General features: G+C 37.4%; 55 protein-coding genes, 1 pseudogene, 1 riboswitch and 1 other annotated feature (2 of these 58 running past the window's edge). Of the genes and pseudogenes, 44 read left to right on the plus strand and 12 right to left on the minus strand.

Annotation, left to right across the window (positions count from 1 at the left end; all coding sequences use genetic code 11):
• The 13 genes from AC4PHI_RS02650 to AC4PHI_RS02710 form a co-directional block, all read left to right on the plus strand.
• On the plus strand, positions 1-298 hold the 3' portion of the coding sequence (locus AC4PHI_RS02650; RefSeq protein WP_492200779.1) for a hypothetical protein. It extends 731 nt beyond the left edge of the window; 298 of the gene's 1029 nt are visible here — the last part of the coding sequence; its start codon lies beyond the left edge, outside the window; its stop codon occupies positions 296-298.
• Positions 299-401: 103 nt separating this feature from the next.
• Entirely contained in the window at positions 402-1181 is a 780-nt protein-coding gene (locus tag AC4PHI_RS02655) for a glycosyltransferase family 2 protein (RefSeq protein ID WP_492201521.1), read from the plus strand.
• A 27-nt stretch (positions 1182-1208) separates the two neighbouring features.
• The gene (locus AC4PHI_RS02660) at positions 1209-1919 is read left to right on the plus strand and encodes a glycosyltransferase (RefSeq protein WP_492200780.1); all 711 of its coding nucleotides are present in this window, start codon (positions 1209-1211) and stop codon (positions 1917-1919) included.
• Between the two features lie 1755 nt (positions 1920-3674).
• Complete coding sequence (locus AC4PHI_RS02665; RefSeq protein ID WP_492200781.1) at positions 3675-5489, plus strand: LTA synthase family protein; 1815 nt, start codon at positions 3675-3677, stop codon at positions 5487-5489.
• A 70-nt stretch (positions 5490-5559) separates the two neighbouring features.
• The gene (gene rfbA / locus AC4PHI_RS02670) at positions 5560-6429 is read left to right on the plus strand and encodes a glucose-1-phosphate thymidylyltransferase RfbA (RefSeq protein ID WP_492200782.1); all 870 of its coding nucleotides are present in this window, start codon (positions 5560-5562) and stop codon (positions 6427-6429) included.
• 2 nt (positions 6430-6431) lie between these two features.
• Positions 6432-7013: a dTDP-4-dehydrorhamnose 3,5-epimerase gene (gene rfbC, locus AC4PHI_RS02675; protein WP_492200783.1), complete on the plus strand. Its 582-nt coding sequence runs from the start codon at positions 6432-6434 to the stop codon at positions 7011-7013.
• Between the two features lie 16 nt (positions 7014-7029).
• Positions 7030-8058: a dTDP-glucose 4,6-dehydratase gene (gene rfbB / locus AC4PHI_RS02680; RefSeq protein ID WP_492200784.1), complete on the plus strand. Its 1029-nt coding sequence runs from the start codon at positions 7030-7032 to the stop codon at positions 8056-8058.
• Between the two features lie 42 nt (positions 8059-8100).
• Complete coding sequence (rfbD, locus tag AC4PHI_RS02685; protein WP_492200785.1) at positions 8101-8940, plus strand: dTDP-4-dehydrorhamnose reductase; 840 nt, start codon at positions 8101-8103, stop codon at positions 8938-8940.
• Positions 8941-9117: 177 nt separating this feature from the next.
• Entirely contained in the window at positions 9118-10041 is a 924-nt protein-coding gene (locus AC4PHI_RS02690) for an LCP family glycopolymer transferase (RefSeq protein WP_492201522.1), read from the plus strand.
• 925 nt (positions 10042-10966) lie between these two features.
• Entirely contained in the window at positions 10967-11995 is a 1029-nt protein-coding gene (locus tag AC4PHI_RS02695) for an O-antigen ligase family protein (RefSeq protein WP_492200786.1), read from the plus strand.
• Positions 11996-11997: 2 nt separating this feature from the next.
• Positions 11998-12924, plus strand: a complete 927-nt coding sequence (locus AC4PHI_RS02700; RefSeq protein ID WP_492200787.1) for a glycosyltransferase — start codon at positions 11998-12000, stop codon at positions 12922-12924.
• 356 nt (positions 12925-13280) lie between these two features.
• Positions 13281-14693, plus strand: a complete 1413-nt coding sequence (locus AC4PHI_RS02705; protein ID WP_492200788.1) for an oligosaccharide flippase family protein — start codon at positions 13281-13283, stop codon at positions 14691-14693.
• 135 nt (positions 14694-14828) lie between these two features.
• On the plus strand, positions 14829-15437 hold the full coding sequence (locus AC4PHI_RS02710; RefSeq protein ID WP_492200789.1) for a sugar transferase: 609 nt from the start codon (positions 14829-14831) through the stop codon (positions 15435-15437).
• A 233-nt stretch (positions 15438-15670) separates the two neighbouring features.
• On the opposite strand, the gene AC4PHI_RS02715 is transcribed toward AC4PHI_RS02710, so the two are convergent.
• The 3 genes and pseudogenes from AC4PHI_RS02715 to AC4PHI_RS02725 form a co-directional block, all read right to left on the minus strand.
• Complete coding sequence (locus AC4PHI_RS02715) at positions 15671-16051, minus strand: DDE-type integrase/transposase/recombinase (RefSeq protein WP_492200790.1); 381 nt, start codon at positions 16049-16051, stop codon at positions 15671-15673.
• A 234-nt stretch (positions 16052-16285) separates the two neighbouring features.
• Positions 16286-16492: a transposase gene (locus AC4PHI_RS02720; RefSeq protein WP_492200791.1), complete on the minus strand. Its 207-nt coding sequence runs from the start codon at positions 16490-16492 to the stop codon at positions 16286-16288.
• A gap of 19 nt (positions 16493-16511) precedes the next feature.
• Positions 16512-17466: pseudogene (locus tag AC4PHI_RS02725) on the minus strand (IS30 family transposase).
• A 466-nt stretch (positions 17467-17932) separates the two neighbouring features.
• Here AC4PHI_RS02725 and AC4PHI_RS02730 point away from each other — a divergent pair.
• From AC4PHI_RS02730 to AC4PHI_RS02745, 4 genes are all read left to right on the plus strand, one after another.
• Positions 17933-18760 (plus strand): YveK family protein, encoded by an 828-nt coding sequence (locus tag AC4PHI_RS02730; protein ID WP_492200792.1) that lies wholly within the window; start codon positions 17933-17935, stop codon positions 18758-18760.
• A 15-nt stretch (positions 18761-18775) separates the two neighbouring features.
• Complete coding sequence (locus AC4PHI_RS02735) at positions 18776-19474, plus strand: CpsD/CapB family tyrosine-protein kinase (protein ID WP_492200793.1); 699 nt, start codon at positions 18776-18778, stop codon at positions 19472-19474.
• Between the two features lie 9 nt (positions 19475-19483).
• A complete protein-coding gene (locus AC4PHI_RS02740) occupies positions 19484-19792 on the plus strand; it encodes a CpsB/CapC family capsule biosynthesis tyrosine phosphatase (RefSeq protein WP_492200794.1) in 309 nt (102 codons plus the stop codon).
• 122 nt (positions 19793-19914) lie between these two features.
• Entirely contained in the window at positions 19915-22029 is a 2115-nt protein-coding gene (locus AC4PHI_RS02745) for an IS1182 family transposase (protein WP_492200795.1), read from the plus strand.
• A gap of 112 nt (positions 22030-22141) precedes the next feature.
• Here AC4PHI_RS02745 and AC4PHI_RS02750 read toward each other — a convergent pair whose 3' ends face one another.
• The 3 genes from AC4PHI_RS02750 to AC4PHI_RS02760 form a co-directional block, all read right to left on the minus strand.
• Entirely contained in the window at positions 22142-22357 is a 216-nt protein-coding gene (locus tag AC4PHI_RS02750) for a DUF2922 domain-containing protein (RefSeq protein ID WP_492200796.1), read from the minus strand.
• Between the two features lie 26 nt (positions 22358-22383).
• Positions 22384-22590: a DUF1659 domain-containing protein gene (locus AC4PHI_RS02755; protein WP_492200797.1), complete on the minus strand. Its 207-nt coding sequence runs from the start codon at positions 22588-22590 to the stop codon at positions 22384-22386.
• Positions 22591-22705: 115 nt separating this feature from the next.
• Positions 22706-23224 carry a sigma-70 family RNA polymerase sigma factor gene (locus AC4PHI_RS02760; RefSeq protein WP_492200798.1) on the minus strand — a complete coding sequence of 173 codons (519 nt, stop codon included), beginning with the start codon at positions 23222-23224 and terminating at the stop codon, positions 22706-22708.
• A 271-nt stretch (positions 23225-23495) separates the two neighbouring features.
• On the opposite strand from AC4PHI_RS02760, the gene AC4PHI_RS02765 reads away from it, so the two are divergent.
• The 5 genes from AC4PHI_RS02765 (at position 23496) to AC4PHI_RS02785 (ending at position 27920) form a co-directional block, all read left to right on the plus strand.
• Complete coding sequence (locus tag AC4PHI_RS02765; RefSeq protein WP_492200799.1) at positions 23496-24278, plus strand: hypothetical protein; 783 nt, start codon at positions 23496-23498, stop codon at positions 24276-24278.
• Positions 24279-24529: 251 nt separating this feature from the next.
• Positions 24530-25327: a recombination regulator RecX gene (recX, locus tag AC4PHI_RS02770; protein WP_492200800.1), complete on the plus strand. Its 798-nt coding sequence runs from the start codon at positions 24530-24532 to the stop codon at positions 25325-25327.
• Between the two features lie 25 nt (positions 25328-25352).
• Positions 25353-26570 carry an A/G-specific adenine glycosylase gene (mutY, locus tag AC4PHI_RS02775; RefSeq protein ID WP_492201523.1) on the plus strand — a complete coding sequence of 406 codons (1218 nt, stop codon included), beginning with the start codon at positions 25353-25355 and terminating at the stop codon, positions 26568-26570.
• Positions 26571-26669: 99 nt separating this feature from the next.
• Positions 26670-27203, plus strand: coding sequence for a nucleoside tri-diphosphate phosphatase (gene ntdP, locus AC4PHI_RS02780; RefSeq protein ID WP_492200801.1), 534 nt, complete (start codon positions 26670-26672; stop codon positions 27201-27203).
• Between the two features lie 522 nt (positions 27204-27725).
• Positions 27726-27920, plus strand: coding sequence for a hypothetical protein (locus AC4PHI_RS02785; protein WP_492200802.1), 195 nt, complete (start codon positions 27726-27728; stop codon positions 27918-27920).
• Positions 27921-27945: 25 nt separating this feature from the next.
• Here the strand turns inward: AC4PHI_RS02785 and AC4PHI_RS02790 are convergent, their stop codons facing one another.
• Together AC4PHI_RS02790 and AC4PHI_RS02795 are read right to left on the minus strand one after the other, a co-directional pair.
• Positions 27946-28845: an Rgg family transcriptional regulator gene (locus AC4PHI_RS02790; RefSeq protein WP_492200803.1), complete on the minus strand. Its 900-nt coding sequence runs from the start codon at positions 28843-28845 to the stop codon at positions 27946-27948.
• Positions 28846-29052: 207 nt separating this feature from the next.
• Entirely contained in the window at positions 29053-29487 is a 435-nt protein-coding gene (locus tag AC4PHI_RS02795) for a GNAT family N-acetyltransferase (RefSeq protein WP_492200804.1), read from the minus strand.
• 179 nt (positions 29488-29666) lie between these two features.
• On the opposite strand from AC4PHI_RS02795, the gene AC4PHI_RS02800 reads away from it, so the two are divergent.
• The 7 genes from AC4PHI_RS02800 (at position 29667) to AC4PHI_RS02830 (ending at position 38502) form a co-directional block, all read left to right on the plus strand.
• The gene (locus AC4PHI_RS02800; RefSeq protein WP_492200805.1) at positions 29667-30830 is read left to right on the plus strand and encodes an AI-2E family transporter; all 1164 of its coding nucleotides are present in this window, start codon (positions 29667-29669) and stop codon (positions 30828-30830) included.
• A 195-nt stretch (positions 30831-31025) separates the two neighbouring features.
• Complete coding sequence (locus tag AC4PHI_RS02805; RefSeq protein WP_492200806.1) at positions 31026-32378, plus strand: hemolysin family protein; 1353 nt, start codon at positions 31026-31028, stop codon at positions 32376-32378.
• A gap of 294 nt (positions 32379-32672) precedes the next feature.
• The gene (locus tag AC4PHI_RS02810) at positions 32673-34385 is read left to right on the plus strand and encodes a phospho-sugar mutase (RefSeq protein ID WP_492201524.1); all 1713 of its coding nucleotides are present in this window, start codon (positions 32673-32675) and stop codon (positions 34383-34385) included.
• A gap of 68 nt (positions 34386-34453) precedes the next feature.
• Entirely contained in the window at positions 34454-34780 is a 327-nt protein-coding gene (locus tag AC4PHI_RS02815; RefSeq protein WP_492200807.1) for an ArsR/SmtB family transcription factor, read from the plus strand.
• Between the two features lie 305 nt (positions 34781-35085).
• On the plus strand, positions 35086-36663 hold the full coding sequence (locus AC4PHI_RS02820; RefSeq protein WP_492200808.1) for a peptide chain release factor 3: 1578 nt from the start codon (positions 35086-35088) through the stop codon (positions 36661-36663).
• Between the two features lie 226 nt (positions 36664-36889).
• Positions 36890-37093, plus strand: coding sequence for a hypothetical protein (locus tag AC4PHI_RS02825; RefSeq protein WP_492201525.1), 204 nt, complete (start codon positions 36890-36892; stop codon positions 37091-37093).
• A gap of 419 nt (positions 37094-37512) precedes the next feature.
• Positions 37513-38502, plus strand: coding sequence for a hypothetical protein (locus AC4PHI_RS02830; protein ID WP_492200809.1), 990 nt, complete (start codon positions 37513-37515; stop codon positions 38500-38502).
• A gap of 338 nt (positions 38503-38840) precedes the next feature.
• Here AC4PHI_RS02830 and AC4PHI_RS02835 read toward each other — a convergent pair whose 3' ends face one another.
• Positions 38841-39356 carry a DUF6933 domain-containing protein gene (locus tag AC4PHI_RS02835; RefSeq protein ID WP_492200810.1) on the minus strand — a complete coding sequence of 172 codons (516 nt, stop codon included), beginning with the start codon at positions 39354-39356 and terminating at the stop codon, positions 38841-38843.
• Positions 39357-39653: 297 nt separating this feature from the next.
• Between AC4PHI_RS02835 and AC4PHI_RS02840 the strand changes: the two genes are divergently transcribed.
• The 5 genes from AC4PHI_RS02840 to AC4PHI_RS02860 all read left to right on the plus strand — a co-directional run bounded on the left by AC4PHI_RS02840 (position 39654) and on the right by AC4PHI_RS02860 (position 43531).
• Complete coding sequence (locus tag AC4PHI_RS02840; protein ID WP_492200811.1) at positions 39654-40796, plus strand: recombinase family protein; 1143 nt, start codon at positions 39654-39656, stop codon at positions 40794-40796.
• The gene (locus AC4PHI_RS02845) at positions 40797-41222 is read left to right on the plus strand and encodes a hypothetical protein (protein ID WP_492200812.1); all 426 of its coding nucleotides are present in this window, start codon (positions 40797-40799) and stop codon (positions 41220-41222) included.
• A gap of 147 nt (positions 41223-41369) precedes the next feature.
• Positions 41370-41516, plus strand: coding sequence for a hypothetical protein (locus tag AC4PHI_RS02850; RefSeq protein ID WP_492200813.1), 147 nt, complete (start codon positions 41370-41372; stop codon positions 41514-41516).
• Positions 41517-41529: 13 nt separating this feature from the next.
• Positions 41530-42648, plus strand: coding sequence for a hypothetical protein (locus AC4PHI_RS02855; RefSeq protein ID WP_492200814.1), 1119 nt, complete (start codon positions 41530-41532; stop codon positions 42646-42648).
• Between the two features lie 16 nt (positions 42649-42664).
• Positions 42665-43531 (plus strand): GIY-YIG nuclease family protein, encoded by an 867-nt coding sequence (locus AC4PHI_RS02860; protein ID WP_492200815.1) that lies wholly within the window; start codon positions 42665-42667, stop codon positions 43529-43531.
• A gap of 432 nt (positions 43532-43963) precedes the next feature.
• Here AC4PHI_RS02860 and AC4PHI_RS02865 read toward each other — a convergent pair whose 3' ends face one another.
• Positions 43964-44437 carry a helix-turn-helix domain-containing protein gene (locus tag AC4PHI_RS02865; RefSeq protein ID WP_492200816.1) on the minus strand — a complete coding sequence of 158 codons (474 nt, stop codon included), beginning with the start codon at positions 44435-44437 and terminating at the stop codon, positions 43964-43966.
• 422 nt (positions 44438-44859) lie between these two features.
• Entirely contained in the window at positions 44860-45378 is a 519-nt protein-coding gene (locus tag AC4PHI_RS02870; RefSeq protein WP_492200817.1) for a hypothetical protein, read from the minus strand.
• Positions 45379-45839: 461 nt separating this feature from the next.
• On the opposite strand from AC4PHI_RS02870, the gene proS reads away from it, so the two are divergent.
• Complete coding sequence (proS, locus tag AC4PHI_RS02875) at positions 45840-47282, plus strand: proline--tRNA ligase (protein WP_492200818.1); 1443 nt, start codon at positions 45840-45842, stop codon at positions 47280-47282.
• A gap of 255 nt (positions 47283-47537) precedes the next feature.
• Positions 47538-48053, plus strand: a complete 516-nt coding sequence (locus AC4PHI_RS02880; RefSeq protein WP_492200819.1) for a DUF308 domain-containing protein — start codon at positions 47538-47540, stop codon at positions 48051-48053.
• A 173-nt stretch (positions 48054-48226) separates the two neighbouring features.
• On the opposite strand, the gene rlmD is transcribed toward AC4PHI_RS02880, so the two are convergent.
• On the minus strand, positions 48227-49603 hold the full coding sequence (rlmD, locus tag AC4PHI_RS02885; RefSeq protein ID WP_492200820.1) for a 23S rRNA (uracil(1939)-C(5))-methyltransferase RlmD: 1377 nt from the start codon (positions 49601-49603) through the stop codon (positions 48227-48229).
• A gap of 211 nt (positions 49604-49814) precedes the next feature.
• Positions 49815-50071, plus strand: a binding site (T-box leader).
• Between the two features lie 51 nt (positions 50072-50122).
• On the opposite strand from rlmD, the gene AC4PHI_RS02890 reads away from it, so the two are divergent.
• From AC4PHI_RS02890 to AC4PHI_RS02925, 8 genes are all read left to right on the plus strand, one after another.
• On the plus strand, positions 50123-51790 hold the full coding sequence (locus AC4PHI_RS02890) for a peptide ABC transporter substrate-binding protein (RefSeq protein ID WP_492200821.1): 1668 nt from the start codon (positions 50123-50125) through the stop codon (positions 51788-51790).
• Between the two features lie 378 nt (positions 51791-52168).
• Positions 52169-52266: riboswitch (purine riboswitch) on the plus strand.
• An 89-nt stretch (positions 52267-52355) separates the two neighbouring features.
• Positions 52356-52937 (plus strand): xanthine phosphoribosyltransferase, encoded by a 582-nt coding sequence (locus AC4PHI_RS02895; protein ID WP_492200822.1) that lies wholly within the window; start codon positions 52356-52358, stop codon positions 52935-52937.
• Positions 52938-52939: 2 nt separating this feature from the next.
• Positions 52940-54271, plus strand: coding sequence for a nucleobase:cation symporter-2 family protein (locus AC4PHI_RS02900; protein ID WP_492200823.1), 1332 nt, complete (start codon positions 52940-52942; stop codon positions 54269-54271).
• 168 nt (positions 54272-54439) lie between these two features.
• On the plus strand, positions 54440-54913 hold the full coding sequence (locus AC4PHI_RS02905; protein WP_492200824.1) for a nucleotidyltransferase family protein: 474 nt from the start codon (positions 54440-54442) through the stop codon (positions 54911-54913).
• A gap of 154 nt (positions 54914-55067) precedes the next feature.
• A complete protein-coding gene (locus tag AC4PHI_RS02910; RefSeq protein ID WP_492200825.1) occupies positions 55068-56126 on the plus strand; it encodes a bifunctional transcriptional activator/DNA repair enzyme AdaA in 1059 nt (352 codons plus the stop codon).
• Entirely contained in the window at positions 56113-56673 is a 561-nt protein-coding gene (locus AC4PHI_RS02915) for a DNA-3-methyladenine glycosylase I (protein ID WP_492200826.1), read from the plus strand. The genes AC4PHI_RS02910 and AC4PHI_RS02915 overlap by 14 nt, the downstream gene beginning before the upstream one ends.
• 27 nt (positions 56674-56700) lie before the next feature.
• The gene (locus tag AC4PHI_RS02920; RefSeq protein WP_492200827.1) at positions 56701-57315 is read left to right on the plus strand and encodes a cyclase family protein; all 615 of its coding nucleotides are present in this window, start codon (positions 56701-56703) and stop codon (positions 57313-57315) included.
• A 136-nt stretch (positions 57316-57451) separates the two neighbouring features.
• Positions 57452-57671, plus strand: partial view of an HAD-IC family P-type ATPase gene (locus tag AC4PHI_RS02925; RefSeq protein WP_492200828.1) — the beginning only. 2360 nt of this gene lie beyond the right edge of the window; 220 of the gene's 2580 nt are visible here — the first part of the coding sequence; it begins with the start codon at positions 57452-57454; its stop codon lies beyond the right edge, outside the window.

The raw sequence follows: 57671 nt of genomic DNA on the forward strand, positions 1-57671 counted from the left end.
TGACAGCCCTTCGACAATTTTGAATAAAATAAATATTATTAGTATGATTGATGAACGAAATAAATTTTTGGCACTACTGCAGGAAGGATCCAATTCAAAACTGTTTGAAGATTTGCAAGGTAGCGAAGGGATTGTTGTTTCTACAAAAATGACCGTGAAAGATTTAAAAGAATCAAAAAAAATATTGTTGTTTGTAGAGAAATCCTATACAACTATTCAGTGGTTGACTGCCCAGGTCTCTTTATTGGAGGAAATCGATAAAAAAATTATCGTATTTTTCTTTGATGCTTACCATTAGGATCACGTATTGGAAGTTTAAAGAGTTTCAAGGGTTCTCTGCCTATGTTATACTGGTGGAAAACTAAAAGTATTGATAAATGAGGAAAGTGGTACAGTTGAAGATGCAAAAAGTTGTCATTAGTATTGTAACGTATAATAGTCAGTATATTTTTGAGGTTTTGGACAATTTAATAAAACATTTTGCAGATGCTTCAAATGTTAGGATAAAGGTTTTCGATAATAATTCCTCAGCTGACTATAAAAAACAATTAAATGAATATTCGAGGGATGTCGAGATTGTTTTTCACGATGAAAATTTGGGCTTTGGCAGTGCCCATAACTTAAATCTTAAAGATCTTGATGAACCATTGTTTCTGATCTTAAATCCAGATGCTATTATTGATAAAGAGGGCTTAGATGAATTAATCGAGACAATTTTTTTAGAGGAGGATACGGGGTTAGTTGTGCCCAAAATTTTAAATCCAGATGGGACTACTCAATATTTGATCAGAGAAAATGTGTCAGTATTTGATTATGTTCTGAGATATCTTCGTTCGGGGATCATCAAAAAATTGTTTGATAAAAGACTGGCGAAATATGAATGTCGAGATTTATCTGATAATGAAATTGCGCCTGTCAGAATTGGTTCGGGCTGTTGCATGCTGTTAAAGAAAGATGTTTTTAACGCCATAAACGGATTTGATGAACGGTATTTTATGTACTTTGAAGATTATGACCTGTGTTTAAAGCTTGAAAAAACAGGGTATAAAATTTTGTATAATCCTTTTGTAAAGTTTGTGCACTATTATGGGAAAGAGGCTCATAAGAATCAAAAACTCTTTAAAATCTTTATTATTTCAATGATAAGATTTTTCAATAAGTGGGGATGGAAAATATTCTAAGCATGATGATAAAAGAGGGGGGAGAATATGCTTTCGATTTGCATGGCTACGTATAACGGATCAGCTTTCGTTCTTCGCCAACTGGAATCAATTCTTCGTCAACTAAGTGCTAATGATGAAATAATAATAGTCGATGATTGTTCGACTGATCAGACGGGAGTCCTTATTAAAGGCTTGCATGATAATAGAATTCGTTTTTATGTGAATGAAAAAAATATTGGTCCGATAAAAAGCTTTGAGCGAGCGCTATCTTTAGCAAATGGAGAGATTATTTTTTTATCAGATCAGGATGATATTTGGTTGGACAATAAAGTTGACACTGTGTTGAGGAAAATGCAATCAACTGTTAGTGATGTGATTGTTCACGATTCGAAAGTTGTCGATGGAGATTTAAAAAAAATCACTGATTCTTGGAATCAGCTCAACACTAATAATTTGCAACCAACAATCATAAATACAATTATTAAAAATGGTTTTTCTGGATGTATGATGGCTTTTACTTCTGAGGTTGCACAAGAGTCCCTTCCTTTTCCGAAGACAATTGAAATGCATGACCAGTGGCTCGCCTTGAGTGCCTTAATGAATAAAAAAAAGGTAACGATGATTGATGATGTGCTCATGTTATTCATTCGCCATGGCGGAAATGTGACATCCATCCGAAAGAGAAGTTTTTTTGAACGTTTAAAAGGCAGAGTGGGAACTTTAAATGCGGTCATAAAGTATAAGTTAGGTGTTTAAAAAAATCGTAAAAAAATTAGATTATGACTGTTATTATATCTATCTTAAATGGGATGCATTTTTTAAAGTAGCTGAATTTTTGACTAGATTACTCGATGATGGAGTGGAGCACGTATATTGAAATATCAACATTCGATCGATAGTATTCAATATGCTATCGTTTTTTTGTTCTTAGTCAAATGATGTGAACGAGCAGAATCAAGTCCAATGAAGTTATGAAGGCGGCCCATGATCACGTCACAAATATAAGCGGTATCAAGTCTATAACAATTTTTACCTTAAATGCAGTCTTGAAGAGAATAATGAAAAAAATAGCGGCATAAAATCTGCTCTCGTCTTTTGGACAAGGGTTATGTTCTAGTTTGTAGAAGCATCTCAAAAAAATAAAGCTTATTTTTTCGTTACATGATTGATTCCTTAAACTAACCAAAACAAAGAATTTCAGGTGAAACATAGGCAACCTTCTTTCTGAAGGGAAAGCAGCGATAGTCACTCTAATCTGAGAGTTTATATGTTTTTATTTATATAACAAGGTTGGGGGAATGAATAGCTTCATTCCCATGAGAAATTATGATAAGCTATATAGAATAAAGTTGGAAATCATGCTAAAATCATCAAGGGTAATCGCTATGTGCTGAGTAATTACTCTCGTAAATAATATAATAATTATTTAATCTGGCTACTATAAAATTATAATATTAGAATCTTCAAAATTATTTTTTGAGTTGAAAAGTTTGTTAAGAATTGATAAAAATAGATAGTAAGCCTAGTTTATTAAGGTCAATAAGCTTAAAATTAATTAAATTGCTATGTAAGAGCATGACTCTCGTTTAAATTGCTTAAGGTAAAAATAGTATCTAATTTGGTGCCTTTTGCTAGCGGCGAAATATTTAATCCTATTTTCCCCTTTGGTTGGCATGCTTTATTTTGTTGAAGGGAGGAATAATAGCCTCGGGACTGAACAGTTTTTATTCAATCGGGAATGTAATATTTTAAGTGGTTCTAATGATAGCTTTTTGGTATCCATTACACTTGAGTTTGTTGATATTGGCAATGAGTGTTTATGTTATGATGTTACAAATATGTTTGTGCTAGCTTATGTTGCAGGAGAAGCATCTCTAGGATACTTCAATATTATGAATACATTGGATTTGAGTATGTATCAGAGAGCTCACCAGACTCTTCTGTCCAAAGGTGGCATAGTTAGCAGAGCGAGTTGTAGTGAAGCTGGCTCATAGAGTTTGCGTAGGAGGCATCATACTTTTTACACAAGAGTCCTTGATTCTTTTAGCAATTGTCCGATTTCAAGTTTATTTTTCAGGACCATTTTTAATACTTAGCACGACTGGTGCAAAGCATATCGTGTTTACTACCCACGATTTTCTGGAGCAGCATTTATGGTATGATGGTCGTGACTACTTTTGGGTACAAAAAAGAATTATCTACAACCTGTATGTTTTCAGACCAAGTTGTCATCCTGACTCAAACATTTTCTTATGAAAAGACAGCAGTCAATGTGTTGTTATTAGAAAGTTTAGTAACAGTTTTAATGTTTATATTTTATAAAAGGCGTTCCATATTTCTAAGGAGAAGTATCATAAAAAGTAGTTGTTTTTGGTTGGCGTAAAAATATGGTATACATAACTCAAACATATTAGAAAATAAATTTCTAGATAGGCTATCGTGATCAGTATTTTTTTGAACAAAGGGATTATAGGTCTGTAAGTTGTTGAAAATTTGTAGGAGGTATAAGGTTTGATCCAAAGCGAACTATTATTTATTCCAAGTTTGATCGGTGCGATTTTATACTTGGTATTCAGCCAAAAGAAAAGTTTTTCAAGCACTTTTTATTATTATACGTTTTTGTTTTTAGTGAGTAATGCATTGACTTTCTTAGGGATAGGCTCCTTAGTTTTATCACTCCAAATTAGAGGAATTAAATCAGCGGTCTTTTTTTTAAATCAATATTATTTATATTTAGCTGTCCCTACTTGTCTGTTGCTTTTTTTTATGACAACTATTAAAAAAATTAGAGTCGAGAAAGAACTTCCTAATGGTGGTGTATTCAGACGGGTATTGAAAGTAGTAGGCATCTTTTTGTTACTATTTTTAGGGTGCTTAGCTTTATTGGGAAGTCTATGGGTCACTCATACATTTGGAGAGGTCAGTCCAGATCAAATATTGTTTCATTTGTTGGTGCCTATGGAAGGGACGAACACTGATTTTGTGTGGTCGTTTGTCATTGAGGTCATCTTATATAGTACATTAGCTTCTATAGCAATGGCCTTTTTTGTTGCCAATCCAGGTAATTTTAAATTTGTGACCAGTGGACAGGAACACAAAGATAATTCTCTGATGATTATTGGTTTGGTAGACAAATTCAAGCTCTTGCTAATCATCGCATACTCATTTGCCAGTATAGCTTTAGGACTAAAAATCATCGGTGTTAAAGGTTTTTATGAAGCTGCGACCAGAGAAACACCTTTTATAGAAGAACAATATGTTGATCCTCAAAGCGTCGCCCTCAATTTTCCTGAAGAAAAACGTAATCTAATTTTTATTTTTGTGGAGTCTTTGGAAACTACTTTTGTCAGTGAAGCCTTAGGAGGCTCAATGCCGGAAAATTATATTGAACCGTTGACAATTTTAGCTAAAGATGGTGTTTCCTTCACACAAGAGGAAAAACCTTTTGTAGGGGCAGATACAACCACAGGAACTGGATGGACGATAGCGGGTATGTTCGCTCAAACATCTGGTCTACCTCTTAAAGTTGACGTGCAAGGGAATGAATACGGTCAGGATGGTACTCCGTTTGCTCCCGGTGCGACGAGTATCGGAGATGTTTTGAAAGAAGTTGGTTATAATCAAATGATTATGGTAGGTTCTGATTTGACCTTTGGCGGCAGGAGAGCTTATTTTACCCAACATGGGGAATATGAAGTGTTTGACTATCTTACTGCCAAGGAACGTGAATTAATTCCAGAAGATTATAACGAATGGTGGGGTTTCGAAGACAGTAAATTATTCGAGTTCGCAAAACAAGGAATTTCAGAATTAGCCGAGAAAGAGGCACCATTTAATTTTACGATGTTGACCGCCAACACACATCATATAGATGGCTATTTAGAACAAGAGGCGGAAAAAAAATTCGACGAACAGTATTCGAATGTTTATGCTCATTCTGCTGAACAAGTATACGAATTCGTTAATTGGATTATGCAACAGGAATTTTATGAGAATACATCCGTTGTCATCACTGGGGATCATCAAAGTATGGATGGTGCTTATTTTGAGCGGCTTGAAATTCCTGGTGAACAAAGAAAAGTTTTTAATCTTTTTCTTAACTCTCCTGCGTTTCCAGAAACCAAACAAAGAAATTTTACTACTTTAGATATTTTCCCAACGACCTTAGCGGCTCTAGGTGTGGATATTGAGGGTGATCGCTTAGGCTTAGGAACCAACTTGTTTGGTACAAGACAAACGTTATCTGAAGAGTTCGGAATTGATAAGTTAAATGAGGAGTTGGGAGTTGCATCACCATTCTACACTTCTTATATATTAAATGAATAAAGCAAAGCGCGTCTGACTTGTGCCATCGTTTTATTCAAAACATATTGAACATAAAATAGGAGCTGAAAAAATGAAGGGAATTATTTTAGCGGGGGGAAGCGGAACAAGACTGTATCCCCTGACAAAAGCTGTTTCAAAGCAATTGATGCCGGTGTACGACAAACCGATGATTTATTATCCTTTGTCCATATTGATGCTGGCAGGAATCAAGGAAGTGCTGGTGATTTCTACACCAACTGATACTCCAAGATTTCGAGAACTACTGGGAGACGGTAAAGATATCGGTTTGTCTATTGAGTATGCCGTGCAGGAGAGTCCAGACGGGCTTGCCCAAGCATTTATTATCGGTGAAGAGTTTATCGGTACGGATTCTGTTTGCTTGATTTTAGGAGACAATATTTATTACGGCAGCGGCTTGTCAACATTATTGCAACGCTCCGCCGCAAATGAAAAAGGAGCCACTGTTTTCGGCTATCATGTAAGCGACCCGGAGCGCTTTGGCGTGGTCGAGTTTAACGAGGAGATGAAAGCTGTCTCCATTGAAGAAAAACCTGAAAAACCAAAATCCAATTATGCGGTCACCGGTCTTTATTTTTATGATAACCGTGTAGTGGAGATTGCTAAAAATATCGAGCCTTCCGAGCGAGGAGAGCTGGAAATCACCGATGTCAACAAGAAATACCTTGAGCTGGGAGAATTAAACGTAGAAGTTATGGGACGAGGCTTTGCCTGGTTAGATACGGGGACTCATGAATCATTATTGGAAGCTTCAACTTTTATTGAAACCATAGAAAAACGCCAAAATCTGAAAGTGGCTTGTTTGGAAGAAATTGCTTACCGCATGGGCTACATCTCAAAAGAACAGCTCATCGAACTAGCACAGCCCTTGAAAAAAAATCAATACGGGCAATATATGCTGAACTTGGCAAAAGAGGGATAGAAATGGGAAAAATCAGAGTAACAGAAACTAATCTAACAGATGTAAAAATTATTGAGCCAAGTGTTTTTGGAGATCACCGCGGTTTTTTTACGGAGAGTTATTCCGAAAAAGATTTTAAGGACGCAGGCATTCACTATGATTTTATTCAGGACAATCATTCATTGTCAGCTGAAGCAGGAGTGATTCGCGGCCTTCATTTCCAGAGTGGGGCATCGGCTCAGACGAAACTAATCAGAGTCGTATCCGGTGTTGTGCTGGATGTGATTGTGGACATACGCAAAGGCAGTCCTACTTATGGTAAATGGGAAGGCTACATTCTGTCGGAATATAATCATCGACAGCTGCTGGTTCCTAGAGGGTACGCCCATGGATTTATGACCTTGACACCGAATGTCAACTTCCTATACAAGTGCGACAACTACTATGATGCTGCAGCAGACGCAGGGATTGTTTTTGATGATCCAGAACTGGCAATAGATTGGCCGATGGCGGTCGACAAGGCGATTTTGTCTGAAAAAGATCGTCAACATCCGACATTAAAAGAATTTGAGTCTGTTAATTCATTTGTCTATGGTGAGATTTAAGAAAGAGGGAGTTCACATGAAGAAAATTATTGTTACTGGTGGAGCGGGATTTATCGGTTCTAACTTTGTTCACTATGTGGCGGAAAACCATCCGGAAATTGAAATCACAGTACTGGATAAGTTGACTTATGCAGGAAATGAAGCAAATCTAGCCGGCTTTCCGGAAGACCGAGTGAAGTTGGTAGTTGGAGATGTGGCGGATGCCGAGCTGGTCGATTCACTGGTCAAAGATACAGATGCGATCGTTCACTATGCGGCAGAATCCCACAATGACAACTCTCTGACAGATCCGTTTCCTTTTGTTCAAACGAATTTGATAGGGACTTACACATTACTAGAAGCTTGTCGCAAATATAACGTGCGTTATCACCACGTTTCTACAGATGAAGTTTATGGTGATTTGCCTTTAAGAGAAAATTTGCCTGGTCACGGAGAAGGAGAAGGTGAAAAATTCACCGCTGAAACACCTTATAACCCTTCGAGTCCTTACTCGGCAACAAAAGCAGGTTCGGATTTACTAGTTAGAGCGTGGGTTCGTTCCTTCGGCTTGCAGGCAACTATTTCAAATTGTTCAAACAACTATGGACCTTACCAGCATATTGAAAAACTTATTCCCCGACAAATCACCAATATTTTGTGCGGAATTCGTCCGAAGCTTTACGGTGATGGAAAAAACGTTCGAGACTGGATTCATACTAACGACCATTCTTCCGCAGTGTGGCTGATTTTGACCAAGGGACAAATAGGAGAGACCTATTTGATTGGTGCCGATGGTGAAGAAGATAACAAAACAGTCATTGAGATGATTTTAGAATTGATGGGGCAACCTAAAGATGCTTATGATCACGTGGCGGATCGCCCAGGTCATGATTTGCGCTATGCCATTGATTCAACCAGATTGCGGGAAGAGCTGGGTTGGCGTCCGGAATTCACCAACTTTCGTGACGGCTTAGCTGATACAATCGAATGGTATAAAAACCATGAAGAATGGTGGAAAGCTGAAAAAGAAGCAGTAGAAGCAAAATATGCTGAACAAGGACAATAATATAAGCAAGAGAGATTCTAGTGTCTTGGAAGGAAGAATGCAATGATTTTATTGACTGGAGGTAATGGACAGCTTGGAACAGAGCTTCGACATTACCTAGATGAAAAAAAAGTTTCCTATCATTCGACAGACGCTCAAGAGATGGATATTACAGACAGGGCCGCGACTATGGCATTGGTGAAAAAAATCCAGCCAGATGTTATCTATCATTGTGCTGCCTATACTGCAGTGGATAATGCAGAGGATGAAGGAAAACAACTGAATGAGAAAGTTAATGTGGGCGGCACCAAAAATGTGGCATTAGCTGCCAAATCAGTGGGAGCTAGACTTGTTTATCTCAGCACCGATTATGTGTTTGACGGGGCAAAAGAATCCGGCGAATATTCCGAAGAGGATCCTCTTAATCCGCAAAATGAGTATGGACGGACGAAGCTTCTTGGGGAACAATCCATAAAAGAAATATTAGATGACTACTATATCATTAGAACTTCTTGGGTTTACGGTGAATACGGCAATAACTTTGTCTATACGATGCAGCGTTTGGCTAAAGAAAGAGAATTTTTAACGGTAGTGGCAGACCAATTCGGACGTCCGACTTGGACCAGAAGCTTGGTCGAGTTTATGGTGTATCTGGTAGACAGCCGGCAACCTTACGGGACGTATCAATTTTCCAACGATGGCAGCTGCTCATGGTATGAGTTTGCCAAGGAGATACTGAAAGAGACATCTACCGAAGTCCGGTCGGTAACTTCAGATGAATTTCCGCAAAAGGCAACACGGCCTAAATACTCAATCATGAGTTTGTCAAAAGCCAAATCAACAGGATTTGTTATTGACTCGTGGCAGACGGCCCTGGAAAAATTTAAAAAATCTATAAATTAAGTCCTGTTTCCAAAGAAACAAGAAAAACTATCCAGTTTCTCTTGTTTTTCTTTTTTTGTTGTCCTACAATGGGAATAATTGTAAAAGGGTTTGAATGTAATAGAAACTAAAATGAATAATAAAAAATGGGAGAGAGCTATGTCAAGAGTTGAAAGACACCGTAAAGTAAAGAAAAAAATGTCTACAGGTAAAAAAGTCGGAGTGACAATTGCCAGCATTCTCTTGCTTTTGATTGTGGCAGGAGCAGGTTATGCAGTCAAAGTCTATTTTGACGTTAAAGGGACTGCCAATGAAATGTATGAAAAACCGACAAGAGAAAAATCGGAATTGCGTGATGCACCGGTACAAATCAATAAGAAAGAGCCGATTTCGGTTTTGCTGCTGGGGATTGATACGGGAGATCTCGACCGTGACGAGCAGGGCCGTTCGGACACGATGATGGTTGCTACCTTAAATCCGAAAGATGGGAAAACCACTTTGATCAGCATACCGCGGGATACCTATACGGAAATTGTAGGCATGGGCCAAAATGATAAATTAAATCATGCCTATGCGTTTGGCGGTGCAGATATGTCAATCGCCTCAATGGAAAATTTACTTCAGATTCCTATTGACTATTACGTCAGTGTCAACATGGGTGGATTAAAAGAGGTCGTAGACGCCGTCGGGGGAGTTGATGTAGACAATACCCTTGATTTTTCTCAGGACGGGAACAATTTTCCTACGGGCAATATACATTTGAATGGCGAGCAGGCTTTGTCTTTTGTCAGGATGCGTTATGAAGATCCGGAAGGTGATTACGGCAGACAGGAGCGCCAAAGAAAAGTAGTCATGGGAATCATGAAAAAGGCTATGAGTCCGTCTATTTTGACTCAATACACAGAAATTTTAAGCACGTTGAAGGACAATGTCAGAACGGATCTGAATTGGGACCAGCTGTTGACATTGCAAAAAAAATATAGCGAGGCCTTCACGGTTATTGAAATGGACCAAATGAAAGGTGCCGGCATAATGCTAGATGGCATTTCTTATCAGGAAATTTCATCAGAAGAATTAACGAGAGTTCAAACGTTACTACAAGAGCAACTAGAACTTAAATAAAAATAAATTTCTAATGGGGCTTTATAAATTTGAATGGATGAAAACAACAAATAGCATGGGAAAAGAATACATTGATTTTTCGAAGAGAATAGTTTGAGGCGAATATGGAAATTATTTTTGGTATGATTGAAATTTAGAATGTTTCTAAAAATAAGATCATTGACTCAAGGGTATACGCTTAAAAGTATAAGATTTTTTTAGATTCTATAAACTATACAGTGTTAATTTTACTATGATTAAGAAACATAGCTTCATTTTTTTAATAATATAGCGGCTTTTATTTTGTAAAAAATATAAATTTGAAAGACTTTTAATCATTAAAAGTCATGGTTCTAAAGATTAATGGAAACAGGATGCATATGTTACGTTCACCTGTAGCTGAGTTTTATCTAAAAGGAATTTTATAAAATAAGAGTACTAGGCGTATTGCAACTTAACAAGTAGTGCAATTGTAAAATCAATAGAGCTGGAAAACCATATAGTTATTGAAAAATTTGATGGAAAATTTAATCAAACGTATTTCAGGTAGAAAAAACTGTGATTGAATCAGAAATAGATTAGAAATAGATAAGAAATAGGTTAAATATTTTAAAGTCGCAAATTAGCTTCCTATTTTGAAGAAATTTTGCTAGATTGTCAAAATTTCTATTTTTTTGTAAATATAACGATCTAATGAATTAGTAAAATTGATTGTAAATCGTAAAGTAGTCTACTTAAAATAAGAAAGGAAAAAGGTATGACGAACGCATCTTTTATAAAAAAGTATGAAACTATAATTTTTCTATTAATTTTTTTGATACTAGTAACCCCGACTGTTTTACAGCCGGTAAAATTAGTATTCATATTAATTTGTTTTTTACTCTTATTTTTAAACAGAAAAGAAATTCAGTATAAAGTGAGTCGCTCAGTAATAGGGTGGTTTGCATTGTACACGTTTATTAACACAATGTCCATATTAAAGGGGACGTTAGATAACACTAGTGTTTTATTCCAATTGTTACCAAGCTACGTTATCTGGCCTTTATTATATTTAATCCTTTTTGTAATTCCAAAAGTAAGTATTAATCTCGAAAAAGTAACAACGCTAGCACTTTTTGTCATATTAGGATTATTTATATATACTTTTGCATCACACTTTATAAATTTACCACTAACTGGATTTATATCCATTTTTTTTCCATTTGTAATTGAGGAGACATTTGATTTTTTATCCTATTTTACCCCATCAATCTCTTCGTTGATTTTTTTGGTTCCGTTTTTGTTAACAATAGTATATTTTAGTGATGCTCTGGATAAAAAGGCAACCATAAAAAAATATGTCCTATTATTATTGTCGCTATTTATTGTTTTTTTAACTGGGAGACGTGCGTTGATCGGTACAATAATGATTGCAATATTTCTTTGTATCGTAATTGATGGCATCTGGATTAAAAAAAGGAATATGTTAAAAATAATTATTGGCATAGGAATAGCTGTATTATCAGCTTTTGGTTTATTATTAATATTTTTCCCCAATAGTCGAATTCTAAATATTGATGCCAGCCTCATCGTCCAAGGTGATGAATTAAGGAGCTTGCAATTCGACGCTCTTATTGACGGTTGGAAACAGAAACCATTTTTTGGACATGGATATGGAGTAAATACAGAAACAATCGTAAGATCACAAGATGTTCCCGGAATGTATGAATTAACATATATTGCATTGCTTTTTCAGACGGGATTAGTAGGTTTTCTTAGTTTGCTGTTTTTATATGGTTGGTTGATTTATAAGTTATTCAGACTTAGTATTTTAGAAAGAAATTTTATTAACTTAGCTTTTACCATAGGCCTTACTAGTGTTATGATTGCAAATGCAACTAATCCATATATCCAATCTTTTGATGGGATGTGGTTTCTTTTCTATGGGTTGATGCTGGTGGATAGATATAATTTGAATGAAAAGGATAAGGAATAAAAATGAAGAAACATGTTGAAATACTTATGGCAACATATAATGGTGAGAAGTATCTTTCCGCACAAATTGATAGTATTATAAAACAAACATATACTAACTGGACTTTGCTTATTAGAGATGATGGTTCAAATGATAATTCTATCAATATACTACGCCAATTTTCTGAAAAAGATGATCGCATAAAGTTAGTCAAGGATAACAAAGGAAATCTGGGGCAATGTCTAAATTTCAGGGAGCTTATTTCTTACGTATCTACAGATAGTTACGTGATGTTTGCTGATCAGGATGATGTTTGGTTTGAAGATAAAATCGAGGTATCCTTGGATTACCTAATGGCATTTGAAAATAAACAAAATGATAAAATATTATTGTATACAAACTATTTTAATTATCAGGAATCAACAGGTCAAAAATCAATTGCATATGAAAATACCATGAAGTTTCGTAACGTACCGGAAAATATAATAGTACAAAATTGGTTAATGGGATGTACGATGTTATTAACTCCTCTTATGGTTAGCATTGGAAAAGATATACCCATTGAGGCTGACAACCACGACAATTGGTATGCCATAATTGCCAGCTTGTGTGGGCATATAGTCTATTTTCATACTCCTACCATGCTACACAGAGTACATTCGAATAATGTTACTTACCGCGAGGAAACAAAAAAAATTAAGAATAGAGTTCAACGAACTATTAAAAGTTTTCATAATAAAGAAGCGTATATAAAAAATAAAAAAGCCCTCTCTCTTGAAATTGAAAAGGTAATCAACAAGCATGGGAAGAGTGAAGGAAAAGCTCTCTTCAAAACTTATAAAGAAATAATTTTTAAAAAAGGAATTAAGAGTATTTTTGAGGCAAAAAGAAATAATTTTAAAGCTTTTAACCGGATTCAAACATTAATTTTTTATGCATCACTATATTAATTTTTAAATGACATGCCAGAGATTTCAAAAAGCAGCCGTTGCCATTAGGCAAACTCTCTGCTCATAGGGCTTGAGGGAAAACTATGATTTAATAAGGAGTTTCGACAATCTACAGTTTTCTGATTATCAAAGATTCATTGAACATTATAATTCATACTTCCAAAACATGAATACAGTATTGTGTGTGATATTTGAACTTAATAAACTAGAAATATTAACATCATAACTCTACTAAAGAAGACATTTGTGATTTAGGTGAGCAGGAAATATTTTTGTACGAGAAGAAATTGAATGAAAACATTTTAAATGCTAGCGGCATTCATTGAGTAAAGAGCCGCTCGATGTGAGGTGCTCTTTTGAAAAAATTTAGGACTCTTTTTTTTAATATCATGTATACAGTCGGTTCAAATCTGCTGACACTTTTAGTATCAACTATCGTTACTCTCTTTTTACCAAAGTTGCTAGGAATAGAATCATATGGCTATTTTCAATTGTATTTATTTTATGTTTCATATGTTGGCTTTCTTCATTTAGGCTGGTGCGATGGGATTTATCTGAAATATGGAGGTGAAGATTATGAGAAACTTGATAAGTCAAAATTTAGTGGGCAATTTTATGCACTGCTGATTTCACAATCAATCATTACGATTTTATTCATTACAGGTATTCTACTGTTTTCCAAGAGTAGTGCTGAGAAAGAATTTGTTTTACTTGCAACAACAATAAATATTGTGGTTCTAAATATGCGAACATTTTCAACGTTTATTCTTCAGGCAACTAATCGTATGAAAGATTTTTCTGTTGTCACAATTTTAGACAGACTAATATACATTATTATAGTGCTAGGTCTGCTTATCATGAGAGTTGATAAATTTGAGTACTATATTCTCTCTGATCTAGTGGGAAAGTTTTTTTCATTGTTGATTTCACTATTGAAAATTAAGAGTATTGTTTTTCCGAAAAGATCTCGTATATTGTGGGATAATTCTGAATCTATAGATAATATCCGCGTGGGGATTAATCTGATGTTTGCTAACATTGCTAGTACGCTGATACTTGGCATTGTTCGATTTGGAATTCAAACTCAGTGGAGTGTGGCAATATTCGGAAAAATATCTTTAACCCTGAGTATTTCTAATATGCTGATGGTTTTTGTCAATGCCGTCAGTCTTGCGATTTTCCCGTTGTTAAAACGGGTGAATGAACGTGAGTACGCCAAAATATATCCTATTGTCCGAAGCATTATTATGCCGCTGGTACTGGTGGCATTGCTCTGTTATTATCCCCTAAATATTATTTTGGTTAACTGGCTGCCTGATTACGCTGATTCCCTCAAATATATGGCTATTGTTTTTCCAATCGTTATTTTCGAAAGTAAAGTTAGTTTACTAACGAATACATATCTTAAGGCACTGAGAAAAGAAAGACAGATTTTTCAAGTTAATTTACTTAGTGCTATTCTGAGTCTGATAAGCACTCTGTTGTTCGTGTTTGCATTAAAAGATTTGTTTCTTTCAATGTTAAGTATTGTGCTTTTACTGGCATTCAGAAGCTCATATGCTGAAATCATCTTAGCACGGTATATCAAGATAACTATTTATCAAGACATGTTGCTGGAATTTCTGTTAGTTGGGATTTTTATTATCACAAGTTGGAATTTAGGCATGGCAGTAGGTGGGATTATCTACAGTATATCATTAGGGTGCTATCTTATTTTGAAGAAGGATAGTTTCGAAGAGATAAGAGAATTGGTTAAGAGGCAAAGGTAGTGAAAAATGCCGCGTATTCTTATGGCTGCTCTCTCTTAGCTAGGAGTGATGGAGCGATTTTAAAAGTTTTAGTGAAAAAATGGAATTATTAGCAAAAAAATGCTTTTTTAAGTAATTTTATAAGGAGAGGGTCACATGTATGACACGATTGTAAAAAGAATAATTGACTTTATACTCTCTTTGATTGGACTAATATTGCTGAGTCCATTTTTTTTAATTATAGCATTTTGTATTAAAATAGATTCTCCTGGACCTGCTTTATTTAAGCAACAAAGAGTTGGGAGAAATAAAAAAAAATTTGAAATTTATAAGTTTAGAACTATGAGAATTGATACTCCGGCGGAGACCCCTACGCATTTGTTTGAGAAGTCGAATAATTTTATTACACGGTTTGGAAAAATTTTAAGAAAGTCTAGTTTAGATGAGCTACCCCAACTAATCAATATAATAAAAGGAGACATGGCCTTAATTGGTCCTCGCCCTGCTTTATGGAATCAATATGACTTAATTGAATATAGAGATAAGTATGGTGCTAATGATATTCGACCAGGTTTGACGGGATGGGCACAAATCAATGGTCGAGACAAATTGAAAAATGATGTGAAAGCTGAACTAGATGGCTATTACGTAAAAAATGAAAGCTTATGTTTCGATATCAAGTGTTTTTTTGGTACTATAGCGACAATTATCAAATCAGATGGGGTAATTGATGGGAATAAAGAGGTTACTACGAAAAAGGACTGAGGACAAATAAAAATGACACTTGCATACGGTTTGGTATAGCAACACTTTTTTTGACAAAAATTATAAGGTGTTATTCCTTTTGTCATATCACCCAATTGACCTTGTCAACAAGCCTCCCCGTTTGCATGCAAATACTGACAGGTGTCTGGTGGTATCCAAGTGCGTCATGCAGACACTAGTAGTTCCACCAATTGACATAATCAAATAACCCTTACTTTAAACTTTCAAGCGTTTCAAAATGATTGGATACCAAATTCCATCTTGAATGATTTATAGGTCGAATTTGACGCTGCGTTATCATAAGGACAACCTTTTTGATTAAGAGAGCGGGCAATACCAAAGATTTTCAGAAACTCTGAGATCAGTGCGTTATTGAATACCTTCCCTTGGTCTGTATGAAAAATGGAGACATTTGCTAATGAACAGCGAATGGACTGCAGTACACGTTTGATAAGCTGGGCATCTTTACGAGGAACATAGCTGTCACCAATGATTTCGCGGTTAAACAAATCGGTCACAAAATAAACATAATGCCATGCTAGTCCTACTTTGACATAAGTCAAATCCGTCACGATTTCTTCCAAAGGTCTGTTGGGTTTAAACTTCCACGTCAATAGATTTGGTAAATCTGTTCCTTTGACAAGTAATCTATGCGGTCTAAACTGTGCTTTCGTATAAATAGAAATCAGCTTTTGATAGAGCTGATACGTTGCTTTTAAAGTAGGGTAAAGAGCAAGCTGTTAATCTAGGTTGTTCATCAAATGATGTGGATGGCTAGAATTTAGTCGACTTTAAATAACAAACTTAGACAACTTCACTTAGACAAGTGGAGTTGCCTTTTTGGTTTGTCAGTTTAAAACTGACAAGAATACGATGCTTAAAGTGCCAAAAGCTACGATAGCCATAAGTAGTTCGTTAGTGGGCTTGATTTTATTATTGAGTCCTTCTGTTACACCATTGGAGTAGTTTAAAGTGAAGGCAAGTGTGATACCTTTTACGTATTTCTGTAGAAATAATAGCATCTTTCTAAACCATTGCGGCAGTCTTTTATCCAAATGATTAAGATCTCATTTATCAAATTAAGCTAGACAGATTGTCTTTATCTACATAGCTTATAAATACCTTCAACGGTGTTTGATAGTTTAATGATTTCCTTGGAATATAATTTCTTTCTGAAGCAACAGATTGAATAAACACTTCTGTGACGTCATTAAAATCCGTGGTTTTAGACAAGCCATCTCTACGTAGTAGTCCGTTAGAATTTTCATTTAATCTACGCTGTGAAGGGCTACCAGGATCGACAAGGTAACTAGCAATATCATTGACATTACTGATAGTTTTCCAACTAGAAAATTCTTTGGCACAATCAAAAATAATGGATTTAAATAAATGTTTAGGAACCGATTCGAACCACTGATTTAATCCATTTTCAATATCTATGGCTTGTCTCCCTTGTGGTTTCAGTGTAATGATCACTTTAGACAGGCATTCAACAAGTGTGATGGCGGCACTTTTGTGTTTTACACCAACAATCGTATCCCTTTCAAGGTGACCAAATTCTTTTGAATAGTTAGTGTGCTCGCTTTTTCGTTGATGGATCGAACATCGAAAGGTTTGTTTGCCACGCTTTTCCCGATGCCCATTGGGCTTACGCTTTCCTTTTAAAGGCAAGTCAAGCACATTGAATACACCTTTTTCAAACATACGATAAAGTGTGCGTACAGAGCAATCAATCGAACATTCCGCTCGCCCAATAATGACATCAGGCGACCAGTCATGAGCAGCCATTTTTTGGACATAGCTTGCTTGTTCTTTAGGCAATACCATTGATTTCCTCCCACGGCGGGGCTTATTTTGTTTGTATTGTTGGTAGTATTCCAACACTGTTTTTCCTTGTTTAAAACATTGATAGACTTTATGGATGGTTTGTCTTGAACGTTTTAATTGACGCACAGTGCTAGCAACGGATTCACTTATGTTGAAATTCTATCATTACGAGTTCATCTGGTGTAAGATGGGTGTAGGTCATTTGTATGCACTTCTTATAATTCTTTCGTCGGAACTATTTTGAGTGTAGCACAAATGACTTTTTTTAGTTGTCTAGCTTAATTTTACAATTGGTGGTCTAGCTAGATAAATTCATATCATTATTTATATTTTTCAACCCACTCTATTCTCTCGTTTTTGTTTTTTAATATCTATTTTCTGAACTGAGATGAAATATATCTAAATGTATTTTTTTGCTAGATATCATTGATATTAATGCTAAAAATGAATATAAAGATGATTAATCTGTGATAAAATGTTAGAATATTAATTGTGTATATAATTATGGTGACTGTTATATTATAAAAAGAAATAAACTAGCAAAGTATTTTGAAAGTGTTTGGTGTATTTCTCTAAAAAAGTTATTCAACATCATTTTATGCTTATGGTTAAAGCATAAAACATATCAGGTATTTGTAATCTAGAGATAAATTTATTGGGGGAAAAAAATGGAAGAGACAATTAATTTACAAGAATTATTTCAGATCGTTAAAAGAAGGTTAGTTTTAGTCTTAACTTGTTTTTTTCTAAGTCTAGGGGTTACGAGTTTGATTACATTCTACATCATTCAACCTGCATACAGTTCGGAAGTTCAGATGATTGCAAAAATAAGTGCGGGTCCAGAGAACAACTTAAATGTAAACGACATCAATTTTAATTTGCAGATGATTAATACATACAAAGACTTTATCCGCTCTGACTCCGTTTTGGATAATACAGTACAAATCTTGAAAGAAGCAAATAATTATGAAGTGACCAGCCAAGAATTAAAAGAGATGATTTCAGTTGAACAGGCTGCAAATTCGCAGTTGTTTACCATCAAAGCTGTTTCCCATGATCCAAACGTATCTCAAGCTGTCGCTGGTGCTTTAGGACAAGTCTTTCAAGAACAGGTTGTGTCAGTCTTAAATATCGACAAAGTGACCATACTATCCGATGCTGCCTTTAATGAATCCCCGGTCGCTCCTAATGTGAAAATGAATTTGCTGATGGGAAGTGTACTGGGAATAATGTTAGGGATAGGTTTGGCATTTTTACTCGAAGTGATGGATAAAACGGTGAAAAATGAAAAAGAAATCGCTGATATTTTTGGGCTGCCAATTATGGGAGTAATTCCTTATGTGTCTCAAAAAAATAAAAACATGATGACACAAATGGAGATTTTACAAAAACAACGTAAGACAAGTCAAAACTATCAACGTTCAACAGAATCTTATTCAAATTTGAAAGCGTCTGGAGAGCGAGGCGCTAGACGACGAGAAAGAAGAAGAATTTAAGGAAGGAGAGGTAGAATGTCAAGAAAAAAACATACATTGGATTCTAATGGAGTGAATCTGACGACTGTCACAAATAGCAGTTCACCTGTTGCGGAACAATATCGGGTTATTAGAACAAACATCCAATTTTCTATGGTGGACCGTGAAATCAAAAGTCTCACCGTGACATCAGCAGATGGATCAGAAGGGAAATCTACATCGGCTGCTAATCTTGCAGTGGTTTTTGCTGATGCAGGTCAAAAAGTGCTGTTGGTAGATGCTGATCTTAGAAAACCCACCGCTGCTAAAACATTTATGCTGGGAAACTATCAGGGTTTGAGTACTATGCTGTATAAAAACGATATGGAGTTGTCCCGTTATGTCCAGCCTTCTGGTGTAGCAAACTTACATATTTTGACTAGCGGTCCTATACCCCCTAATCCATCAGAAATGTTAGGGTCGGTCAGGATGAAACAGCTTTTAGAGCATATGGAACAGCACTACGACTTGATTATCTTTGATGTACCGCCAGTGGTGCCGGTGACAGATGCACAGATAGTTTCTTCAATGGTGGACGGCACTTTGATTGTTGTCAGAGAGAAGCAGACACGTAAAACGATGTTGCAGAGTGCTTTGCAGCTTTTGTCTAACGTCAATGCACGGGTGTTGGGTGTAGTATACAATGATGCGGCTAAAAATAAGGAGTATGGCTACTATGGTAGGGGCGAGGAGTGAGGGAAGAAAATGATCGATGTACACTGCCATATCTTGCCTGGAAGAGATGATGGTGTTCAGAGGATGGAAGAGGCATTGGAAATGGCACAGGCGGCTGTCGCTTCAAGCATCACTCATATTTTGTGTACGCCTCATCATAACAATGGTCATTTTAATAATAAAAGTTTAGATGTGATCACTGCAGTGGCACAGTTGCAAGAACAGCTAAATATTGCCGGCATCCCCTTAACACTTTTTGAAGGACAGGAAATAAGACTTAGCGAAGACATGGTATCTTTGTATCGTCAAGGGCAGCTGCTAGGCGAGGTTGACCCATAAGTCCTCATTCAATGCAAAAAGGAACGAAATCTTTTTATGATTTTGTTCCTTTTTTTAGCGATAAAAATAGCACTTCCTTGTATAATTAAAGTACCAACCATAACCAAAAGGGAGTGCTATCTATGTACAAAGATTATAACATGAATCAAGTCACTTTATCACTAGATTTAGAAATTTATTTGGAAAAGGGTGACATCGCTTTTGCAATCAATGAACTTGTAGAAAGCATGCCAGAAAAAGCCTTCTCGGTTTTTGACCATCAGATGGGTGCAACCTCTTATCATCCTAAAATGATGTTGAAGTTGATTTTGTGCGGTTACACGCAGTCTGTTTTTTCTGGCAGAAGAATTGAAGCGCTAGCTAAAGACAGTATTCGCGCTCGCTGGCTGACACAATCCCAGCAACCCAATTTTAGAACGATTAATCGGTTTCGTGTACATCCTCAGATGCAAGTGTTATTAGAAGAATGCTTTATTCAATTCCGAAACCTTTTGGTTTCCCAGAATCTTATCGAAACAGATGCCATCTTTATTGACGGTACTAAGTTAGAAGCCAATGCCAATAAATACACATTTGTCTGGAAAAAAAGCATTGAAAAGTATGAAGCTAAGTTGACAGAGAAATCAAAAGAGATTTATCAACAACTCGTGAAGGAAACCATCATTCCTTCTATTTGTGATGAAGACAAAGACCTTTCAGACAAAGAGTTTTCAAAAATCATCACGGCATTAGAAACAAGTGTAGAAAATTTGACTCAAGAAATTGAGACCTCTGACTGCGCTAAAAAACGAAAACAACTACGCTCTCAACGAAAGGCACCTAAACAAGCCTTGAAGCAATTCTCTGATTTTAAAGAACGTCAGTCACGGTATGTCCGTCAAAAAGCTATTTTAGGTGAGAGAAATAGTTACTCCAAAACAGATCACGATGCCACTTTTATGAGAATGAAAGAGGATCATATGCGCAATGGGCAACTAAAAGCAGGTTACAATGTCCAAATTGCGACCAATCAACAATATGTCCTAGCTTATGACATCTTTCCGAATCCTACGGATACGAGAACTTTAGTTCCTTTTTTACGGACCATAGAAAATACCTATTTTGATTTACCCGACTATATTGTGGCAGATGCCGGTTATGGTAGTGAAGAAAACTATGAAACTATTGTGGATGGCTTTGAAAAAACACCTTTGATAACCTATGGGATGTACCGCAAAGAGAAAAAGAGAAGTTTTAAAAAGAATCGTTTTAATCCTTTGAATTGGCGGTATGATGAGTTAAGAGATACCTATTTATGTCCCATTGACCGTGAGGTCCCGTTTAAACGTTATGCCAATCGTATAGATAACTATGGCTACCAACGACAATTAAAAATATACGAATGTCTTTCTTGTGAAAACTGCCCAGTTCGTTCTCAATGTACCAAAGCGAAGTCGGGTCGTAATAGAATGATTCAAAAAAACGGCAATTGGGACTATTTTAAAGCTTACGTTCAGACACTTCTGAAAGACGAACGAACAGGCAAATTATATGGTCAAAGAAAAATAGACGTAGAACCAGCCTTCGGAAATCTGAAGGCTAATTTAGGCTTCACTCGATTTTCAGTAAGAGGTAAAGATAAGGTGAGAAACGAATTAGGTTTTGCATTTATGGCGGTTAATCTGAGAAAGTTAACTGCCTATCAGCGGAAGAACCTCTTAAATAAACAAAAAAATAAGGGAACCAAAATCTTTTTATTGATTTTGGTTCCCTTTTTACTATTTTTGAGACTTATGGGTCAGCCTCATATGCTAGTAGAATTACCGTATGATACTATCCCAAATTATACCTCCAGAGTTTTTAAGGAGTTGTTTGAGAGCGGTATTACACCAGTGCTCGTGCATCCTGAACGACATGATTTTTTTATCAAAGATCCTAATCTGCTGCTGCCTTTTCTACGGATGGGTGTTTTGACCCAAATGACTGCACCGAGTTATATGGGATGGTTTGGCAAAAGAATAGAAAAGGCAGCCACGCTTATGCTGGAGCATGGCATGATTCATATGGTGTCTTCCGATGCTCATAACATCACAGCTAGGCCTTTTTTATTGAAAGAAGCCTATGAAAAATTAGAGAAGAATTTTAGTGTGGAAAGAGTCAACAAATTTAAGCGGACAGCTAAAGCAATTGTTAATGGGGATCAGGTGATTCCCGGCCGGTTTCGCCCGATTCATAAAGGTTTTTTCGGTTTATTTTAAAGTCTGATTTCAGCAAAAAAGTTTGGGTTCGGTTTAAAATAAAAAAGGAATGGATTTCTCCATTCCTAAAAAATCTGACTTTTCCTGCGTGCTGCATCTCCAACTGTTTTTCCTACTTAAACAACTCTGTCACGATAGTTTCCACGTAAGCGGCACTTTGAGGAGACTCATAGTGGAAGACCCCATCTTTGCTGATTAGTTTCAACGCGGCAACACCATCCATAAATCCTTTGACCGTCTCGCCTGTTAGTTCCTGATGGCAATTTGACTGATTAAAGGTGACTTTTTTTCCTTGGGCATTTAAAAACACCATTCTCAATTTTTTCATTTTTCATTCCTGCTTTCTATGATTGATTATACGTGAATCCGACTTTTGCTGACGATGACTGTGGAGATATATTTGTTAGTCTCCGGTGTGATTTGGTCTAACAACAGACCAAAAGCTTTGATGTCTTCTTCTGTAGGCGCCTCAATGACATTGCTGATTGTTTGCTTCTTTGCTTTTTCTTCACCGTCTACCCCAAAATAATACTCCAAACCAGTTGATTCCCAAAGTTTCATTTTTTTCATCCTTTCCGTTTAACATAAGTTTGGTAAGTCTCGCGAGTGCTTACATTTATAAAGACGTTTCAGCTTGTCAAAGTGTTACCCTTTATTAAAAAATTTAAGCAAAACACTATTTAAAAATATATTTTGCTGCCTTTAATGAGAGTGAATTGCGCCATTTGTAAACTGTTTTTCGGGAAGTACGATACTTTCTAGCAATCGCAGTAATATTGTTTTCCTCAAAGTAGGTTTCTCTGAAAAAAATCCGCTCGTTTTCTGTTAAATAAGGCCAAAGTTCTTCCATCAGGAGTTTGATTGAAATTGCATCTGCCATGGTTTCTTTGGCCGGTGCTTCTTCATTATTTTTTTCAGCGTTTTCCGTGTAAGATTCTTTTGATTTCTTGCGGTTTTGTTTTCTCAGTTCATCCAAAATCCGCCAGCCGACATGATTGTATAGATACCCGCGAAATTTTTCTTCTTCAAGTTTTGGTGGAAAGGGTTGTCGGGTCAAAAGTTCCCAAAGTGTGAGACGGCCGATTTGCAGTAAATCTTCATAGTTAGGAAAAAACGGGTGGATGGATAACTTTGCAAGAACGCCATAAACAATTTCTTCATACTTTTCATAATATTTTTCTTTGTCATCAAACATGAGGTTTACATCCCTTATTTTTGTATTCCAACCGGTTGTTAAAGAGACTATAAAATACTGCTTGCCCTTTTGACAAAAATAGAAAAAATGAAATAACAGTCAATATTCAGTCTTTAGCGTGAAATCGCTTCCTAGAGACGTTAAGATATGCTAAAATGTTTAAAAATCGACTATTTTAAATAATAGATGACAAATTGTTTGAAAATTCTCTAATTTTAAAAAAATAAGGTGTGTAGGGGCTCTAAAAGAAATTTAAGCAAGGAGTGTTTATATGTCAGAAATTGAAAAAGCGCCTAGAAGGCAGGTTTTTGCGGAAAATAAGGGAGAAGAAAAACTGAATGATTTTGAAGTGGTGGCCTCGATGGAAATCACTAAAGAAACTCTCTTTGCAAAAGAAGTTGAAATGGATGGGAGAAAGTGTACAATTTTGTACAATAAAAACCAATCCCCTAAGCTTGTCTTTGAAAGTTCCGCCAATTTAATCAAGCGACTGGACTATGGACGTCTTCACTCTAATCAAGTGCTGGTAGATGTGTTTTCTGATATTCTGAAAATGAAAGGTTACTGCAATCCCTACTTGAGCCACAAAGGTTTATTTGCTCCCAGTGGTGCGCCGTCAAAGGGAGGATGCAGCTGGTTTGATGTGATGAAAATCGTCAGGATAGACACGTTTAAAGATTCCGTCTATTCAGAAAGTAAAACCCTTTGTACATTTTGCGATGGTCTTCAGGTTGTTTTTTCCAAGTCTAAAAATGATTTCAAGAAAAAGCTGATGAAAGATTTGCATCTATATCTTGCTTATTATCTTTATGAAAGGACGATTCATAAGTTTGAAGGGACTATTTTTAATGATCGTACCGATGAGATACGTGAGCTTTATCTTAAATTAACCGGCAGGACCAGTACCGAATTTTTGATATTGAATATTGAGCAAGTAACGGCGTATTTGAATAAGGCTTCCTACTTATTAAAATACGCGAACAAACCTGGAGGATACACAAAAAAAGAAATTCTTAAAATTGCCGAGAGTATAGAGAAAGATTATTGGCAGTAATAAGAAAACCCAAGGCTTCAACTGACTCTTAACTAAAAGATGCCGCAGATGCCCTTCCCCTCTGAATAAACTCAGAGGTTTTTTAATGTCATTAAGGATTGGGGTTAAAAAGGTGAACATCAAAAAAATTTTCCCACGACAGATATTCCTGCTAAGCGACGGCAGTATTTTGTCAGCTCATTTGATTTTATATTTTTCGAGAACATGATAGTATGATAGATGGACTTGAAAAATAGAAATGAAGTGACAGGATGGAAAAAATAATCAGTGTAACCAAAAATAAAGGAGCCGGCTATTTGATACAGCTGGCATCGGGGGAAGCTGTTGAAGTTTCAGAAGATATTTTGGTGCGGCATCGTCTGCTGAAAGGGCAAGAAGTTTCTGCAGAATTTTTACATCAGATAAAAAAAGAGAGTCAACAGGATTTAGGCTATCAATTGAGTCTGAATTATTTGAGCTATCAGTTGCGCACTGAAAAAGAAATCAAAGATTATTTGCTGACTAAAAAAATCGACAGTGAGGATATCCCTGCTGTCATTGAACGGCTGAAAAGCATGAAGCTGGTAGATGATTTAGTCTACGGGGAGAGTTACGTGAGGACTCAACTCAGGCTGAGTGATAAAGGTCCGTCGGTCTTGCAGCAACAGTTATTCAGAAAAGGACTAAAACAGGAAACCGTAGAAAAATCGTTAAGATTATACACCATTGAACTGCAATTGGAGTTGGCATTAAAAGCGGCGAAGAAATCAGCGAAAAAAAATCGTCAGAAAACATTTCAGATCCAAAAGCAAAAAATTCAGCAGACATTGATGACTAAAGGTTTTTCAGCGGACATTATCAAAGAAACTATGGCTGTGCTGGCACTGGAAAAAGATGAGGCTCAGGAAAGTGAATTGGTAATGATTGACGGGGAAAAAATCTGGCAAAAAAATAAACGCTATGATTTTTCGGAACGTAAGCAAAAAACCATTCAAGGTCTAATCAGAAAAGGGTTTGATTATGACTTAATCCAAGAGTTTATCAGCGGAAAAGAGTGTGACAATGGCTAAAGAACAACAATCTGAAATGTTTGAAATGAAGCAGCTGGTGGACGGATGGGATGATGAAAAGGTCCGTCAGTTTCAGGAAGTTTTTTTATCATGGTACGACGATGAAAAACGCTGGCTCCCTTGGCGCGTCAGCAAAGAGCCTTACAGTATTTGGGTTTCAGAAATCATGCTGCAGCAAACGCAGGTGAACACGGTAATCCCTTATTATGAAAGATTTATGACATGGTTTCCCACAGTAGCTGATTTAGCGGCTGCCCCTGAAGAAAAACTGCTGAAAGCTTGGGAAGGTCTGGGTTATTATTCCCGTGTGAGAAATATGCAGTTTGCCGCAAAACAGATCATCACTGAGTTTGACGGCGTTTTTCCTCGAACAGTGAAGGAACTGAAAACGTTGAAAGGTATTGGACCTTACACAGCCGGAGCTATTGCCAGTATCTCTTTTAATCTGCCTGAGCCGGCTGTCGACGGCAACGTCATGAGAGTTTTTAGCCGTTTGTTCGGCATTAAAAAAGATATCGCCAAAGCAGGCAATCTGAAATATTTTGATTTTGTAGTGAGGCACGTGATTCCTCATGAAGCACCGGGGGATATGAATCAAGCGACGATGGATCTGGGAGCCAGTCTGTGTACTCCCACGTCTCCCCAATGCCAGCTCTGTCCTTTAAAAGACTATTGTTTGGCAAATATGGAGGGACAGCAGGAAAGCTATCCGGTCAAATCGAAAAAAATCAAAGCGAAACCGATGTATTACGTGGGAATCGCTAAAGAAAACCATCAAGGACAATATGCGTTTGTTCAACGTCCGAATTCGGGTTTGCTTGCCAATATGTGGACTTTCCCTTTAATAGAAGTAACGAAGAAAGAGTACGAAGCTTTCCGGCAAGATTGGCAGGTATTTTTAAACGGACAAGAAGGGCAAGGTTCTCTTGATTTAGTCGCAGAAGAAGACTGGGGCTTATCTGATTGGCTGAATGATCAAGATTCAGCAACAGTGTGGCAGAAAATGCCGGTCGGCGAAATCACACATATTTTCAGCCATTTAAAATGGCATGTGCTGGTTGTTTACGGCCGCAGTAAAACTTCTGCCTTGAATGGAAAAGAAATTTCTAGGCAAGGTCAGGGGAAGCACTGGCTGTCTCTTGATGATTTTGAAAATCGTCCATTGCCTAAACCGCAAGAGAAAATGAACCAGCTTTTGCTGCAGCAAGGCTATTTTGATAAAATGATTTCGGCAGATAAATAATTCTCGCCAGTGAAATAGTTTATGCTATAATGTCTATGATGTCTATGTCTTATAGATTCTGGCGAGAGCCTGAACGTGTTAGAAGAAAGTAGGGTTTCGATGCGTGTTCCTAAAGAAGGGGAATTCATCACTATACAAAGCTATAAACACGACGGTAAATTACATAGAATTTGGCGCGATACCATGGTATTAAAAACCAGCGAACATTCGCTGATCGGGGTGAACGATCATACTTTAGTCATTGAGTCGGACGGCAGACGCTGGGTCACTCGTGAGCCGGCCATCGTTTATTTTCATAATAAGTTTTGGTTTAATGTGATTGCAATGATCAGAGACAACGGCGTTTCTTATTACTGTAATCTTGCTTCTCCGTTTTTGATCGACAAAGAGGCGCTGAAGTATATCGATTATGACTTGGATATTAAAGTTTTTCCTGACGGCGAAAAGCGTTTGTTAGATGTTGATGAATACGAAGACCATCGCAGAAAAATGAATTACCCCCCTGAGATAGATTTTATCTTGAAAGAAAATGTCAAGATCTTGGTCGACTGGATCAATCAAGGCAAGGGGCCTTTTTCACAAGAATACATCGAGCTATGGTATGAACGCTATCGTCAGCTGTCGCGTAAATAGTTGTCTGCCTCTTTTTTGGCGGATGAAAGGTTGAATTCTGTTTAACTTAAAACCACTTCTCAAAAGGGAAGTGGTTTTTCTTAACGAATAAGGAAAAATAAAATTTAAGACAGAGGAAATGTTGAAATATCACTATTTTCTCTGTTTTTATTTTTCTTCTTCCCAATGTTGTAAGTGGTTTTCTTCACTCCCGCAGCCAAGGGTGTGACTATGGTTACGTCTTTCTGAAATTGTTTGCTTTTAAAATGCCTAATCTTGGTTCGCTCTCGTTTCTATCAGACTGATTTTTGCCTTAAAATATCAGAATTGAAAAGCCTTGTAACAGAATCTCCGAAAAAAAAGTTGATGTATTAATTCCAACTATCGCAAGAAATGAATATTTACTTTCACTTTTTAGAGAAAAAATTAATTAATTAAAACTCATGAAGAAGGAACTGAAAAGATAATAGCTATTTTGATTAGAGGGATTCTTTTTCAGTTATGATAAAAGGGAAAGAACGCAATAACGGAAGGAGTTTTGACATGAATGATTTGGAACAATTAGGAAAAGTGAGAAATGGACTTTTTGGAGCCGGAGTAGGATTTGGTATTATTGCAGCGATAATACTGGATATGAAAACTTATGCTCTTGTACTATCTTTAATGTGCGTGGGATGCTTGGCTGCAGGTTTTGTCCTTTGGGGAATGATTGCCAAGAAGAGCAAAAAGAATAAGTAAAATGTTGGAAGGAATAGGACAGGCTTCATTTAGTCCTATTCCTTTTGTTATTACCTAAAGGACTCTTTCCATAGATTAAACTGAGCAGATGATGAAGAGCGCTAGCGTAATCGACTTGCTTCAGGGTTGATTGGAAAAAATCAATTATGTTATCACAAGTTTCTTTTCCGGAAGTCTCTCCTTTCTGGATGTCAAGCAGACCTTGAAGAAATAATGCGTAAATATTTAAAATCAGGTACTGATGCTTGTAAATAGAAGCAAATCTGTCGTTAAACTTTGTCAACAAATACTCAGCTGACGTGAGCTCGTTTCTGTTAATCAAACTGAGGCAAGTGTGGAGATAAAAATCAATCGCATAAATAGCCGTAGAATCGCTTGTTAATTGAGTGGGTAACGCCCGTTCCGCAAAAATCATCAAGCTGTCGTTGCTGAAAATAGAACAAATATGTGCTGCAATGAAGGACTCATATTTCCCCCATGTCTCACAATCAAATAAGTACTCTTCCAATTCTTCGATATCCGCTTGGGCTTCAGTCAGAAAAATTTGGGCATAAATAGCCTCTGTAATCAAATAAAAGTGATACTCCCGTATATTACCCGTTTTTTGATAAGAATCGTGCAAAGAGTCAGCAAAATTTTTAAATTTAATGGAATTTCGTTCATTCATAAAGTTGTCTAATATTTGTTCTGTTTGGCTGATTTCTTTATCCACGTTTTTTTCTTCATATTCAAACATAAATTCTTCAAAACTCACGTTGATTCGATTCAATAAATCGTAAAAATTTGTCAGGTTAATATCGCTATCACCTTTTTCAAACAAGCGTAGAAATTGAACGGAGACAATACCTTCTGCCGTATATTTTGCGGTGAATCCCTTTCTTTTACGAAAATCGGCAAACAATGGCCCAAAGTTTTTCTTTTTCAAAAAAATCAACTCCTATTGTGATAAACAACACAAGTATAGAATAAATGACCTGTCCCCATATTACAACAGAAGAAATCGTAATAAAAGAAGCATATGCCGCTCAACAAATATCTGTAACTCAAGTCAGTGGCTTTTTTGAAGTGTTCTAGACGGACTTGTCTTGAATGTTTATATAGAGTTGAGACCCGCTATTTTTAAAGATGAATATTACAGGTCTTTCTCCATCTGACGGTGGGGAATACCCGCATCGTCAAACTCTTCACTGCAGACGCGGTAGCTCAAAGATTCATAGAAACCGATAGAGGACACTTGGGCTCCTAAGGTAATGCTTGATATCTGTGCTTCTTTCGCAATAGTTTCGACATGTCGGATGAGGTGCCGGCCGAGATGGCGGTTTCGCATATTTTTTTTGACAGCTACTCTCTGAAGCTTCCATTGCTTGTCAGATAAAGGATAGACCCGGCAAGTAGCTGCCGCTGTTCCGTCTTCACAGTAGAGGACAAAATGCCGGCAGTCCTTTTCCAGCTCATCAATTTCCAGTTCCTCGGGGACATTTTGTTCCTGAATAAATATTTCCTTGCGAAGCATTAATGCATCCTGATATATTTTAGTTTGCAAGTCGGTGGTTTGCTTGATTTCCATAGGCATGCTCCTTTAAAATAATTTATTAAAATGGTGAAATAGTTTTGACAAATCCATTAAAAAACTGGATACTATTCTCATAATGACTGTTTCTAATGCTGCTATCGAATAAGAATCTGTTTAAAGTATACTACAAAAAGAATTGAAAAAAATATTGTTTTTTAAAAGGGAGCTTTCAAATGTTTGAAAAAATAAAAAACTCAAAATTGATGTTCTGGTCATTAGAACTGCTGATTTTGGCCACATTAGTTTTGGTATCAACAAAAATCGATTTTGTCTTTTCTCCCATCGTCACATTTTTCAGTACGTTGTTCGCTCCCATCCTGATTGCCGGTTTTTTGTATTACATGGTGAATCCTTTGGTGAGTTTTCTGGAGAAAAAGTTTGAATTGAAGCGGACGTTATCGGTGGTCATAGTGTTTTTATTACTGATCGGACTGCTGGTTTTTGCTGTGAGTACGATTATCCCAGCACTGGTCACCCAGGTGACAGAGCTGATTTCCAGCTTGCCTCAGTTTATTTCTGCGATAGAGCAGTGGAGCAGGGAAATGATGGATCACCCTTGGGTCCAGCAGGTAGATTTAGAAGCTGCATTGGGAAAACTTGATTTGAATATCGGAACAATCATCAAGAATTTCATCAACGGTTTGTCATCTAGTTTGGGTTCGATCATGGGGACGGTCATCAATGTGGCACTGACTTTACTGACAGTTCCTTTCATTTTGTTTTACATGTTGAAAGATGGTCATCGCTTGATTCCGACCATAAATAAATTTTTACCGGACAGTTATGCAGATGAAGTCATCCATTTACTGCAAAAGATGGGGCAGACAATTTCAAAATACATCAGCGGGCAAGTTATAGAATGTACGTTTGTGGGAATCGCTACGGCTATTGGTTATTATCTAATTGGTGTGGAATACGCCTTTTTATTTGGTACTATCGCCGGTATCACTAATATGATTCCTTATATCGGTCCTTATCTAGGCTTAGCTCCGGCCGTTCTTGTGACCCTTTTCAGCAATCAGGAAAACGTGCTTCTTAAAGTGTTTTTGGCCTGTGTCGTGGTACTAGTTGTACAGCAGATCGACGGGAACTTTATTTTTCCCAATGTTATCGGAAAAAGTCTGGATATCCATCCCTTGACGATTATTTTGATTTTATTGGTCGCCGGCAACATTGCAGGTCTGTTGGGGATGATTTTAGGGGTGCCTTTTTACGCCGTATGCCGTACGATTGTTTCTCATGTGTATGATATTATTCAAGTCAGAAAAGGGCGGATGCTCAGAGAAAGTTTTGCAATCACTCAAGATGAGAAAAAGCCCGGGATAAAGAAAAAATAGATTGGCACGTGTATATTGATGTTTTAAGGTATTTGTGATACAGTTATTTTGGAAAAAATTAAAGTAAAATAGGAATATCATGAGAGCAGTTGGCAACTGCCGTCATGATTGGCGCGAAGTTTTTATTTTCAGATCAGTGAACATCTGGCAGAAAAGACTTCCGGCGTTGAAGAAGAAATAAGGAGAGAATGGCTTATGAATGCTGACCCCGAGAGTCAGTCGATAATTGTGTTGATTTTGATTTTAGCCGTGTTAACGTTACTGAATGCTTTTTTTGCAGCGGCGGAGATTGCGGTAGTTTCATTAAATAAGAACAGAATTCAGCAAAAAGCTGAAAGTGGCGACAAAGCTGCTCAGCGATTAGCCAAGTTATTAAAAAATACAGGAAATTTCTTGTCTACGATCCAAGTGGGAATCACACTTGTCAATATTTTATCAGGGGCCTCTTTGGCGGACAGTTTTGCAAAAAAACTGGCGCCTTTATTTGGCGGAGCGCCTTGGGCAACAAAACTTGCCAATGTTTTAGTACTGATTATGCTGACGTATATTTCTATCGTTTTTGGAGAGTTGTATCCTAAGCGGATTGCACTGAGCAAATCAGAGACGGTTGCAAAATTTGCCGTAGGACCGATTCAAGCGATCGGTGTCATCACACGTCCTTTCGTGTGGTTGTTATCCGTGTCTACTGACTTTTTAGGACGGATTACACCGATGAAGTTTGATGATGAGGACAATAAAATGACTCGTGATGAGATGCGCTACCTGCTTGAAGCAGAGGGCGTGCTGGAGCACGATGAATTAGAGATGGTGCAGGGAGTTTTCTCATTGGATACCACTGTGGCCCGTGAGGTCATGGTGCCACGTACAGATGCATTCATGATTGATTTGCTGGACCCTATCGAAGAGAACCTGGAAAAAATTATGTCGCAAAATTTTTCGCGGATTCCCGTTTATGAAGACGATAAAGACCGGGTAATCGGTGTTTTGCATGTGAAGAGTTTGTTGAAAGCCGCCCATAAGCGAGGGTTTGAAGATTTGGATTTGATGGACATCATCACTGAACCGCTGTTTGTTCCTGAAACGATTTTTACCGATGATCTGCTGCTGGAATTCAAACGTACCCAAAATCAGATGGGGATTCTTTTGGATGAGTACGGCGGGATGGTGGGAATCGTGACGTTGGAAGACTTGTTAGAAGAAATCGTTGGGGAAATCGATGACGAATCAGATGAAGTGGAAAATCTTTACACAAAAATTTCTGATACAGAATATTTGATTCAAGGGCGTATGCCGATCGATGAGTTCAATGAGGCCTTCAACACAGATCTGGATATGAAAGACGTGGACTCCATGGCGGGTTATTTAATTACTGCCTTGGGAACCATTCCTGATGAAGGAGAAAATTTGTCTTATCATGTGGATGGTGTAACGTTGATTTCTGAACAGATGGAAGGTTCACGGGTCTTGACTCTAAGAGTGCTTTTTGATGAAGACCCTGAGAATTTTAAGCACAAAGGCTTTTCAGTGGATGAGGAAGATGACGATTAAAAGCTTCCCGAAACATTGATTGTCTGATAGTCGATGAATATTATCTGACCATATTTGAAGAGGTGTGTTGTACTTTACACATACCTCTTTTTTTGTTTGCGGGAGCAAAAAAGTAAAATCATCAGGTGATTTTTACCTTTTCACAGAAGAGCTTTAATGCAATACTATCAAAAGGGAAAAATTTCTGACTAAATGGAGAAGACTTTATTTTCCTGTGACAATCAGATTTTTAAAACCAGTTGTTCATGATATAATAGAGAGGTAGAACTAGAAAAAATGACTGGAGTTGAGGAAATGGACTGGGGAGAGACGTATAATTTATGGTTGGAGTTTCCAAATTTACTGCCGGAACTAAAATTGGAACTGGACGAAATGGCAAATGATGAAGCAAAGGTAAAAGATGCTTTTTATGCACCATTAGAGTTTGGGACTGCGGGAATGCGCGGCATCATCGGTGCTGGAATCAATCGAATGAATATCTATACTATTCGACAAGCAACGGCTGGATTGGCACAGTTGATTGTGGATAAGGGAGAGGAAGCAAAAAAACGGGGCGTAGTGATTGCCTACGATTCGCGTCATAAATCTCCAGAATTTGCCATGGAATCAGCAAAAGTTCTGGCTCACTATGGGATCAAGGCCTATGTTTTTGAAAGCCTTCGTCCTACACCTGAGCTGTCTTTTGCAGTGAGAGAATTAAATGGTATTGCAGGCATCATGATTACCGCCAGTCACAATCCCAAGGAGTATAACGGATATAAAGTTTATGGCGAAGATGGCGGGCAAATGCCTCCTGCAGATGCAAACACGGTTATTTCTTATATCAGAAAAATCGACAATCCGCTGACTGTTCCTCACGGAGAAGAAGGTCATGAGCTGATTGAAATGATTGGAGAAAAAATCGATGCTCTTTATTTGGATGAAATGAAAGCAGTGACCGTCGATCCTGAATTGATCGAGCGGGCAGGCAAAGATTTAAAATTAGTGTATACTCCGCTGCACGGTACAGGAAGAATGCTGGCTGAAAAAGCATTGACCCAAGCGGGATTTGAAGAATTTTCTATCGTGCCTGAACAAGCTGAACCGGACCCGGATTTTTCTACGGTGGTTTCGCCTAACCCGGAGGAATATTCAGCCTTTGAGTATGCTATCAAATTATCCGAAAAAATCGGTGCAGATGTACTGATGGCGACTGACCCCGATGCAGACCGTTTAGGCGCCGCAGTTCAATTAGCCGACGGGGAATATAAAATCTTATCAGGGAATCAATTAGGCGTGCTGATGATTGATTATCTGCTGAATGCCAAAAAAGAAAAAGGGATTTTGCCGGAAAATGGTGTGGTATTAAAGTCAATCGTGTCCACAGAGATGGCGCGGGCGATTTGTGAATCTTACGGTATTAAACTAGTAGACGTTTTGACAGGCTTTAAGTTTATTGCTGAAAAAATCGAAGAATATACAGTCAAACAATCTCAAACCTTTTTATTCGGCTTTGAAGAAAGCTATGGTTATTTGGTCAAGCCTTTTGCCAGGGATAAAGATGCGATTCAGGCGTTGGTTTTACTTGCGGAAGTTGCCGCATATTATAAGGAAAAAGGTTTATCCTTGTATGATGGTCTGATTTCCCTGTACAAAACTTACGGCTACTACGATGAAGAAACCATTTCAGTTACAATGCCGGGAATCGAAGGACTGGAAAAAATCAAAACCTTGATGGAAAACACCCGCAAACTAGGTATGGAAGGCTTTGGCGGTATTAAAGTATCTGTCACGGAAGATTATTTGACGGGCACTCGAACACATCTTGACGGAAAAATAGAAACCATCGACCAGCCTAGCTCTGATGTATTGAAATATTATTTAGCTGACGGCAGTTGGGTCGCTATCCGCCCATCCGGTACGGAGCCTAAAATCAAATTTTATATTGCAGCCAAGGGATCTACCCATGAAGATGTGGCTGAAAAAATCGATAAAATCAAAGAAACAATTGAGGAATTGCAGAAATAATTTTTCTCTACCGGGACAGATGATAATATGAATAGACGATTAACTACGAATGCAGAGGATGTGAGAAAATGCCGGCGGACGAAATAGAGCTGCACCCTACACCGCAATTAATCGAGGCAGTTAGTAAATTGTATAAAGCGTTAGGTGACCCTACACGTTTGAAAATTTTGACGGCTTTGACCGAATCGGAATTAAATGTAAGTACGATTAGCGAGAGGATTGGTTTAGAACAATCAGCAGTTTCTCACCAGTTAAAAGTTTTGCGAACCAATCATCTCGTTGCTTCCCGCAAAGAAGGGAAAACAGTCTATTATTTTCTGGATGATCACCATGTAATGGAAATTTTAGCTCAAACATTCAAGCATGTTGAACATAGCAGGAAACAGTCAGACTAAAAACCAATATTGATTCTTTATCAATCACAAAAACACGGGGGAGTTTTTCATGTTCCACGTGTTTTTTGTTGTCTGGAAATCTTTCCTCCGGTTCTTCTTCGTGATATACTAGCTTAGGTGAATTTTTTACGTTCATAGGCTATGGGGAAAGATATGGTGAGAGATTTGTTCCAGTCTATCGGGGTGGAAGATAATTTCAAAGAATTTTTAGCTGACTCTTATCAATCCAACTTCCTCATGAGTAGAAGAAATATTTAATGAATAGATGCAAGAATAAATATCGGTGTGAAATTAAAGGAGACAACATGAAAACACATTTAAAGGAAGATGTAAATATTAGACGCACATTTGCGATCATCTCTCACCCTGACGCAGGGAAGACGACCATTACTGAAAAATTGCTGCTTTTTGGCGGTGCGATTCGTAATGCCGGGACAGTCAAGGGGAAAAAATCAGGCCAGTTTGCCAAATCGGACTGGATGGAAATCGAAAAACAAAGAGGTATCTCTGTCACGAGTTCGGTGATGCAGTTTGATTATGAAGGGAAACGGGTGAATATTCTGGATACGCCGGGACACGAGGATTTCTCTGAAGATACTTATCGGACGCTGATGGCAGTGGATGCCGCAGTAATGGTAATCGATACAGCGAAAGGAATCGAAGCTCAAACGAAGAAATTGTTTCAGGTGTGTCGGATGCGGGGAATCCCGATTTTTACGTTTATGAATAAGTTGGACCGGGATGGTCGGGAGCCTTTGGATTTGCTGGAAGAGCTGGAAGAAGTTTTGGAAATAGATTCCTATCCGATGAACTGGCCGATTGGTATGGGAAAAGGTCTGGAAGGGATTTACGATATTTTCCATCACCGGATTGAATTGTACCATCCGGAAAAATATGACGGGGAGCGTTTCGTTTCATTAAATGCTGGGGGAGAAATCGAAGGAGACCACGCCTTGGCACAAGACAGTATTTACCGTCAAGTTTTGGAAGAAGTAGAGCTGGTCAAAGAAGCCGGCAACCAGTTTGATGAAGAGTTGGTGGCAGCTGGCGAATTGACCCCAGTGTTCTTCGGCTCAGCATTAACAAATTTTGGTGTTCAGACATTTCTGGAAACTTTTTTGACATTTGCTCCGCAACCTTCTGATCATGAGACGCAAGATGGACAAAAAATCAGTCCTTATGAGGAAGATTTTTCAGGTTTTGTTTTTAAAATTCAAGCCAACATGAATCCTGCTCACCGTGACAGAATCGCTTTCGTTCGTATTTGTTCGGGAGAATTCACCCGGGGGATGGATGTGATTTTGCAGCGTACCGGCAAGAAATTCAAGTTGGCCAATGTGACTCAGTTCATGGCAGACACACGTGAAAATGTTGAAAATGCTGTGGCGGGGGATATCATCGGTTTGTACGATACCGGTAATTATCAGATCGGTGATACGCTTTATACTGGCAAGCTGAATATCTCTTATCAGGAATTGCCGCAGTTTACGCCAGAATTGTTCATGAAAGTGACCGCTAAAAACGTATTGAAACAAAAATCATTCCACAAGGGGATGGCCCAACTGGTTCAGGAAGGTGCTATCCAGCTGTACCGCACGTTCCATACGGGGGATTATATCATTGGTGCTGTGGGGCAGCTGCAGTTCGAAGTGTTTCAGCATAGAATGCTGAATGAGTATCACACAGAGGTCATCATGACGCCTATGGGCAATAAAACTGCCCGCTGGATCGACCCTGAGGATCTGGATGAAAAAATGAGTTCCAGCAGGAATATTTTAGTGAAAGACCGTTTCGACCAGCCGCTGTTCCTATTTGAAAATCAGTTTGCCATGCGTTGGTTCGCAGACAAGTATCCGGATGTGGAATTGAAGAGTTTGTTGTAAAATGATTGATGTATCAGCGTTTATGACGGGTAGTTAGTAGTTGGATAATTATAGATGCGTTGGTTTGCATGAAGTCCTTTTTTATCAAAAAATGATAAGAAGGGGCTTTTTTATATGAAATGGGATGAAATTATTTTGGAATTTTGCTTAGATATTACGATAAAGAGATTTCGAAATTAAACAAATGTTTGTAGGTGCCAAAAAATATCCATATAAGTATATTGTAATGCGCAATGTCGTGATTTTGATGTTGATGATTGAGTGTGGTCTTTGGGTTAGTGAAGTCTGTGAAATCAACGATGAAGATATTATAACTAATCAAATTCTTATTAAAAATTCTAAAAACAATAAAGACAGAGCAGTCGTTATTAGTCCAATTATAAAAAAAGAAATATGGGTTGGTTGTAGGAAATCGATTAATTATAAGTGATCTAGCTTCCAGACTAAATGGAAAATCAATTTGGCAAATAATGCAAGAAATAAAGAAAAAATGATATCCGAGGATGCGTTAGATTTTCAGGTCATGCAATAAGTAATTTTACAGGTAGGATAATTGTCTCCTCTAAAATAATATGTATTTTTTTGAGGAGGCTATAAGGGTATTTATTGATTGTTCTAGCTTTACTATAGAAAGAGAATGAAAATCACCGAATCAATGCGCATTTTTTATTTTATGTCATAGGAGTTGTCGCCTATTTTATTTTGAATTCAATGGCTAAGCTTTTTGTCTTTAATGTTCATTTTCTAGGTAGTATCGTATAATAGGATTAGTTCATCTGTAATTATTTAAAAATAGTATTATACGAGATATACTGAAACAAGGTTTAGGATTCAGTGAGGAGGGGTGATATGGAAATCACTTATACATTAGAAGGACGAGTGACAGGCAACAAAAAATTAAAAAGAGAAATTTGGGGTTTGTTCAAAGAGAATCTTTCATTGGGAAAAGATAAGTCTGAAGAATTATATGATGAGTTATCTACGATTGGCGTGTGGGATAGTGGTTATGTAAATAGTTTATTGTTTCTTTATTTGAAGTATAAAAATATTGACCAAGAATTATCGATTCAAGAGGAGCGATTTGTAAAATATTATATTTTGACAGAGAATGGCTGTGTGTGGGTAGAAGACAAGCCATATTTAGCTGAATATGTGAATTTCAAGGAAAAAGAATTGGAATCTATGTTTGAACCTGCGGAATCTGACAACGAGCAAAATAGAAGCTACACGATCAGGAAAGGTAAGAATTATCTTAAGTATAAAGAAAAAGCTGATGAGGCACTAACTAAAATGGGTTCTCTACACTCAGTTAGCTTAGATGAAATGTATGAGAATTTTCAAAATAATATGGGTCATAAGATATCTGTGTATTTTGATGTGAAAATAGATTGGTCTGAAGATATTAAGCAAGATTTATTGGCTGAGGACTTATCAGATGTTTTTGAAATGATACAAGAACTTTATAAAAAAAATCCTGAAAATGATAATACATTTGTGTCAGAAGTCATGAAAAATTGTGATAATAAAGAGTTTGTTAAAAATAATATTGAAAGAATTTTAGAGAGTGTCGACTACGGCATTGATGATATTTTTTACCGAATAATGACGACTTATGCATTAAACATCTTATTTAAGAATTCTTTTGGAAAATTGTTGCTCTTAACTTATTTTAAAAATATGAATCGTAATTATAATCATTGGCACATCTTAGAGAAAAAAAAGATGCACAATGAAATAAAAAAATTCATCACATTATTGAAAAAAAGTTTAATTGATAGTTCCAACGATAGGGAAATAAAAAACTATTATAAAAAATACCATCTTGGTTGGTGGGATTGAGGAGAAAATAAGAATCTCGCAAATATTTAGACCAAGACCATGTATATCAAGCTTTGTTGAATATATCAGAATAAAGCAAAAAAAACACCTCAGAAATGAAAGTTAGTGGATAATTCATCACAAATTTTTCTTCGTGTCATTTTTGAGGTGTTTTTTTAAAATCAGGGTTTGAAAACGTTGATTTAAAAACAATCTGTCTTTTTTGTCAACAAGGAGAAAAACCTTGATTTTACAGACTTTTTCAAGGGCCGATTTTTAAGTGTGTTTTGACGAAAATTTTGAGATAATAATTTATGACTTTTCAAAACACAAAAAAATTTTATTGAGTAACAAAAAATCTACGATAATTTGTTTAACTCCCTTTCAACCAGTTCAGTGCTGATTGAATAACTTGGTGTTAGACTACGATAAGGCATACCGGCAAGAAGTTTCATTGCTTTAAGTTGTAAAATAGTATTAAAATCAATATTTTTAGGAGAATATTGAAGTTGTCTAATTATATTATTATTGATGCTAATGAGGGAGCGATTATAGTCGGATGAAAGTTCCATTCTGCCAGCTTTTAGGAAATATTTTTTTATTTGAACTGAAGGAACACGACTGAAGCTAAAGACCTCTTCAATGCCTAACTTGATATAATCAGGTAGGTATTTTTTGTTTTTCACATTAATATCTGCCAAAACTATAGGGGAATAGGTTAAATCATTGACTAGTACTAAAATCTTTTTCCTGTTTAAATTGAAATAGTTTGCGTGCCAAGAATAGAAAGAACGATTGTCATCCAGTTTATGATGTTGCGAGTCGGGAAATGAAGTAAATAGTGGCAGTGACTTTTTAGTTGGGATAATAAGCATAGTATCCTCCTGAGCGGTTTTCTTTTATTATAGCAAGTTAAACGTAAATACAACTATTTATTTATCTTTTTTAGAAACAATAGATTCTAAAAATTTTCAAATTAAAGATAAAAATTTTTAAAAATTGAATGAACAAATTTGGAGATGAATAATTTAGACACTAATTTTTATTTTTTTAGGCGTATCTTTAATTTAAAAGATATTTTATCTGTGAAATTCCTTCAAAATAGTTAGTATTTTATTGGAAATATTCGTATAATCAGACTGTAGGTTTTTCAATTTGAGGATGTGAAGAATGTGGTGAAAAGCAGAAAAATTTCTGGAAAGGAGAAGAAAGTTACCAAGCAACAGAAGAAAATAAGGGAGGCATTTAATTCAGAAAGAATAGTAGAAGTAATTCCTGCAACAATCAGTGAACCTCAATTTCAAAAGAAAAGAGTAGCAGCATATTGTCGAGTTAGTACCTATGCTGAATCACAGTCTGGTAGCTTTGAGTTACAAATTCAAACATATCGGGAGAAAATAATTAACAATCCCGAATGGCAATTGGTCGATATTTATGCTGATAGAGGGGCATCGGGAACGACTATCAAAAAAAGAGATAATTTTAATCGAATGTTGAAAGATTGCCGATTAAACAAGATTGATTTAATCATTGTCAAAAGCATTAGTAGATTTTCAAGAAACACGTTAGACTTCATATCAATTCACAGAGAATTGAAAGCGTTATCAAATCCGGTAGGTGTCTTTATTGAAGATTTAAATATGAACACATTAGATGCAACAAGCGAAACACACTTGTTAATGCTCAGTATTGTAGCCCAAGCAGAAAGTGAACAAAAAAGCGAAGCAATCACTTGGTCAATTATTGAAAGATTTAAAAAGGGACTGCCGATTATTCCTACCCATAATCTTTTAGGATATACAAAAGATAAGTTTGGAACCATAATCATTGAAGAATCTGAAGCTGAAATTGTTCGTTTAATTTATCATAGTTTCTTAAATGGAATTAGAGCAATTGATATTGCTAATATGTTAAATGAAAATCATATTCCAACAGTAATGGGCAATAAATGGAAGTCATCATCAGTTTATAGGATATTAAGGAATGAAAAATATTTTGGGCATGTTATCATGCAAAAAACATTTACAGTTGATTGTTTTACTCACAAGAAAAGAATCAATCGAGGAGAAAAACCACAATATCTTTTAAAAAATGGTGTACCAGCTATTGTTTCTGAAGCAGACTGGCTGTTAGTTCAAGAACTTTTATTAAACCCTAACAAAGGAATAAGAAAGAAAGTATCTAAAGCAATTGAAAAACCTAAAATGTTTGTTTCTACTATTAAATCTGGTGCATTCAAGGGGTTTATCGTGATCGATGTAAAATGGACAAAGGAACAGATTAATGAAATATTACTGAAAGGAGAAAAAAACTAAATGACAAAGTTAACTTTTGATGAATATAATTTTGAAGTAATTAATGTCGAAAATTCGGGAAATAATTTATTGACAATAAATAAAAATTCAGTGACTTTTGATAAGTCAATTGCGGAAAGTTTAGGTTATTCAAGTCATGTTAAACCATTAGTGGATAGGGAACAAAGAGTTTTTGCAATTCAAGCATGTAAAGCTAGTTCACTGAAAGGAATACCATTTTCTAAGCCAGCAAGTCAACAAAAAGGTAGTGTCAAGCTACAATATAGTGCGATTAGAAATGTATTGAGGGCATTAATGGAAGATGAATGGAAAGATGAAATGAGATATCAATTTAAAGGGACGTTTATACCGGAACACAAAGCTATGGTATTTGACTTAAATAATTATGAAGAATTACCTCCTTTTAAACCTAGAAATTTGAAATAAAATTAATTATATTGAATAATGGTTTATTATCTTTAACTAAAAGACGAGTAGTTGTAATAGTTCTACTTGTCTTTTTTTATTTCCCATGACTTATAGAATGCTGATTAATATAATGGAAAAGATAAGATTAAAATTAGGAGTTGACAAATGGATACTCGGTTGATGAAACAAATTAAAGACATTTTAAAAGAGTTCCCTCAATATTGGGATGGAGAAGAATTGCAAAGACCTGTAGTTATTGAGGACTTGAAGAGTTATGATGCACTATTAATTTCTGCATTACTACTTGGCTAATTTAGAGAAATCCATGAATGCAGTGAACTTAATTACTGCAAATGATGAAACAGTTCGTGTCTTGTCAACCAGACTTAAAAATGCTTTTAAGAAGAGTAGTGTATATAAACAAGGAAATTTATTTTTGAATGAAAGTCGTAAAACGACACCAGAAGACTATAACTCTTTAGATAAGTTTACGATTCCTAAAGAATGGGTGGTGGAGTATATTGGCTCTACACTAGAAGTCAAATTTCAAGAAAAACAAACTCAAGAACAGATTGAAAGACATGAACAACCTTTGATTGTAGATAGAAGATTTTTTAAAAAAGGATTGCAACGAAATTCTTTTTATCGATTTTCTAATCTAAAAAAATATTTACCCATGTTGCAATCAGTGGAAGAACTTCTAACTAGTGAGCAGTATTTTAAAGGTGTCTCTATTTTTGTTTCTTTACCAAAAGAGCAATCAGTTTCTGATTTAAATGCACATGAGAAGTTAGAAATTATTGATAGATTTTTAGCGTTTTGTGAGGACAAAATAAGACGGAACTACAAGAAAGAGATTGGATTGAAAGTGTTCAAACCAATGGCTGTTCGAGAGGTTCTAAAGGATTATGAAGTAGTTGTGCCAAAATTTGAAACAGGTCTGCTTGTTACCCAACGAATCGAAGAGCACGACACGAAGGGGAAAGATTGGTTCGTTTACACTAACGCTATTGTGAATGATATGGAGTTTGATTTAGTAAAGTTGATGGGAAGTTTTATTGACGAGCTAGAGGCGAAGTACTCAACTGTGTATTTAATACGTAATGATGAAAAAGCAACTCGATTCAAATTAACTGAGTTTGACGGTCCGAGGGGGTTCATGCCAGACTTTATTCTTTATTTAGAAGATAATGAATTTATTTATCAAGTTTATATTGAACCAAAAGGTGAGCATCTAGAATCTAATGATGCTTGGAAACAAGAAATGCTATTGGCCATCAATGGGGACGATATAGAAATTATCAATGAAAATGATACTGTCAGATTGATAGGAGTTAAGTTCTACAATTACAAAAACCATAGAGCGTTCGTCAATGATTTATCTGAAAAAATTAATGATGGCAACTCTTTAGATGGAAAAATAGAGTTACTACTGGATAATTAACAGTAAGGAGTAGTGTATGAAAAAAAATCCATTTACAATACAAACTTTTTTCCCAACTGGTGATACTAGAAGTTTTCAAATCAGTCATATTCCTACCAGAACGATTCAGTCTATTTTGATTCCTCGTGATGAGCTGAATCAGGCAATAAAAGACCGAAATGAGTTGAATTACAACGGGTTATATTTCTTGTTTGAAGAAGATGGGTACCTTCAAGCTAATGCAGAAACGATGGTTTATATTGGTGAAAGTGAAGATGTTGCTGAACGCTTAAAAAGTCATGCTGTTAAAAAAGAGAATTGGACAGTTGCGATTGTTTTTACGACCAACAGCAGTGTGAATCAGTTAAATAAAGCTGATATTAAATATTTAGAAAACTATTGCTATCAAAAAGCATTAGAAGCTGATAGATATAAATTACAGCAGAATATTCCAAAAAAATCTTTCGTAACTGAATCAAGAGAAGCCGATTTGATAGATATATTTAAGTCTGTCTCTACACTTTTGTCTTTTGCAGGGTATCCATTATTCACTCCTGTTGTGAACGAACAGGATTCAATGACTAATCAAGAGCTGTTTTATCTAAAAGCTCGTAAATCAGATGCAACAGCTATATTTTCTAAAGATGGCATGACTGTTTTGAAAAATTCACAGGTTTCGCCGTCAGCAGAAACAAAAGGATTTAGGAGACAGAAGTTATTGAAACAGTTGACTAATTCTGGAGTGATTAGCGAAAAGGGTGTATTTTTGAAAGATTATACATTTACTGCTCCATCAACTGCTGCTGATATTGTAGCAAAAGCCTCATACAATGGTTGGACGAGCTGGAAGAATAAGAATAATCAAACACTTGATGAAGTCACAAATAGAAATAATGAATCATAGGAGCATTGTTATCGCAAATTTATCAGGGAAAATTCTAATTGATTTATTTAGCGACAATTCGATGCAAATTGAATAACAAATTTCTAAACAGAATTTCAGTTGCTTTACTTAAAAAAGTAGTTCTTTTTGCTGAATGTAAGGAGTGGGGCAGCTGATAAATGGAAGTGAAATAAGGTCAAACATCGGGAGGGTTTGTAGGGAAAAAGCCATTGATATTTAAAGATAATTATTGTATGATATGGACCAATAAAAAAGGACTTCTAATCTTTTAACAATTCTAAATTTATATCATTAATTATCTGGAAATATTAATACATCAACCTTTTACGCCCGGAGGACTTAGATGAAAAGATGAGTTCCAGTCGGAATGTTTTATTGAAAGGTAGAATTTTATAAGAAAAGAGTATGGTAAAGTGGACCATACTCTTTTCTCTATTTTTTCAAAACGGCCACCAAATACCGTATACCTGTCACTATAAAAACAATGATACCTGCAAATAAAAAGGCAAATCCAATGGGAAGCAAATAAAAATTCTCATGCAGGACTCCAGCCGAATCAATATATTCAACGGAATTTGCTTTTATGAATAATAATAAAAAACCTAGAAATAACAAAAAGGTTCCTATGATGGTAGATATGAGGTTAAGTTTTGCTCGTCTTGTCTCACTGCCATCCTTAATAAGTTTTTCTGTCATGTTGTTCACCTGTGTTCCTCCTAAAATTAATTCATCAAGTGAAAGGTGAAAAATTTTAGCAATCATTATCAACATTTCTAAATCAGGGAGATTTCTGTTGTTCTCCCAGTTTGAAACGGCTTGTCGAGTGACATTTAATTTATTGGCGAATTGTTCTTGTGTCAGTTGATGCTTTTTACGAATTTCTTTTATTTGTTCTCCAAATTCCATTTTTCATTTCCTTTCGTTGATGTGTTTTTATCATAGAAAAAACAGCTATGTTTTTCAAGGAAGCACGGCTTGCATACCAATAAAACAAGGGACAGCACCTCTTGCTTTTTTATGTTTTTTCATTACAGTGCCGGAAAATAAATATTAACATATAAAATTTGGAATGGTAAGGCAAGACAATCTAAATAATGAAAAGTTATAGTTTTTTTATTGAACGCAATTTGATTTTAAAAAATTTTGTCAAAAGTCGTTTGAAAGGCTTCTTTAAAAATCTAGTAAACTCATAGCTGGTCTATACAGAATGTTCACTTTTTCTGTTTTGCGGCACAGCTATATCCTATATCTTAATGAATTTTAGCCATCCTTTCTTTCAAATCAAAAACACTCTCGAATTAGTTTTCGCGAGTGTTTATACCCAGTTTTTATTCAGAAACAGCTTCCTGATCGCTGTCCTCAATCTGATCTGTGTCTTCTTGTGTGATAATAAAGTTGATGACCTCGGACTGGTCGGGATTGAGAAAAATCGTTTGGAGCTTGATATCAGGATAAAGTCCTTTCATACTATCGATGACTGGTTTCATTGCTTTGACCATGACCGGTCTCAATGCCTCGGTATCAACAGCCATCTCTTGATTTTGAGCGTAAGTATAGGTATAAATAATAGTATTGTTTTCTCCTTCAGAAATGCTGAGATCAGAATACATATCTCCCATTTGATTCATCATGCTGGGGATTTGTGATTGAGCAGCTTCAATCATTATTTTAAAACTATTTGTGCTGTCTAAATTTAATTCAGACGTTGCTTCTGTCTCCTCAGATGACTCCGCCTTAGAGACATTTTCTATTTTCTCTGCCTTTTCAGGAGCGCCTTTACTTGAACAGGCAGTCAAGTTGAAGACAGAAAAAGCAAGTAATAATGCGGTAATACCCTTCTTTTTCATGGATAACCTCGTTTCTTTTTTTATTAGTACAATGTTTGGGAAATCCCAAGACTTATTATACATTAACGCCCGTTGTTAATACTAGGGTTTAATGAAAAAATAATCTCAGAAAATCATCAGCCTACCCGGCCGTTTTTGTTTAAATGACATTTTACGGTTCACTTAGCTTTTTCATAAATCAGTTTGACTTCTTTTTTTTTAGATGATATAGTTTGAACGTAATGGCGAATAATTTTGCCGTGCTTTTCGGATTAGTAAAGGACCGCTTAAAGATTACAGAAAAGAAATCATTGCTGAGAGATTTCGTCTAGGAGCCCTTGAACCTGCCGAAGTATTATACAGGTCTGATACCTCTATCATCATTTAAGTCGTAAAGTCAACATACTTTGAAACAAGGTGGTACCGCCGCATCAGGTCCTTGTACAAAGTATGTTTTATTTTTTTATAAAGGAGATTGGAAAATGTCGAAGCAAGAATTTGTCAAAGAAATCACAAAACGGGACGATGATTTTGCCCAGTGGTATACGGATATCGTATTAAAAGCAGAACTGGCTGCCTACTCCAGCGTTAAAGGAAGCATGGTATTGCGTCCTACTGGTACAGCTTTATGGGAAAATATTAAACAGGTCATCGATACACGGTTGAAAGAACTGGATCATGAAAATGTGATGATGCCTCTTTTGATACCGGAACATTTGCTATTGAGAGAAGCCGAGCACGTGGAGGGATTTGCCCCCGAAGTGGCTTGGGTGACTCATGGAGGGGAAAGCGAACTTGCGGAACGTTTGGCAATCAGACCCACGTCAGAAGTTTTATTTGCGGAACATTTTAGAGACATCATTCATTCCTATCGGGATTTGCCGAAACTTTATAATCAATGGGCCAATGTCGTCCGCTGGGAAAAAACAACGCGTCCATTTTTGCGGACCACAGAGTTTTTCTGGCAGGAGGGGCATACATGCCACGAAACCTTTGAAGAAGCCGATAAGGAAGCCCGTCAAATTTTAGAAGTCTACCGTGAAGTGTGCGAAGAATATCTGGCAATTCCAGTGATTCAAGGGAATAAAACCCAAAGCGAAAAATTTGCCGGAGCGGTAGAAACTTACACCAATGAAACGTTGATGTATGACGGGAAAGCTTTGCAGATTGCCACATCTCATCATCTAGGAGATAATTTTTCCCAAGCTTATGGAATCTCCTATTTGGATAAAGAAGGCAAAGAGCAATTCGTCCAGCAAACATCATGGGGAATCACCACCCGCTCTATCGGCGGCATGATTATGGTCCACGGAGACGACAGAGGACTAGTGATGCCGCCTAGAATCGCACCGACACAAGTGATGATTATCCCGATTGCCCAACACAAGGCAGGTGTGCTGGACAAAGCTTACGAGCTACTGGCGGGATTAAAAGAAAACTTTAGAGCGAAGATCGACGACAGCGACAAAAAACCAGGCTGGAAATTCAACGAATGTGAGATGAGGGGGATTCCAGTCCGGATCGAAATCGGTCCGCGGGATATTGAAAATCAGCAAGTCACCGTGGCTCGCCGTGACACATTGGAGAAAGTAACATTCCCTCTGGATGAAACATTAAACGACAATATTCAAAGTCTAATGGATGATATTCATCACACAATGTTTGAAACAGCTAAAAAGCGTCAGGACGAAAAAACTCATCGTGCGGAAACAAAAGAAGAGTTTATCAAACATATTAAAGCAGGGGGTTTTGTTATTGCCCCTTGGTCTGGTGAAGAAAAGGTTGAGGAAGAAATCAAAGAAGAAACGGGAGCGACCCCCCGCGTGATTCGTTTTGAAGATCAATCGTTAGATTTAAGCGGGATGAAAGATATTTGGAATGGCGCGCCTGCCAAATATATGGTTCACTGGGCAAGAGCGTACTAAAATCCAATTTTTTAAGACAGTTAATCAACGAGCTCCGGCAGGGTGTTTGCTTGCGGGGGCTTTGTTCTTTTATATGCGGATTCTTTCTCTTGGCAACTGTTATCAGAAGATTTCTGTCTAAACAACATCGTTGGTAGTCTTTGTTGTTCTTTGGAGTGTTTTCATCTCTTCTTCAAAAAAAAGCCAAACAAACTTCCTGTGTTTTTATTATTTTTCAGTTATAATAGGGACAAAACTATGAGATGGGATGACAAAATGAAAAATTTGTTAGCGTCTTTAAAAAAATACGTGTTGCTTCAAGGACTTTTTTATCTGCTTTTTGGGATTATTATCATGCTGGAGCCCGGGGCTACAATGAATATTTTTATCAAAATTATCGCAGGTTATTTTTTAGTGACAGGTCTGATCAGTATCGTCCGCGGGATAAAATATAAGGAAGAGGTCCTATATTCGCGGATGTCGCTCATGGGCGGCGTGTTGTACTTGCTTATTGCCGGTGTGGCTGTACTTTTTATGAGAACTTTAATCGGACTGCTGCCGATATTGCTGGGGATTTTTATTATTGTGAACAGTATCAACAAATGGGTCTATCTTAATCAATTTCAAATGGCAGAAAAACGTTCTTATGTCTATATTGGCGTCATGATCGCTTTAGGGATTATTTTGCTTTTCAATCCTTTCGGTGCGGTGTTAGTTGCCTTTCGAATATTTGGGGCTATTTTGATTGCCATGGGGATTGCTGAGTTGTGGAATTATTTTACCTATCGCTAACTGATAAGACAAAAAAATATTGCCCTTCCTGATACTAGACAGTTTGTCTGGTTGGAGGAAGGGCATTTTTCTTTTAAGCTGTTCCTGTTTTTTTATTGCTTCATTAATATCCTTTGTTTTGATACGTTGCTGAATATGTTGCTTTCAATCAGTGTTTTCTTGTGATTGCAGCATTAGGCTTTCAAGGTCAACTTTGCGACCACTTCTGCCCGCGCAGTTTGAGGGAACATATCCACAGATTGCAGATACTCTACTTGATATCTCTGAGTCAATCTCACTAAATCCCGGGCTAAGGTAGACGGATTGCATGAAATATAGACAAGTTTTTGGCTGGGGAATTTGAGCAGGGTGTCAATCAGTTTATTATCCAGTCCTGTGCGAGGGGGATCCACAACGATGCCGTCAGGTTTGAAACCATCTTTCAACCAAATCGGGATAAGAGTTTCAGCTGTTCCCACTTCGTATAAAGTGTTGGATACACCCAAATTCAAAGCATTTTTTCTGGCATCTTTAATGGCAGCGGGGATTGTGTCCATACCCCGGACTTCTTTTACTTTCTTTGCAAGACTCAAACCGATGGTGCCCACACCGCAATACGCATCGATGATCCGGTCGTCAGCCTGGGCGTCAAGAGCTTTTCTGGCTTCTTGATATAGCACTGCCGTCTGGTCAGGATTCAACTGGAAAAAAGCCCTTGCCGACAAGTCGAAATGGATATCGCCCAATGTTTCAGCCACACTTTCTTTGCCCCAGAGATGAATCGTTTCTTCACCCATCACGATGGAACTTTTAGTTGGCTGGATGTTTTGCATAATGGAGACGAGTTCGGGACACTGTCTGCAAAGCTCCGCAATCAGAATGTTTTTCTTAGGCAATTTTTTACTGTGGGTGATAAACACCAGTTGTGTTTCCCCCGTGTTGATTCCTGTGCGGATCACCAGGGTTTTCACGATCCCGCTGTTGCTGCGTTCATTGTAAATCGGTACTTGAAATTTATTTAATAAATCTACTGCGATTTTGAGGACGTTCATAGTCGCCGGCTGCTGCACCAGACAATCAGAAATTTCTACCAAGTGATGGGAGTTAGGCTGATACAAACCGGCAATCACCCGTCCTTCCTTTTCGCCTAACTGGAACTGAAGTTTGTTGCGGTAGTTCCACGGGGCGGTCATCCCTATGGCGGGCAGGAGCTTAAATTTTTGATAGCCTTGTGGTTTATATTTGGCTAAGGACTGTCTGACGATATCAACTTTAAATGAAAGCTGTCCAGAATAGGAAAGATGTTGCAGCTGGCAGCCGCCGCACTGTTCGTAAATAGGGCAAGGGGGAACGACCCGCTCTGGTGATTGTTTATGAACTTCGATTAATTTGGCCTCGACAAATTTTGGGGCAGATTTTGTGATTTCAGCAGATACAGTTTCATTAGGCAAAGCTCCCGGCACAAACACCACTGTCTTTTGATAGTAACCGATGCCTTCTCCATTGATGCCTAGTCTTTTGATGGGCAAGGTGATTTTTTGTTTTATTTTTAAAGAATGTTGAGGTTTCATCGTTCTCTTCCTTTTTATGTTTGTTCTTACCCACGATTTTAACACAGGGAAAATTAAAATAAAATCAAAGGAACGTCTTCTCGTAATTTTAATGTTGGTTGAAATCATTGAGAAATTTAGCTGAAAGGCCGAAAAAGTTTCTGCAAAATTATTTTAGAGGTTGACAATGGTATTTTAACTTTATATAATGAGTTTCAAATAAGATATCTATGAGAATACCGTGAGAAGGTAAGTACATTATTCAAGAAGATTTTGACAGAGAGCCTCAGGAGCTGAAAAGAGGTAAAATCAAAGAGATGGAAAATGGCCTTTTAGTATTTATTTTTCGAGTCGATCAGATGATTAGAAAAATACAGGAGTGCCTGTTACAGCACTAAGACATATGCATAAGTGCCGTGTCTGACGAGCGGGCGATGAACAGTCGCCAAAAAAGGTGGTACCACGAGAAGAGTTATTCACGTCCTTTATCCGTTATATTCGGATGAAGGGCGTTTTTTATATTATAAGGAGGGATCAGTAATGAAGAAAAAATTGTTAACAAGTATTATTTTCGCCAGTGTGGCATTATTGTTAGGGGCATGCGGCGGAGGTTCCGGAACAGGAACTACAGATATATCAAAAGAAGAGGATGCTAAACAGGGAGCCAAGGCTTCCGAGCAAATAATTGAGATTGGGGTTCCGACAGAAATCGTGACCGTGGACACAATCCAAGCCACAGACAAGAATACTTTTACAGTGCTTCATCAAATTTATGAAGGACTCTATCGTTTGGATCATGACAGCCAGCCAGTACCGGCAATCGCTAAAGATGTGGCTATCAGTGATGACGGAAAAGAATATGTGTTCACTTTGAGAGAAGATGCGAAGTGGAGCAATGGGGAACAAATCACTGCAGCAGATTTCGAGTACTCCTGGAAAAAATTAGTTGATCCGGATACAGGGGCACCTAATGCCTATCTGCTTGATAATGTAGAAAATGGGTTGGCTGTGCGTACCGGAGAACAGCCGGTAGATGACCTAGGCGTGTCAGCGCCCGAGCCTGACCAGTTCAAAGTCGTTTTGGAACAGCCCCAAGCTTCATTTTTAACTCTGTTATCCATTGTTTGGCTGGCACCGCAAAATCAATCCTATGTGGAGGAACAAGATAAAGATTTCGGCAGCGACAGCGAACACGTGCTGTACAACGGTCCGTTTATTTTGACCGATTGGGAACAGGGGAGCGATACTTGGACATTGAAGAAAAATCCTGAGTATTATGACGCTGACCGGGTCAGCTTGTCCGAAGTCAGAGGCGAAACCATGAAAGAAGAAAATACAGGCATCAACTTGTATCAGTCAGGTGATATAGATTTGACGAAAATCAGCGGGCAGTATGTGGCGGAATTACAAGATGACCCGGGATTTGTCAGTCATTCGGATATTGCCAACAACTTTATCGATTTTAATCAGAAAGAGGGCACTCCGCTGGCCAATGTTCATCTGCGTAAAGCCATCAGCTTGGCGATCGACAAGGAAGCACTGGCTGAAAATGTTTTGAACGACGGAGCTAAACCCTTGAATGGTTTGATTCCACATGATTTGTTTACCAATCCTGATACCAATGAAGATTTCCGTGCATACAGCGGGGAGTATGCGTTGTATGATGTGAAAAAAGCACAAAAAGAGTGGAGCGAAGCACAGAAAGAACTTGGAAAAGAAGTGACTCTGCCTTTACTGGTCTCTGATGATGACAGCGGGCGCAAGGTATCTGAGTACGTGCAAAATCAACTTGAAGAAAACCTTGACGGGTTGAGTATCGAGATTCAGCAACAACCAAAAACAAACGTCAACCAGTCGCGCCGGGAAAAAAATTATGAATTGTCGATTTCTGGCTGGCTTGCCGGGGACAATAGCTTGGATATTTATTTCAACTTATATGTGACAGACTCTGCTTATAACTACGGAGAATACTCCAATCAAACCTATGATAAGTTGACAAAAGCGGCAAAAACAGTGGATGCCAATGATGTGACAAAATTATTTGAAGATTATAAAGAAGCCGAAAAGATTTTGCTGGAAGAAGATGCCGCACAAGTACCATTGTACCAAAGTGCTTCAAACTACTTGATCAATCCTAAAATCAAACAAATCGGCTACCCGTCTTACGGTTGCTATTTCTATTTAGGGGATGCCTACGTGGAAGAATAAATTGCCAATCAAAGTACTCACTCGGTGGGGGAGGACGGCTCTACAATATTTTTTATGGAAAATCCCTACACCCAATTTTTTACGGGATGAGAAAATTTTGACAGACAATTTGAATTTATCTCCTTGGCAGCAGTTGGAGATATAATTATCGAAATAATTTGTGAACACAGCAAGAAATAGTAAAAAATAGTATAAAACAACCGCCCTTGGCATGATTAACCATGTCTTGGGCTTTTTTTTGCTAGAGAGATAATTTATAATAAAGTGTCTATATATAACAGTCATTTGAAGATAATCAAACATTTTTTTGGCAACACTAACTTTTTTTATGTAACCGTTTTTCACTTGTTGCTATTTTATAAAATTAAGAGATAATAGAAGTATCCGATTTTTATAACTTGTATATGGTCAAAATAAGGTTGACTGTCTCTACCCGGCACCGTAAATGCTGGACTATAAGTAAAAAAGAGCTGACGCTCCCTTTTTTGCTTTAAAAAAGGGTTTTTTTTATTTGTGACCGTTGATTGAAATTGGAGTAGACTGAAATGAGGAAAGGGAGAAATACATGAAAGAACTTGTAAACAGAATAGAGAAAGATGGTCGAATTCTAGGTGAAAATGTTTTAAAAGTTGACAGCTTTTTAACACATCAAGTCGACCCTTTATTGATAAAACAGGTAGGATATTGTTTTGCGGCTCATTTTGCTGAAGCGAAGGTCACAAAAATCGTCACGCTGGAAACATCGGGCATTGCTCCGGCAGTGTTTGCGGCAGAAAAATTAGAGGTACCTTTGATCATTGCGAGAAAATCCAAGAGTTTGACGATGAAAGAAGAATTGTTGACGTCATCTGTCTATTCTTTTACTAAACAGGAAACCAATCAGATTTCTATTTCCAGCAAATTTTTATCAAAAGAAGATCACGTACTGATTATTGATGACTTTTTGGCCAATGGTCAGGCGGCGAAAGGTTTGATAGAACTTTGCTCCCAAGCTGGAGCCACAGTGGAAGCGGTGGGAATCGTGATAGAAAAATCTTTCCAAGAAGGAAGACAATTGATTAAAGATATGGGTATCAATGTTATTTCTCTGGCAAGAATTGCTTCATTGGGTGATGGAACTATCAGCTTTCTGGAAGGAGATGCCTAGTCATGACAGAAAATAAAAATCCAGCCTTAGTTAAAACATCTGATGATGTCACAACTGCTCAAGCAGCAGTTTTAGGAATCCAACATTTATTGGCTATGTATGCCGGTGCAGTGGCTGTGCCGTTATTGATTGGTCAGGCGTTGAATTTTACGCCGGAACAAATGACTTATTTAATTTCTATTGATATTTTTATGTGCGGGGTTGCCACACTTTTACAGCTAGTTGTCACTAAATATTTCGGTATCGGCTTGCCGGTCGTGCTAGGGTGTGCGATTCAAGCAGTTGCTCCGCTAATCATGATTGGCAGCAACAAAGGCATCGGAGCTATTTATGGTTCGATTATCGCAGCAGGTGTAGTCATCGTACTGATTGCCGGAACGTTTTCAAAAGTAAAAAAATTATTTCCTCCGATAGTGACTGGGACAGTCATTACAACCATTGGATTGACTTTAATTCCTGTGGCCATCGAAAAAATGGGCGGCGGCTCAGCAGCAAGTAAAGACTTTGGCAGTTTGGAGAATTTAGGATTGGCTTTCTTCACCATTATTTTAATTTTGCTGACACAGATTTTAGGCAAAGGATTTGTTCAATCGATTTCTGTCTTAGTTGGCTTAGTAGGCGGGACGCTTTTAGCTGTTGCTATGGGGTTGGTTTCCTTTGATATCATCAATGAGGCGCAATGGGTTCATGTGCCTCAACCGTTTTATTTCGGCAAGCCGATTTTCGATATCTCCTCAATTATTTTGATGGTCATTATTTCCATTGTAAGTATGGTGGAATCTACTGGAGTTTATTTTGCTTTAGGAGATATCACAGGAAAACATATTGGCGAAGAAGAGTTGAAACGTGGGTACCGGGCAGAAGGACTGGCTGTCATTCTTGGCGGGATATTCAATACTTTCCCATATACTGGTTTTTCTCAAAATGTGGGATTAGTGCAGTTGTCAGGAATCAAAACCCGCAAACCGGTATTTTTCTCTGCAGGATTCCTAATTATTTTGGGTTTGCTGCCAAAAATCGGGGCGATGGCTCAGATGATTCCAGAGCCTGTATTAGGTGGCGGTATGCTGGTAATGTTCGGCATGGTAGCAGTACAAGGGATGCGTATGCTGGCAAAAGTTGATTTTAACAACGATAAAAATTTATTAATCGTGGCAGTTTCTATCGGCTTTGGTTTAGGTTTTGCCATCATGCCTGAGCTGTTTCAAAAAATGCCTGAAACCATCAGCATGTTTGCTGGAAACGGTATTGTGATGAGCAGTTTGATTGCTATTGTTTTGAATGTTAGTCTAAATGGTTTGTCTTCAGACGAAGAAATCAAAGAAGTAGCATAGAAAAAAACAAATTTAAAGAACGTCATCTTAGGATGGCGTTTTTTTGTATTTTCTAAAAAAGTGCGTGAAGAGCATCTTTTTCCGCTGTATCAAAACTTATAAGATTGTTCGGCTGTTTCCCCGGCAACTCTTTGGTAAAATAGAAGTAAAGAAAGTGGAGATGATCTCTTGGACAAAGATGCTTTTATTTCCCTGTTGACAGCCGACCGGGATATTGTAAGGATATTGGAAATTATCGAAACATTGGAATTACCTCAAGCTTGCCTTTGTGCGGGCACGATTCGTACCCATGTTTGGAATACTTTATCGGGAAATGCCAGCAGTTATTCAGGAGATGTGGATGTGGTATTTTTCGATTCTGAAATCAGTCTTGAAGCAACAACAGCCATAGAAAACCATTTGAAGAAACATTATCCGAAATTTGATTGGGAAGTGAAAAACCAAGCTCATATGCATTTATTTAACGGCGCCTCACAACCCTATCTTAACGTAGCTGATGCGTTGGGGAAATTTCCGGAAATATGTACAGCTGTGGGGATTCGAAAAATTAAAAATGATTTCGAGCTGATTGCTCCTCATGGTATAGAGGACCTTTTAAAGTTTATTGTGAGACTCACCCCGTATTTTTTGGCATCTCCGTAGCGAATGGAGCAGTATCGTCACAGACAAACAAATAAACAGTGGGAAAGATACTGGAAAAGGATACAGTATCGATGAAAATTACTTGTTCAGTTTTCGTAGGCACTGTACGCAGGTTAAGAGTATACTAAAGAAAATGACAAAGGAGGTTTTTCCTATGATGAGTGTAAAAAAACAAAAAGAATATTATCAGGCTTTTTTGAACCGCGACAGTTCCTATGAAGGCGTATTTTTTGTGGGAATCAAAACAACGGGCATCTTTTGTCATGCAACGTGTTCCGCACGAAAACCGAAATTTGAGAACTGTGATTTTTTCAAAGATGCTGAGTCTGCATTGATTGCAGGGTACCGTCCATGCAAAAAGTGTCACCCTTTGTCTTTTCCGGGAGAGATGCCTGAGGAAGTCCGTTTAATGGTGGAAGCGGTGGAAGAACATCCGGAAAAACGTTGGCAAGAAAAAGACTTTGAAGCTTTAGGGATACACTCAGCAACTGCAAGAAGAAAATTTAAACAATTTTACGGCATGACTTTTGTTCAGTATGCACGTTCCCGGCGTATGGGTTTGGCGTTTGCAGCTATCAGAAAGGGGCAGAAGGTCATTGATGAACAATTAGACAGCGGGTATGAATCTTCCAGCGGGTTCCATGATGCGTTTACTAAAATCATGGGGGATGTGCCCAGCAAATCCAAGGACTTGCGGGTGCTGTTTGCTGATTGGTTCGACACGCCTTTAGGTCCAATGGTCAGTGTGTCAGACGAAAACTTTTTATATTTATTGGAATTTGCTGACAGGAGAGCACTGGAACGGGAAATAGAAAAATTGCGAAAGAAGATGAATGTACGCATCCTTCCGGGAAAAACAAATATCAGCCGGCAGATTTCTGAAGAAATGGCACAGTACTTTAAGGGAGAGTTGCGAAAGTTCACAACGCCGCTGTATTTATCAGGGACACCTTTCCAACGAAAAGTTTGGCAGGGATTGATGAACATTCCTTATGGAGAGACGAAAAGTTATAAGGACTTAGCTCAAGCCGTAGGGGTTCCTTCAGGTTATCGTGCCATCGGTAATGCTAATGGTGCCAATCAGCTGGCTGTCATCATCCCCTGTCACCGGGTAGTAAAATCAAATGGGGAGTTGGGGGGCTACGGCGGAAAACCTTACCGGAAAGAATGGTTGTTAAATTTTGAAAAGGGTGAAGCAGATGGAAAAGATTAGATGTGATTGGGCCAATCAAAGCACAATTGAAAGAGAATACCATGACACACAGTGGGGGAAACCTATTCATGATGATGGCTATTTATTTGAAATGCTGGTGCTTGAGTCTATGCAGGCAGGCTTGAGCTGGAAGACCATTCTGGATAAAAGGGATGCTTTCCGAGAAGCATTTGACGGTTTCGACGTTGAAAAAGTCAGTCGTTATGATGAAGAGAAAATCGCAGAATTATTAAGCAATCCCAAAATTATCCGCAACCGGCTGAAAATACAGGCAGCGGTCAACAATGCTGAAATATTTTTAAAAATACAAAAGGAGTACGGTTCTTTTGACCGATTCATTTGGTCTTATGTCGATCATCAGCCCATTGTTAATACTTTTAAAAACATTTCGGAAGTGCCTGCTTCAACAGAACTGGCGGAAACTATCAGTAAAGACTTGAAAAAAGCCGGTTTTAAATTTATCGGACCCACAATCATTTACGCTTACATGCAAAGTATCGGGATGGTCAATGATCATTTGCTTGCCTGCGAGTTTAGACACTGTTGAGATTGTTAAAAAGGGAGGCGGTGAAGAATGGACATTATTGATATTTCACAACCATTGAACAAGGAGACGCCCATTTATCCGGGAGATGAACCTTTCATTTTGTATGAACAGCGGACAGTGAGAGAAGATGGGTACAGTGCCTTCTTTCTGTCTTCTAATCTGCACGCCGGCACCCATCTTGATGTTCCCATGCACTTGATCGAAGATGAACGGAAAACGGCAGACTTTCCATTGGAGCAATTTTTGGGACGAGGGGTGCTGCTGGATGTGAGAGGGTCACAAATCATTGACTATCAGAATGACTATGATAAGCTGATTCAACCGGGAGATATTGTTTTGCTTTATACGGGACATGATGCTTTTTATCGTCAATCAGTCTATTTTAGCGATCATCCTCAAGTGAGCAGAGAACTGGCAGATTTTTTTGTACGAAAGAAGATTAAAATGTTGGGGATGGATATGCCTTCACCGGATTTTCATCCTTATGAGATTCATCAACGATTGTTTCAGGCAGATATCCCCTTGTTGGAAAATTTAACTAATCTGAAAAAATTGCAGGGAGTTACAGGATTTCAGGTAGCAGCATTCCCGCTTAAAATCGAAGCAGAGGCAAGTTTTGTCCGCGCTGTCTGCTTAATATAGAAAACAGGAAAAACATGCAGCCGCTGGTTCGCATGTTTTTTCATATCTTTCTGAAAAAATTGCCAAAAATAAAAAAGCATTGTTTATTATACTCTAATCTGAACCTCAAACTATTAAGATAAAGGAAGTGATAAACGTGACATGGTATCAATACACCGTGAACAGGATTCTGGAAATGCTAAGCAGCGATTTGTCGGGATTAAGTGAGCACGAGAGAGCTTTGCGTATAAAGAAATATGGAATGAATACATTGGCTGAAAAAGAAGAGCAAAAACTTTGGCGGAAAATCGGCAAGCATTTTGTGGACTTGCTGATGATTATCTTGATTGTTGCCGGTATTTTAAAAGGAATTACGG

This window comes from Vagococcus sp. QWL-13 (genome assembly GCF_058683555.1).

Excerpts from the sequence above, each read along its gene's own strand:
- AC4PHI_RS02655 (WP_492201521.1), top strand. The coding sequence starts at position 402 with ATGCAAAAAGTTGTCATTAGTATTGTAACGTATAATAGTCAGTATATT.
- AC4PHI_RS02660 (WP_492200780.1), top strand. The coding sequence starts at position 1,209 with ATGCTTTCGATTTGCATGGCTACGTATAACGGATCAGCTTTCGTTCTT.
- rfbA (WP_492200782.1), top strand. The coding sequence starts at position 5,560 with ATGAAGGGAATTATTTTAGCGGGGGGAAGCGGAACAAGACTGTATCCC.
- rfbC (WP_492200783.1), top strand. The coding sequence starts at position 6,432 with ATGGGAAAAATCAGAGTAACAGAAACTAATCTAACAGATGTAAAAATT.
- rfbB (WP_492200784.1), top strand. The coding sequence starts at position 7,030 with ATGAAGAAAATTATTGTTACTGGTGGAGCGGGATTTATCGGTTCTAAC.
- rfbD (WP_492200785.1), top strand. The coding sequence starts at position 8,101 with ATGATTTTATTGACTGGAGGTAATGGACAGCTTGGAACAGAGCTTCGA.
- AC4PHI_RS02690 (WP_492201522.1), top strand. The coding sequence starts at position 9,118 with ATGTCTACAGGTAAAAAAGTCGGAGTGACAATTGCCAGCATTCTCTTG.
- AC4PHI_RS02700 (WP_492200787.1), top strand. The coding sequence starts at position 11,998 with ATGAAGAAACATGTTGAAATACTTATGGCAACATATAATGGTGAGAAG.
- AC4PHI_RS02710 (WP_492200789.1), top strand. The coding sequence starts at position 14,829 with ATGTATGACACGATTGTAAAAAGAATAATTGACTTTATACTCTCTTTG.
- AC4PHI_RS02730 (WP_492200792.1), top strand. The coding sequence starts at position 17,933 with ATGGAAGAGACAATTAATTTACAAGAATTATTTCAGATCGTTAAAAGA.
- AC4PHI_RS02735 (WP_492200793.1), top strand. The coding sequence starts at position 18,776 with ATGTCAAGAAAAAAACATACATTGGATTCTAATGGAGTGAATCTGACG.
- AC4PHI_RS02740 (WP_492200794.1), top strand. The coding sequence starts at position 19,484 with ATGATCGATGTACACTGCCATATCTTGCCTGGAAGAGATGATGGTGTT.
- AC4PHI_RS02745 (WP_492200795.1), top strand. The coding sequence starts at position 19,915 with ATGTACAAAGATTATAACATGAATCAAGTCACTTTATCACTAGATTTA.
- AC4PHI_RS02750 (WP_492200796.1), bottom strand. The coding sequence starts at position 22,357 with ATGAAAAAATTGAGAATGGTGTTTTTAAATGCCCAAGGAAAAAAAGTC.
- AC4PHI_RS02755 (WP_492200797.1), bottom strand. The coding sequence starts at position 22,590 with ATGAAACTTTGGGAATCAACTGGTTTGGAGTATTATTTTGGGGTAGAC.
- AC4PHI_RS02760 (WP_492200798.1), bottom strand. The coding sequence starts at position 23,224 with ATGTTTGATGACAAAGAAAAATATTATGAAAAGTATGAAGAAATTGTT.
- AC4PHI_RS02765 (WP_492200799.1), top strand. The coding sequence starts at position 23,496 with ATGTCAGAAATTGAAAAAGCGCCTAGAAGGCAGGTTTTTGCGGAAAAT.
- recX (WP_492200800.1), top strand. The coding sequence starts at position 24,530 with ATGGAAAAAATAATCAGTGTAACCAAAAATAAAGGAGCCGGCTATTTG.
- mutY (WP_492201523.1), top strand. The coding sequence starts at position 25,353 with ATGAAGCAGCTGGTGGACGGATGGGATGATGAAAAGGTCCGTCAGTTT.
- ntdP (WP_492200801.1), top strand. The coding sequence starts at position 26,670 with ATGCGTGTTCCTAAAGAAGGGGAATTCATCACTATACAAAGCTATAAA.
- AC4PHI_RS02785 (WP_492200802.1), top strand. The coding sequence starts at position 27,726 with ATGAATGATTTGGAACAATTAGGAAAAGTGAGAAATGGACTTTTTGGA.
- AC4PHI_RS02795 (WP_492200804.1), bottom strand. The coding sequence starts at position 29,487 with ATGGAAATCAAGCAAACCACCGACTTGCAAACTAAAATATATCAGGAT.
- AC4PHI_RS02800 (WP_492200805.1), top strand. The coding sequence starts at position 29,667 with ATGTTTGAAAAAATAAAAAACTCAAAATTGATGTTCTGGTCATTAGAA.
- AC4PHI_RS02805 (WP_492200806.1), top strand. The coding sequence starts at position 31,026 with ATGAATGCTGACCCCGAGAGTCAGTCGATAATTGTGTTGATTTTGATT.
- AC4PHI_RS02810 (WP_492201524.1), top strand. The coding sequence starts at position 32,673 with ATGGACTGGGGAGAGACGTATAATTTATGGTTGGAGTTTCCAAATTTA.
- AC4PHI_RS02815 (WP_492200807.1), top strand. The coding sequence starts at position 34,454 with ATGCCGGCGGACGAAATAGAGCTGCACCCTACACCGCAATTAATCGAG.
- AC4PHI_RS02820 (WP_492200808.1), top strand. The coding sequence starts at position 35,086 with ATGAAAACACATTTAAAGGAAGATGTAAATATTAGACGCACATTTGCG.
- AC4PHI_RS02825 (WP_492201525.1), top strand. The coding sequence starts at position 36,890 with ATGCGCAATGTCGTGATTTTGATGTTGATGATTGAGTGTGGTCTTTGG.
- AC4PHI_RS02830 (WP_492200809.1), top strand. The coding sequence starts at position 37,513 with ATGGAAATCACTTATACATTAGAAGGACGAGTGACAGGCAACAAAAAA.
- AC4PHI_RS02835 (WP_492200810.1), bottom strand. The coding sequence starts at position 39,356 with ATGCTTATTATCCCAACTAAAAAGTCACTGCCACTATTTACTTCATTT.
- AC4PHI_RS02845 (WP_492200812.1), top strand. The coding sequence starts at position 40,797 with ATGACAAAGTTAACTTTTGATGAATATAATTTTGAAGTAATTAATGTC.
- AC4PHI_RS02850 (WP_492200813.1), top strand. The coding sequence starts at position 41,370 with ATGGATACTCGGTTGATGAAACAAATTAAAGACATTTTAAAAGAGTTC.
- AC4PHI_RS02855 (WP_492200814.1), top strand. The coding sequence starts at position 41,530 with ATGAATGCAGTGAACTTAATTACTGCAAATGATGAAACAGTTCGTGTC.
- AC4PHI_RS02860 (WP_492200815.1), top strand. The coding sequence starts at position 42,665 with ATGAAAAAAAATCCATTTACAATACAAACTTTTTTCCCAACTGGTGAT.
- AC4PHI_RS02865 (WP_492200816.1), bottom strand. The coding sequence starts at position 44,437 with ATGGAATTTGGAGAACAAATAAAAGAAATTCGTAAAAAGCATCAACTG.
- AC4PHI_RS02870 (WP_492200817.1), bottom strand. The coding sequence starts at position 45,378 with ATGAAAAAGAAGGGTATTACCGCATTATTACTTGCTTTTTCTGTCTTC.
- proS (WP_492200818.1), top strand. The coding sequence starts at position 45,840 with ATGTCGAAGCAAGAATTTGTCAAAGAAATCACAAAACGGGACGATGAT.
- AC4PHI_RS02880 (WP_492200819.1), top strand. The coding sequence starts at position 47,538 with ATGAAAAATTTGTTAGCGTCTTTAAAAAAATACGTGTTGCTTCAAGGA.
- rlmD (WP_492200820.1), bottom strand. The coding sequence starts at position 49,603 with ATGAAACCTCAACATTCTTTAAAAATAAAACAAAAAATCACCTTGCCC.
- AC4PHI_RS02890 (WP_492200821.1), top strand. The coding sequence starts at position 50,123 with ATGAAGAAAAAATTGTTAACAAGTATTATTTTCGCCAGTGTGGCATTA.
- AC4PHI_RS02895 (WP_492200822.1), top strand. The coding sequence starts at position 52,356 with ATGAAAGAACTTGTAAACAGAATAGAGAAAGATGGTCGAATTCTAGGT.
- AC4PHI_RS02900 (WP_492200823.1), top strand. The coding sequence starts at position 52,940 with ATGACAGAAAATAAAAATCCAGCCTTAGTTAAAACATCTGATGATGTC.
- AC4PHI_RS02910 (WP_492200825.1), top strand. The coding sequence starts at position 55,068 with ATGATGAGTGTAAAAAAACAAAAAGAATATTATCAGGCTTTTTTGAAC.
- AC4PHI_RS02915 (WP_492200826.1), top strand. The coding sequence starts at position 56,113 with ATGGAAAAGATTAGATGTGATTGGGCCAATCAAAGCACAATTGAAAGA.
- AC4PHI_RS02920 (WP_492200827.1), top strand. The coding sequence starts at position 56,701 with ATGGACATTATTGATATTTCACAACCATTGAACAAGGAGACGCCCATT.